General features: G+C 66.6%; 54 protein-coding genes (2 of these 54 running past the window's edge). 27 read left to right on the top strand and 27 right to left on the bottom strand.

Annotated elements, in window-relative coordinates:
* The 8 genes in view from AC5Y30_RS22470 to AC5Y30_RS22435 are tightly spaced (at most 43 nt apart) and all read left to right on the top strand, a layout consistent with a single transcriptional unit that may run on beyond the window.
* Positions 1-783, top strand: the 3' portion of a protein-coding gene (locus AC5Y30_RS22470) for a mycofactocin-coupled SDR family oxidoreductase (protein ID WP_499921102.1). Its footprint begins 81 nt before the window's first position; 783 of the gene's 864 nt are visible here — the last part of the coding sequence; its start codon lies off the left edge, out of view; it ends in the stop codon at positions 781-783.
* A gap of 43 nt (positions 784-826) precedes the next feature.
* Complete coding sequence (locus AC5Y30_RS22465) at positions 827-1816, top strand: thiamine pyrophosphate-dependent dehydrogenase E1 component subunit alpha (protein ID WP_499921100.1); 990 nt, start codon at positions 827-829, stop codon at positions 1814-1816.
* Between the two features lie 10 nt (positions 1817-1826).
* On the top strand, positions 1827-2825 hold the full coding sequence (locus AC5Y30_RS22460; protein WP_499921099.1) for an alpha-ketoacid dehydrogenase subunit beta: 999 nt from the start codon (positions 1827-1829) through the stop codon (positions 2823-2825).
* On the top strand, positions 2818-3054 hold the full coding sequence (locus AC5Y30_RS22455) for a biotin/lipoyl-containing protein (RefSeq protein ID WP_499921098.1): 237 nt from the start codon (positions 2818-2820) through the stop codon (positions 3052-3054). The genes AC5Y30_RS22460 and AC5Y30_RS22455 overlap by 8 nt, the downstream gene beginning before the upstream one ends.
* A 19-nt stretch (positions 3055-3073) precedes the next feature.
* On the top strand, positions 3074-3946 hold the full coding sequence (locus AC5Y30_RS22450) for an enoyl-CoA hydratase-related protein (RefSeq protein ID WP_499921097.1): 873 nt from the start codon (positions 3074-3076) through the stop codon (positions 3944-3946).
* Between the two features lie 8 nt (positions 3947-3954).
* Positions 3955-5484: an acyl-CoA synthetase gene (locus AC5Y30_RS22445; protein WP_499921095.1), complete on the top strand. Its 1530-nt coding sequence runs from the start codon at positions 3955-3957 to the stop codon at positions 5482-5484.
* Positions 5485-5497: 13 nt separating this feature from the next.
* Positions 5498-6877: an aromatic ring-hydroxylating oxygenase subunit alpha gene (locus AC5Y30_RS22440; RefSeq protein ID WP_499921094.1), complete on the top strand. Its 1380-nt coding sequence runs from the start codon at positions 5498-5500 to the stop codon at positions 6875-6877.
* Positions 6874-8571, top strand: a complete 1698-nt coding sequence (locus AC5Y30_RS22435) for an FAD-binding protein (RefSeq protein WP_499921092.1) — start codon at positions 6874-6876, stop codon at positions 8569-8571. Before AC5Y30_RS22440 ends, AC5Y30_RS22435 begins: the two co-directional genes overlap by 4 nt.
* 61 nt (positions 8572-8632) lie before the next feature.
* On the opposite strand, the gene AC5Y30_RS22430 is transcribed toward AC5Y30_RS22435, so the two are convergent.
* A complete protein-coding gene (locus tag AC5Y30_RS22430) occupies positions 8633-9481 on the bottom strand; it encodes an enoyl-CoA hydratase-related protein (RefSeq protein WP_499921091.1) in 849 nt (282 codons plus the stop codon).
* Positions 9482-9773: 292 nt separating this feature from the next.
* Here AC5Y30_RS22430 and AC5Y30_RS22425 point away from each other — a divergent pair, with 292 nt between their 5' ends.
* Positions 9774-11129, top strand: coding sequence for a DEAD/DEAH box helicase (locus AC5Y30_RS22425; protein ID WP_499921089.1), 1356 nt, complete (start codon positions 9774-9776; stop codon positions 11127-11129).
* An 18-nt stretch (positions 11130-11147) separates the two neighbouring features.
* Here AC5Y30_RS22425 and AC5Y30_RS22420 read toward each other — a convergent pair whose 3' ends face one another.
* Positions 11148-11693 carry a class I SAM-dependent methyltransferase gene (locus AC5Y30_RS22420; protein WP_499921088.1) on the bottom strand — a complete coding sequence of 182 codons (546 nt, stop codon included), beginning with the start codon at positions 11691-11693 and terminating at the stop codon, positions 11148-11150.
* 119 nt (positions 11694-11812) lie between these two features.
* On the opposite strand from AC5Y30_RS22420, the gene AC5Y30_RS22415 reads away from it, so the two are divergent.
* A complete protein-coding gene (locus tag AC5Y30_RS22415) occupies positions 11813-12418 on the top strand; it encodes a TetR/AcrR family transcriptional regulator (RefSeq protein WP_499921086.1) in 606 nt (201 codons plus the stop codon).
* 31 nt (positions 12419-12449) lie between these two features.
* Here the strand turns inward: AC5Y30_RS22415 and AC5Y30_RS22410 are convergent, their stop codons facing one another.
* Complete coding sequence (locus AC5Y30_RS22410) at positions 12450-14219, bottom strand: N-acyl-D-amino-acid deacylase family protein (protein WP_499921085.1); 1770 nt, start codon at positions 14217-14219, stop codon at positions 12450-12452.
* Between the two features lie 190 nt (positions 14220-14409).
* On the opposite strand from AC5Y30_RS22410, the gene AC5Y30_RS22405 reads away from it, so the two are divergent.
* The 3 genes from AC5Y30_RS22405 (at position 14410) to AC5Y30_RS22395 (ending at position 16490) form a co-directional block, all read left to right on the top strand.
* Positions 14410-15081 carry a TetR/AcrR family transcriptional regulator gene (locus AC5Y30_RS22405; RefSeq protein ID WP_499921084.1) on the top strand — a complete coding sequence of 224 codons (672 nt, stop codon included), beginning with the start codon at positions 14410-14412 and terminating at the stop codon, positions 15079-15081.
* Between the two features lie 169 nt (positions 15082-15250).
* Positions 15251-15718 carry a hypothetical protein gene (locus AC5Y30_RS22400; RefSeq protein WP_499921083.1) on the top strand — a complete coding sequence of 156 codons (468 nt, stop codon included), beginning with the start codon at positions 15251-15253 and terminating at the stop codon, positions 15716-15718.
* Positions 15719-15854: 136 nt separating this feature from the next.
* Entirely contained in the window at positions 15855-16490 is a 636-nt protein-coding gene (locus AC5Y30_RS22395; RefSeq protein ID WP_499921133.1) for a cutinase family protein, read from the top strand.
* Between the two features lie 31 nt (positions 16491-16521).
* Here the strand turns inward: AC5Y30_RS22395 and AC5Y30_RS22390 are convergent, their stop codons facing one another.
* A complete protein-coding gene (locus tag AC5Y30_RS22390; protein WP_499921081.1) occupies positions 16522-17409 on the bottom strand; it encodes an SDR family NAD(P)-dependent oxidoreductase in 888 nt (295 codons plus the stop codon).
* A gap of 671 nt (positions 17410-18080) precedes the next feature.
* Between AC5Y30_RS22390 and AC5Y30_RS22385 the strand changes: the two genes are divergently transcribed.
* The 9 genes from AC5Y30_RS22385 (at position 18081) to AC5Y30_RS22345 (ending at position 26888) form a co-directional block, all read left to right on the top strand.
* Positions 18081-18890: a SigB/SigF/SigG family RNA polymerase sigma factor gene (locus AC5Y30_RS22385; protein ID WP_499921080.1), complete on the top strand. Its 810-nt coding sequence runs from the start codon at positions 18081-18083 to the stop codon at positions 18888-18890.
* Between the two features lie 116 nt (positions 18891-19006).
* On the top strand, positions 19007-19621 hold the full coding sequence (locus AC5Y30_RS22380; RefSeq protein ID WP_499921079.1) for a hypothetical protein: 615 nt from the start codon (positions 19007-19009) through the stop codon (positions 19619-19621).
* A gap of 30 nt (positions 19622-19651) precedes the next feature.
* Positions 19652-20143 (top strand): DUF2231 domain-containing protein, encoded by a 492-nt coding sequence (locus AC5Y30_RS22375; protein ID WP_499921077.1) that lies wholly within the window; start codon positions 19652-19654, stop codon positions 20141-20143.
* A gap of 145 nt (positions 20144-20288) precedes the next feature.
* Positions 20289-20918 carry a hypothetical protein gene (locus AC5Y30_RS22370; protein WP_499921075.1) on the top strand — a complete coding sequence of 210 codons (630 nt, stop codon included), beginning with the start codon at positions 20289-20291 and terminating at the stop codon, positions 20916-20918.
* Positions 20919-21049: 131 nt separating this feature from the next.
* Positions 21050-21772 (top strand): TetR/AcrR family transcriptional regulator, encoded by a 723-nt coding sequence (locus AC5Y30_RS22365; protein ID WP_499921074.1) that lies wholly within the window; start codon positions 21050-21052, stop codon positions 21770-21772.
* Complete coding sequence (locus AC5Y30_RS22360) at positions 21769-22992, top strand: cytochrome P450 (protein WP_499921072.1); 1224 nt, start codon at positions 21769-21771, stop codon at positions 22990-22992. The genes AC5Y30_RS22365 and AC5Y30_RS22360 overlap by 4 nt, the downstream gene beginning before the upstream one ends.
* Before the next feature lie 108 nt (positions 22993-23100).
* The gene (locus AC5Y30_RS22355; RefSeq protein WP_499921070.1) at positions 23101-24336 is read left to right on the top strand and encodes a M24 family metallopeptidase; all 1236 of its coding nucleotides are present in this window, start codon (positions 23101-23103) and stop codon (positions 24334-24336) included.
* A complete protein-coding gene (locus tag AC5Y30_RS22350; protein WP_499921069.1) occupies positions 24326-25447 on the top strand; it encodes a M24 family metallopeptidase in 1122 nt (373 codons plus the stop codon). The genes AC5Y30_RS22355 and AC5Y30_RS22350 overlap by 11 nt, the downstream gene beginning before the upstream one ends.
* A gap of 76 nt (positions 25448-25523) precedes the next feature.
* A complete protein-coding gene (locus tag AC5Y30_RS22345; RefSeq protein ID WP_499921068.1) occupies positions 25524-26888 on the top strand; it encodes an HNH endonuclease signature motif containing protein in 1365 nt (454 codons plus the stop codon).
* Here the strand turns inward: AC5Y30_RS22345 and AC5Y30_RS22340 are convergent.
* The 7 genes from AC5Y30_RS22340 to AC5Y30_RS22310 all read right to left on the bottom strand — a co-directional run bounded on the left by AC5Y30_RS22340 (position 26885) and on the right by AC5Y30_RS22310 (position 35275).
* A complete protein-coding gene (locus AC5Y30_RS22340; protein ID WP_499921132.1) occupies positions 26885-28162 on the bottom strand; it encodes a hypothetical protein in 1278 nt (425 codons plus the stop codon). The genes AC5Y30_RS22345 and AC5Y30_RS22340 overlap by 4 nt on opposite strands.
* Before the next feature lie 19 nt (positions 28163-28181).
* Entirely contained in the window at positions 28182-28943 is a 762-nt protein-coding gene (locus tag AC5Y30_RS22335) for an SDR family NAD(P)-dependent oxidoreductase (protein ID WP_499921066.1), read from the bottom strand.
* The gene (locus AC5Y30_RS22330) at positions 28940-31291 is read right to left on the bottom strand and encodes a CaiB/BaiF CoA transferase family protein (protein WP_499921065.1); all 2352 of its coding nucleotides are present in this window, start codon (positions 31289-31291) and stop codon (positions 28940-28942) included. The genes AC5Y30_RS22335 and AC5Y30_RS22330 overlap by 4 nt, the downstream gene beginning before the upstream one ends.
* A gap of 19 nt (positions 31292-31310) precedes the next feature.
* Positions 31311-32279 (bottom strand): enoyl-CoA hydratase/isomerase family protein, encoded by a 969-nt coding sequence (locus tag AC5Y30_RS22325; RefSeq protein ID WP_499921064.1) that lies wholly within the window; start codon positions 32277-32279, stop codon positions 31311-31313.
* 33 nt (positions 32280-32312) lie between these two features.
* Positions 32313-33149 (bottom strand): mycofactocin-coupled SDR family oxidoreductase, encoded by an 837-nt coding sequence (locus tag AC5Y30_RS22320; protein WP_499921063.1) that lies wholly within the window; start codon positions 33147-33149, stop codon positions 32313-32315.
* Positions 33146-34351: a cytochrome P450 gene (locus AC5Y30_RS22315; RefSeq protein WP_499921061.1), complete on the bottom strand. Its 1206-nt coding sequence runs from the start codon at positions 34349-34351 to the stop codon at positions 33146-33148. The genes AC5Y30_RS22320 and AC5Y30_RS22315 overlap by 4 nt, the downstream gene beginning before the upstream one ends.
* A gap of 243 nt (positions 34352-34594) precedes the next feature.
* Positions 34595-35275, bottom strand: coding sequence for a TetR/AcrR family transcriptional regulator (locus tag AC5Y30_RS22310; protein ID WP_499921060.1), 681 nt, complete (start codon positions 35273-35275; stop codon positions 34595-34597).
* A 174-nt stretch (positions 35276-35449) separates the two neighbouring features.
* Here AC5Y30_RS22310 and AC5Y30_RS22305 point away from each other — a divergent pair, with 174 nt between their 5' ends.
* Positions 35450-36058 (top strand): SecDF P1 head subdomain-containing protein, encoded by a 609-nt coding sequence (locus AC5Y30_RS22305; protein ID WP_499921058.1) that lies wholly within the window; start codon positions 35450-35452, stop codon positions 36056-36058.
* Between the two features lie 305 nt (positions 36059-36363).
* Here AC5Y30_RS22305 and AC5Y30_RS22300 read toward each other — a convergent pair whose 3' ends face one another.
* Positions 36364-36771 (bottom strand): tautomerase family protein, encoded by a 408-nt coding sequence (locus AC5Y30_RS22300; RefSeq protein WP_499921056.1) that lies wholly within the window; start codon positions 36769-36771, stop codon positions 36364-36366.
* 117 nt (positions 36772-36888) lie between these two features.
* Between AC5Y30_RS22300 and AC5Y30_RS22295 the strand changes: the two genes are divergently transcribed.
* Both AC5Y30_RS22295 and AC5Y30_RS22290 read left to right on the top strand, forming a co-directional pair.
* Positions 36889-37563 (top strand): winged helix-turn-helix transcriptional regulator, encoded by a 675-nt coding sequence (locus AC5Y30_RS22295; RefSeq protein ID WP_499921055.1) that lies wholly within the window; start codon positions 36889-36891, stop codon positions 37561-37563.
* A gap of 64 nt (positions 37564-37627) precedes the next feature.
* A complete protein-coding gene (locus AC5Y30_RS22290) occupies positions 37628-38293 on the top strand; it encodes a class I SAM-dependent methyltransferase (RefSeq protein ID WP_499921054.1) in 666 nt (221 codons plus the stop codon).
* Here AC5Y30_RS22290 and AC5Y30_RS22285 read toward each other — a convergent pair.
* Positions 38284-39885 carry an arylsulfatase gene (locus AC5Y30_RS22285; protein ID WP_499921052.1) on the bottom strand — a complete coding sequence of 534 codons (1602 nt, stop codon included), beginning with the start codon at positions 39883-39885 and terminating at the stop codon, positions 38284-38286. The two genes, AC5Y30_RS22290 and AC5Y30_RS22285, sit on opposite strands and share 10 nt — an antisense overlap.
* A 107-nt stretch (positions 39886-39992) precedes the next feature.
* Here AC5Y30_RS22285 and AC5Y30_RS22280 point away from each other — a divergent pair, with 107 nt between their 5' ends.
* Entirely contained in the window at positions 39993-41012 is a 1020-nt protein-coding gene (locus tag AC5Y30_RS22280) for a nitronate monooxygenase (protein ID WP_499921130.1), read from the top strand.
* Positions 41013-41020: 8 nt separating this feature from the next.
* Here AC5Y30_RS22280 and AC5Y30_RS22275 read toward each other — a convergent pair whose 3' ends face one another.
* The 9 genes from AC5Y30_RS22275 to AC5Y30_RS22235 form a co-directional block, all read right to left on the bottom strand.
* Complete coding sequence (locus tag AC5Y30_RS22275) at positions 41021-41842, bottom strand: class I SAM-dependent methyltransferase (protein ID WP_499921051.1); 822 nt, start codon at positions 41840-41842, stop codon at positions 41021-41023.
* A gap of 7 nt (positions 41843-41849) precedes the next feature.
* Positions 41850-43118 carry an amidohydrolase family protein gene (locus tag AC5Y30_RS22270; protein WP_499921049.1) on the bottom strand — a complete coding sequence of 423 codons (1269 nt, stop codon included), beginning with the start codon at positions 43116-43118 and terminating at the stop codon, positions 41850-41852.
* A 113-nt stretch (positions 43119-43231) separates the two neighbouring features.
* A complete protein-coding gene (locus AC5Y30_RS22265) occupies positions 43232-44005 on the bottom strand; it encodes a class II aldolase/adducin family protein (RefSeq protein WP_499921047.1) in 774 nt (257 codons plus the stop codon).
* Positions 43992-45614 carry a class I adenylate-forming enzyme family protein gene (locus AC5Y30_RS22260; protein WP_499921045.1) on the bottom strand — a complete coding sequence of 541 codons (1623 nt, stop codon included), beginning with the start codon at positions 45612-45614 and terminating at the stop codon, positions 43992-43994. The genes AC5Y30_RS22265 and AC5Y30_RS22260 overlap by 14 nt, the downstream gene beginning before the upstream one ends.
* 36 nt (positions 45615-45650) lie before the next feature.
* Positions 45651-45932, bottom strand: a complete 282-nt coding sequence (locus AC5Y30_RS22255) for a hypothetical protein (RefSeq protein WP_499921043.1) — start codon at positions 45930-45932, stop codon at positions 45651-45653.
* 37 nt (positions 45933-45969) lie between these two features.
* The gene (locus AC5Y30_RS22250; protein ID WP_499921041.1) at positions 45970-46509 is read right to left on the bottom strand and encodes a hypothetical protein; all 540 of its coding nucleotides are present in this window, start codon (positions 46507-46509) and stop codon (positions 45970-45972) included.
* Positions 46502-47818, bottom strand: coding sequence for a molybdopterin-dependent oxidoreductase (locus AC5Y30_RS22245; protein ID WP_499921039.1), 1317 nt, complete (start codon positions 47816-47818; stop codon positions 46502-46504). The genes AC5Y30_RS22250 and AC5Y30_RS22245 overlap by 8 nt, the downstream gene beginning before the upstream one ends.
* Before the next feature lie 60 nt (positions 47819-47878).
* The gene (locus AC5Y30_RS22240; RefSeq protein WP_499921129.1) at positions 47879-49288 is read right to left on the bottom strand and encodes a fatty acid desaturase family protein; all 1410 of its coding nucleotides are present in this window, start codon (positions 49286-49288) and stop codon (positions 47879-47881) included.
* A 13-nt stretch (positions 49289-49301) separates the two neighbouring features.
* A complete protein-coding gene (locus AC5Y30_RS22235; protein ID WP_499921038.1) occupies positions 49302-50399 on the bottom strand; it encodes a ferredoxin reductase in 1098 nt (365 codons plus the stop codon).
* A gap of 240 nt (positions 50400-50639) precedes the next feature.
* Here AC5Y30_RS22235 and AC5Y30_RS22230 point away from each other — a divergent pair, with 240 nt between their 5' ends.
* On the top strand, positions 50640-51512 hold the full coding sequence (locus AC5Y30_RS22230; protein ID WP_499921036.1) for a DMT family transporter: 873 nt from the start codon (positions 50640-50642) through the stop codon (positions 51510-51512).
* A gap of 13 nt (positions 51513-51525) precedes the next feature.
* Here the strand turns inward: AC5Y30_RS22230 and fadD1 are convergent, their stop codons facing one another.
* The 5 genes in view from fadD1 to AC5Y30_RS22205 are tightly spaced (at most 2 nt apart) and all read right to left on the bottom strand, a layout consistent with a single transcriptional unit that may run on beyond the window.
* A complete protein-coding gene (fadD1, locus tag AC5Y30_RS22225; protein WP_499921035.1) occupies positions 51526-53145 on the bottom strand; it encodes a fatty-acid--CoA ligase FadD1 in 1620 nt (539 codons plus the stop codon).
* Complete coding sequence (locus AC5Y30_RS22220; protein WP_499921033.1) at positions 53142-54737, bottom strand: flavin-containing monooxygenase; 1596 nt, start codon at positions 54735-54737, stop codon at positions 53142-53144. The genes fadD1 and AC5Y30_RS22220 overlap by 4 nt, the downstream gene beginning before the upstream one ends.
* Positions 54734-55726, bottom strand: a complete 993-nt coding sequence (locus tag AC5Y30_RS22215) for an alpha/beta hydrolase (protein WP_499921032.1) — start codon at positions 55724-55726, stop codon at positions 54734-54736. Before AC5Y30_RS22215 ends, AC5Y30_RS22220 begins: the two co-directional genes overlap by 4 nt.
* Positions 55723-56124, bottom strand: a complete 402-nt coding sequence (locus AC5Y30_RS22210; protein WP_499921030.1) for a Zn-ribbon domain-containing OB-fold protein — start codon at positions 56122-56124, stop codon at positions 55723-55725. The genes AC5Y30_RS22215 and AC5Y30_RS22210 overlap by 4 nt, the downstream gene beginning before the upstream one ends.
* A 2-nt stretch (positions 56125-56126) precedes the next feature.
* Positions 56127-56984, bottom strand: partial view of a thiolase family protein gene (locus AC5Y30_RS22205; RefSeq protein ID WP_499921028.1) — the 3' portion only. Its footprint extends 345 nt past the window's final position; the window shows 858 of its 1203 coding nt (coding positions 346-1203); its start codon lies beyond the right edge, outside the window; it ends in the stop codon at positions 56127-56129.

The following is a 56984-nucleotide window of genomic DNA, read 5'->3' as shown; positions in this document are numbered from 1 at the left end:
GCCGAAGGCGCGGACATCATTGCCGTAGACCTCTGCACGGACATCGACACCAATGAGTATCCGCTGGCCCGCCCGGAGGACCTGGACGAAACGGCGCGGCTGGTGGAAAAGGAGGGGCAGCGCGCCTACACCGCGATCGCCGACGTCCGCGACCGCGTCGCCCTGTCCGCGGCCATCGACGAGGGCGTCGCCGAGTTCGGCCACCTCGATGTCGTGGTGGCCAATGCCGGCATCTGCCCGCTGACCGCGGGGCTGCCGCCGAAGGCTTTCGCCGACGCGGTGGACGTGGATTTGGTTGGCGTGCTCAACCTCGTCCATGCCAGCCTCAAACACCTCGAGGCCGGCGCGTCGATCGTGGTGATCGGTTCCAACGCCGCCTTCATGTCGTCGATGAACACCACCGGCATCGACGGCGGCCCCGGCGGGGCCGGCTATGCCTTCGCGAAACTGGCTGCCGCGCACTACGTCAACGACTTCGCCCTGGCGCTCGCGCCGTTCTCCATCCGGATGAACGCGGTGCATCCCACGAACGTCAACACCGACATGTTGCACAGCCCGCCGATGTACCGGGCCTTCCGGCCCGACCTGAAGGAGCCGACCCGCGAGGACGCCGAACCCATCTTTCCCTTCGTCCAGGCGATGCCGATCCCCTACGTCGAGCCCGAGGACATCAGCGAGGCGGTGCTGTTCCTGGCATCCGACGCCGCCCGCTATATCACCGGCCAGCAACTCCGGGTGGACGGCGGCGGTTTCCTCAAGGTCAAGCCATGGTCGGGTGCGTGACGGCAGTGTCACCAATCGGGATGCGGCACAACGGGACTGCGCGATGACCGACGATCCCGCGATGCAACGCCGCCTGTACGAGCTCATGGTACTGATGAAGGCGGCCGACGACCGGCTGTCCAAGGGGATCGGCACCGGGGAATTCATGTGCGTGTACTGGCCGTCGCGCGGTCAGGAGGCGATCGCCGCCGCGATGGGTGTCGCGCTGCGGCCCGACGACCAGCTGGTGACCACGTATCGCGGATTGCACGACCTCATCGGCAAGGGAGTGCCGCTCGAGGAGATCTACGGCGAGATGATGGGCCGGACGGTCGGCGCCAGCCGCGGCAAGGGCGGCACCATGCACATCGCCAAACCCGAAGCCGGCGTGATGCTTTCGACCGGCATCGTCGGAGCCGGGCCACCGGTGGCCGTGGGGCTGGCGATGGCCGCCAAGCGCAAGGGGCTCGACCGCGTCACCGTCGTCAGCTTCGGTGACGGTGCCACCAACACCGGCTCCTTCCATGAGGCGGCCAACATGGCCGCGCTCTGGGACCTGCCCATGGTGTTCGTCTGCCAGAACAACCTGTACGCCGAGATGACACCGACAGCAGACACCATGAAGCTCGAGCGGGTGGCCGATCGGGCCGCCGGCTACGGCATGCCGGGTGTTCGCGTCGACGGTAACGACCCGTTGGCGGTCAGCGCCGCGCTCGACGCGGCGCTGCAACGGGCCCGCGGCGGCTCGAATGAACGGGGCCCCACCTTCATCGAGTGCGTGACATTCCGTTTCCGCGGCCACTACTTCGGCGACCGAATGCCGTACATCCCCACCGATCAACTCGAAGCGGCGATGGCCGCCGACCCGGTGCCACGCTTCCGCCGGCACCTGGTCTCCGAAGGCGTGTGTGGGGAAGACGAACTCGCGCGCATCGATGACGAGGCGCTGGCGACGGTGGAATCCGCCCTGCAGACGGTGATGAGCGCGGATCCGCCGACGGCAGACGAGCTCGACCGGGACGTGTACGCGACTGGAATCCGGTTTCCGGTCTGAGGATTTGGCGATGGACGACAAAGAGATGACGATGCGCGAGGCGTTGAATCTCGCACTGGATCAGGCGCTCGCGGCCGACGACCGGGTATTTCTGCTCGGTGAAGACATCGCCGATCCCGGCGCGTCCGGCCCGACGGCCGGGCTGTCCACCAAGTACGGCCACGACCGCGTCCTTGACACCCCGATTTCGGAGGCAGCGATCCTGGGCGCGGCCATCGGTGCCGCCATCGACGGGTTGCTGCCGGTCGCCGAGATCATGATCATGGATTTCATCGGCATCGCCGCAGACCAGCTGATCAACAACGCCGCCAAACTGCGGTTCATGACCGCCGGGCGCACGTCGGCGCCGATCACCGTCCGCACCCAGGTCTACGCGGGGCTGGCCACCGGAGCGACGCATTCGCAGAGCCTCGAGGCGTGGTTCATGCACATCCCGGGCATGAAGGTGATCGTGCCGTCCACACCGCGCGACGGGAAAGGGCTGCTGACGTCGGCGATTTTCGACCCCGACCCCTGCCTGTTCGTCGAGACCATCCGGTTGCAGGGAAAGAAAGGGCCCGTCCCCGTCGACCCCGGCTTCTCCATCCCCTTGGGCCACGCCGACATCAAACGGCCCGGCACCGATGTGAGCCTGATCGGCTACGGGCGCTGTGTGCACGACGCGCTCACCGCCGCGGACACGCTGGCCGAGCGGGGAGTCAGCGCGGAGGTCATCGACCTGCGCACGCTGGTGCCGCTGGACGTCGAAACCATCGTCGAATCCGTCCGGCGGACTCGCCGAGCCGTCATCGTGCACGACGCGGTCCAATTCGCGGGTCCCGGAGCCGAAGTCGCCGCGATCCTGTCCACCGAGTTGTTCGGTGAGCTTGCCGCACCCATCGAGCGCGTCGCCGCACGGTTCGTACCCAACCCGGCCGCCGCGGCGCTCGAAGCACAGGTGTATCCGTCACCGGCTCGCATCGTGGAAGCGGCGCAACGCACGTGCGCGGGGGCGAAGGTGCATGGCTGACTTCGTCATTCGCATCCCCCGCGTCTCGGTGGCGGTCTCCGAAGCCGAACTCACCGGGCTCTTGGTGGGCGCCGGTGAGCATGTCGAGGCGGGCACGCCGATCTATGTGATAGCCACCGAGAAGGTGGAACAGGAGATAGAAGCCGGAGCATCCGGCACCGTCAGCTGGACGGGCCAGGTCGGGACCACCTACGACATCGGCGCCGAAATCGGCGTCATCACGTCCTAACGAGGAGAGGTAAAGCCGGATGGATCTCAACGAGACCCGCGAAAGAATCATCTACGAAAAAGAGGGCCCGATCGCCCGCGTCACGCTGAACTGGCCGGAGAAGGCCAACGCCCAGGACCAGAAGCTGGCCGAAGAGGTCGACGCCGCGCTGCTCGACGCCGACCGCGACTACGACATCAAAGTGCTGATCATGAAGGCCAACGGCAAGGGCTTCTGCTCAGGACACGCCATCGGCAACAACGCCGTCGACTACCCGTCGTTCGTCGAGGGCGCCAAGGTGATGGGCACGCCGTGGAAACCGCAGACCGACCTCTTCGTCAAGCCCATCCTGAACCTCTGGGAATTCTCCAAGCCGACCATCGCCCAGGTGCACGGGTATTGCGTGGGCGGCGGCACTCACTACGGACTGACGACCGACATCGTCATCGCATCGGAGGACGCGTACTTCTCCTACCCGCCCCTGCAGGGTTTCGGCATGCCGTCGGGTGAATGTTCCATCGAGCCATGGGTGTTCATGAACTGGCGGCGCGCCGCGTACTACCTCTACCTGGCCGAGGTGATCGACGCGAAGAAGGCTCTCGACGTCGGTCTGGTCAACGAGGTCGTCCCGCGCGACCAACTCGACGACCGGGTCGAGGCCATCGCCCGTCACATCGCTCAGGCCCCGATGACGACCCTGCTGGCCACCAAGGCCAACCTGAAGCGCGCCTGGGAGCTGATGGGCATGCGGGTGCACTGGCAGAGCTCGAACGACCTCGTCGCCCTCGCCTCCATCAGCAAGGATGTGCAGGAGCTGATTCAGACGGTGTTCAAGGACAAGGTGCTGCCCTCCGAGCAGGCTCGCCGCCAGGCCGCGGCCGCCGCCCAGACCGACGGCGCCGCAACGACTTAGGACCGTTGGTGAACATCGCCGATCACGCGATCGCAGCCGCACAGTCGCCGGCCCTGATCACCGACGACGGCCCGATCTCGTTCGGCGAACTGTATGCCAGCAGCCAACGGGTGGCCGCCGCATTGCACGAGGCGGGGCTGCGCCGCGGCGACGGTGTGGCGCTGGTCCTGCCAAACCGGCCGGAGTTCCTCGAAATCACTTGGGGAGCACAACTTTCCGGACTCTACTACACCGCGGTCAACACCCACTTCATCCCCGCGGAAGCCGGCTACGTCATCGACGACTCGGACGCCAAGGCCGTCTTCGTCGATGCCTCGATGCCCGAACTGGCCGCGCACATCCGCGATTGCAACGCCGGGGTGGTCGCCCGTTTCTCCGTCGGCGGCCCCCTGGCCGGCTGGCGCTCCTATGAAGACGCGCTGACGGCGGCGGGCGACGCCCCACCGATATCGGACGGCTCGGAGATGCTCTATTCGTCCGGTACCACCGGACGGCCCAAGGCGGTGCGACGACCGCTTCCCGTCGACGGCACCGGGTCCTGGGCGCAGTCGGTACTCGAGATGGCGCTGATCCACAAATACGGCATGAGCTCCTCGAGTGTGTACCTGTCCCCCGCGCCGCTGTATCACGCGGCGGGGGTGAACTACACCATGGCGGCCAACCGGGTGGGCGCGGCGTCGATCCTCATGCGCAAGTTCGACGCCGAGGCGGTGTTGCGGCTGATCGAGACCCACCGGGTGACCCACGCGCAGTTCGTACCGACGATGTTCGTGCGCATGCTCAAGTTGCCCGAGGCCGTGCGGAAACGCTATGACGTGTCCAGCTTGCGGTGCGTCATTCACGCGGCGGCGCCGTGCCCGGTCGATGTCAAGCACCGAATGATGCAGTGGTTCGGGCCCATCATTCACGAATACTACGGCGGCACCGAGGGATTCGCGGGAACCACGATCGGTCCGCAGGATTGGCTCGCCCATCCCGGCTCGGTGGGGATTCCGATGGCCCCGGTGCACGTGCTCGGCGAAGACGGGCAAGAACTTCCCGTCGGTGAAACCGGCGAACTGTACTTCGAAGGCGGGCCCGACTTCGAATACTTCAAGGATCCCGCCAAGACCGCGTCGGTGTCCAACGACCGCGGGTGGCGATCGCTTGGCGACATGGGCTATGTCGACCGCGACGGGTTCCTGTACCTCACCGACCGCTCGACCTTCATGATCGTCTCCGGCGGGGTCAACATCTACCCGCAAGAGGTGGAGAATCTGCTCATCATGCATCCGAAGTTGGTTGACGCGGCGGTATTCGGGGTTCCCAACGGCGAATTCGGCGAAGAGGTCAAAGCCGTCGTGCAACCGGCCGACGGCGTGCTGCCCGGACCCGGGCTCGAGGCCGAACTCGTCGAGTACTGCCGGGCCCACCTGGCCGGGTACAAGTGCCCGCGCACCGTCGAATTCGACTCGCTGCCGCGCGACCCGAACGGAAAGCTGTACAAGAGACGCATCCGCGACCGCTACTGGCAGGGGCGGGTATCGAGGATCGTATGAACGAGGGATGGCCATGAGTACGGACGTGAACTGGACCCCGCTTCCGGTGCCGTGGGCGGTCCGGGCCGCCGATCGCATCCCCAAGCAGCGGTACTACGACCCGGAGTTCTACGCGCTCGAAAAGGAATTGCTCTGGCCGCGCGTGTGGCAGATGGCTTGCCGCCTCGAGGAGATCCCCAAGCCGGGCGACTATGTCGAGTACGAGATCCTCGACGATTCCATCATCGTCGTGCGGCTCGACGCAAAGAACGTGCGCGCCTATCACAATGCCTGCCGCCACCGCGGCGTAAAGCTGGTGGAAGGCAACGGGAATCGGCGCACCTTCGTGTGTCCCTTCCATGGCTGGTGTTGGGGCATGGATGGGCGTAACACGTTTGTGCTGAGGCCCGAGGAGTTCGACGAGCACAACCTGAACCCGGAGGATCTTCGCCTCGTCTCGGTGCGATGCGAGGTGTGGGGCGGCTGCGCATGGATCAACCTCGACGACGCCGCACCGCCGTTGCGCGACTGCTTCGAACCGTTCGCGTCGATCTACGACGCCTGGAAGGTGGAGTCGCTGCGCGTCGAATGGTGGCAGTCGTGCCGGCTGCCGGTGAACTGGAAGCTGGCGACGGCCGCCTTCATGGAGGGGTATCACGTCCCGCAGACCCACCCACAACTGCTGCCGTCGAGCATGCCCGCCTCGTCCGCCCAGCCACCGGGATTGGCACAGACCAACCTGTATTTCATGCGCACCCTCGGCGAGGGCATGGCCGGTATGACGCACGAGAATGACGTCCGCATCGCCGAAGGCCTGCAGGACATGGAATTGCCGTCCGATCCGGCCGAGGCGATGAACGTCTGGCGCACCACCCTCAACGACGCCATCGTGCATTGGCATCGAGCCAGGGGCTGCGACATCCCCGACCTCAACGAACTGGCGCGGCGCGGCATCACCGAGGCCATCAATTTCTGCTTCCCGCATTACTTCGTCCTGCCGCAGTACAGCAGCGCCTCGTCCTACCGGATCCGTCCGCTGGGACCGGAGGAAACCCTCTTCGAGATCTGGTCGCTCACCCGCATCCCACCCGACCAGATCACGCCCAAACCGACGCCTCCGGACCCGATGGCGCCCGACGACCCACGCTGGCCGCCGATACCCGCGCAGGACTTCTCCAACCTGCCTAAGCAACAGAAAGGGTTGCACTCCAGGAGTTTTGAATACATGAGACTGTCCAGCCGAATCGAGGGGCTGATCTCGAACTTCGAACGGGTCATCGACGGCTTCCTCGCCGGGCTGCCGTACGACACGCTGGTACCCGCCATCCAGAAGACCAACACCACCATCGACGTGCCGATGGTGGATCTCGGCCTCGCTTCGACGCCTGGGGCCATCGGTAGGGCGGCACGATGAGCACGCGGTGGGACCACTCCGTCGATCTGCTCATCGCCGGCAGCGGCGGGGGCGGCATGGCCGCGGCGCTGGCGGCGCTCGACTCCGGCATCGAGCCCCTGGTGCTCGAAAAGCAGGCGCTGGTAGGCGGTTCCACCGGACTGTCCGGTGGCATGGTGTGGCTGCCGAACAACCCGTTGATGCGCGCCAACGGCATCGCCGACTCGCATGAGGACGGCCTGGCGTACTTCGACGACGTCGTCGGCGACATCGGGGCCGCCTCGTCACCGGCGCGCCGCGAGACTTTCCTGACCGCGGGCTACGAGATGATCAACTTTTTGACCCGTAAGGGCGTTCGGTTCGTGCGGTGCCCCGGCTGGAGCGACTACTACCCGAACCACAAGGGCGGCAACGAGTCCGGCCGAGCCATCGAATGCGTTCCGTTTGACGCCGCGGCGCTGGGAGACTGGCGCGACAAGGTCCAGCCGTCGATGGCCAAGAGCTACGGGGGTTTCGTCCTCAAGACGAACGAGTTGCGCTCGGTGCAGTACTTCAACCGGTCGCCACGAGCCTTCGCGGTGGCCACCCGGGTGTTCGCCCGCACCAGGGCGGCGCGGCTGCTCCGGCGGGAAATGCTCACCAACGGCGCGTCGCTCATCGGCCAGATGCTGAAGGTGCTGATCGACCTGCGCGGCGACCCGCCGATCTGGACTCACGCGGCCATGGCCGATCTGATCGTCGAGGACGGCCGTGTCGTCGGCGCGCGGGTCTCCCGCGACGGGACCACGCTGAATGTCGAGGCGCGCAAGGGCGTACTGCTCGCGGCGGGCGGCTTCAGCCGCAATGCGGACATGCGCCGTCGCTACAGCGGCGACCAGCCCAACGAGGCGCGCTGGTCGATCGCCAATGCCGGAGACACCGGCGAGGTGCTTGAGACCGCGATGCGGCTGGGCGCGAAAACCGACCTGCTGGACGAGGCCTGGTGGCTGCCATCCATTTTCATCGCCGACGGCGGTGATGCAGCCAGGGCGCTCGGCAGCGGGCGGCAGCGCCCCGGGGCCATCTACGTCGACGGGGCCGGCAAGAGATTCTGCAACGAGTCGAACTCCTACGTCGAAGTCGGCAAGGCCATGTACGCCAACAAGGCGGTGCCGTGCTGGATGGTCTTCGACGAGGGCTACATCCGCCGATACGTCTCGGGCGCCAACCCCGTCAAGAAGCGCAGCCTGCCCGAGGAACTGATAGAGCGGGGCGCGGTGCTGCGCGGTGCGACCGTCGCCGAGCTCGCCCGACAGATCGATGTCCCCGCCGACGCGCTCGAGCAGACGGTCAAGCGGTTCAACGGGTTTGCGGTCAAGGGCCTCGACCCCGATTTCGGCCGCGGCCAGTCGGCCTACAACGACTGCCTGGGTGATCCCGGCTACCGCCCGAACGCCGCGCTCGGGCCGCTCGAGCGGCCACCGTACTACGCCACCCGGGTCTTGCCCGCCGATGTCGGGACGTGCGGCGGCGTGATCACCAACGAGCACGCGCAGGTGCTCGACTCCGACGACTGCGTGATCGACGGCTTGTACGCGACGGGCAACATCACGGCGACGGTGATGGGCCGAAACTATTTGGGCGCGGGCGGAAGCATCGCCTACACCATGGTGTTCGGCTACGTCGCGGCGCGACACGCCGCCGGCCGAAAGGTCGCCGGCGAGCGGACTCGCTAGGCGGACGGTCCCGCCGAGCGTGAAACTGGTTTCACGCTCAGCGCCGACCGTGAAACTGGTTTCACTTTGGCGGGCAGTATTTTTCGTCGCGGTCGACGAAATCGCGCGGCTTCATGCCGGACTGCATCAGCTCGGCCCGCCGCGCCTGCACGTCGGATGCGGCACCCACCATGTTGGTCAGGATGTGGCTGACCTGGAGATGAACCCGCATGCCCATCAATTCCCACGCGCGCTTCACGTTGTTCTTGACGGCCATCAGTGTGGTTAGCGGGATTTGGGCGATCTTGCGCGCCATCTCCTCCACGGTGTCCTCGAGGTCGTCGCGTGCAACCACCCGGTTGAGCAGGCCCCAGTCGAGGGCCTGCTGCGCCGACAACGTGGGAGCCAGCAGCAGCCAGTCCATGGTGCGATGCCAGTTCATCAACAGCCACGGCTCGATCATTGTGTGCCCGCCCGGTTCGCCGAGGCTTTGGGCAAGTGGCATCTGGAAATACGCGTCCTCGGATGCGACGCAGAAGTCGGTCAGCAAACCCAGATATATCCCGCCGCCCATGCAATAACCGTGGATCTGCGAGATGGTCGGCTTGGGGAATTCCCACAGATACAGGGTCGGCCATAAAAACAAATCGGCGGTGCCTTTGTACAGGTCCTCGAACGTGTCCCCGAAATCGGGATACGGGTTTTCGTCCGGACCCCAGCGCGCCACATGGCCGCCGCAGAATCCCTTGCCGTTCGCCTTGAGAATGACGACCTTGATGTCCTTGTCCCGGTCCGCCTCGTGCAGGCACTCGTCGACCTCACCGACCAGGACGGCGTCCTTGGTATTGGCTTTGTCCACCCGGTTGAGAATGATCCGCGCAATCGGCGGTTCGCGTTCATAAATGACCGCTTCCAGGACACGCCGCTCCATCACGGTGACACTACCGGAGAGCGTCATTCTGCGAATTGGCTTTGCGGTTGCGCAATGTCGGCCGTCGGGGTTTCGCGGCTGGTTAGGGCATTGGCGTCCCGATGCGCTAGGCTGGCGGCAACGTTGGCTACATGACATCGCATGCCAACACCGTCGTGGAACGCTTCCTCATCCCAATGCTTGTCTCGCGGCGATCGATTTTGCCATCCGGCAATCTCGCCACCTCGTGCCGATGCCGCGCGGCGCTTTCGCCTGCGGCACAGCACCACCGATGCCCGAAAGGCACCGAAAAGTGACTATCAGCAAGACTTTCGCCGACCTCGGCGTGCGCAATCAGCTCGTCGATGCGCTCGCCAAGCGCGGCATCACCCACCCGTTTCCGATCCAGGTCGAGACGCTGCCCGACACGCTCGCCGGACGCGACGTTCTCGGTCGCGGAAAGACCGGCAGCGGCAAGACCCTGGCCTTCTCGATCCCGCTCGTCAGTCGTCTGTCGGGCGGGAACGGGCGCCCCTCCCGGCCATCCGGGTTGGTCCTCGCGCCGACCCGGGAGTTAGCGACGCAGATCACAGCGACCCTGGAGCCACTGGCGACGGCCTGCGGCCTGCGGGTCACCACGATCTTCGGCGGCGTTTCCCAGACCCGCCAGGTCGCCGCCCTCAAGTCCGGCGCCGACATCGTGGTGGCCTGCCCGGGCCGGCTCGAGGACTTGATGAAGCAGCGCTTGATCAGTCTCGACGCGGTCGAGATCACCGTGATCGACGAGGCCGACCACATGGCCGATCTCGGCTTCCTGCCCGGCGTCACCCGGATCCTGGCCGCAACTCCGAATGGTGGTCAGCGGCTGCTGTTTTCGGCGACGCTGGACAACGGCGTCGACAAACTCGTCAAGCGGTTCCTGCGAAACGAGGTGCTGCACTCGGTCGACGAGGCCAACTCGCCGGTATCCGAGATGACCCATCACGTATTTCACGTCGCCAATGTCGAGGCCAAGAAAGAAGTCGTGCACCGGCTCGCATCCGGCACCGGACGCCGGATTCTCTTCATGCGTACCAAGCATCAGGCGCGCAAGCTCGCCAGGCAGCTCACCGAGTCCGGCGTTCCGTCAGTTGACCTGCACGGCAACCTGTCTCAGCCCGCACGAGAGCGCAACCTCGCGGCGTTCGCCTCGGGTGGCGCCCGGGTGCTGGTGGCAACCGACATCGCCGCGCGGGGCGTGCACGTCGACGAGGTCGAACTCGTGGTGCACATCGACCCGCCAGCCGAACACAAGTCCTATCTGCACCGGTCCGGGCGCACGGCCCGGGCGGGAAGCGCCGGCGACGTCGTCACCGTGGTGCTGCCCGAGCAGCGCCGCGACACCCAGGTGCTGATGCGCAAGGCCGGTATCAACGTCGCCCCTCAGCAGGTGACTGCCGCATCGGAGGCGGTGCAGGCGCTCGTCGGTGAGGTGGCGCCATACCAGGCCCCCGCGCCGGCCCGGGCGCCTTCGCGCGCGCCTCAGCACCATCGGACCGGTGGGCAGCGGCGCGGCGGGTCCCGCAGGTCGCCGAGGACCGCGCCGACCGAGTCGGCGATGCCTCATCGCAGCGGTACGCGACGGCCCGATCGCCGCCGCTCGAGCCGAGCGCAAGGGAGTGCCGGGTAGCCCGCCGGACAGACCGCGTCATCGCCGGGCCAGCAGCCACGCCTGACCTTCGCCTTCGCCGGCGTCGATCAAGTCCAGGCCGGCAAAGGCAGCGGGTAGCTCTCCGGCCGCCACGCGGAAGGGACCGGGGCTGGCACCAACCTCACTGAGCGCGGCGATCGCCAGCAACCCGCCCGGCGACAGCCGTTCGATGATCGCCCGGTCGAGGCGAGGGTCCCGGAACTTACAGCAGACGATGACGTCGACCGGCGCCCCAGCCGGCAGGCCGTCATCGAGGTCGACGACGTCGAAACGACAGCGATCGCCCACCGCGGCGCGGCCGGCCAGTTCCCGCGCGTGGCCGATGGCCACCGGGGAGACGTCGAACCCCACCACCTGCAGGCCGCGTGCGGCCAGCCAGACCGAGCCGGTGCCCTGTCCGCAGGCGAGGTCCAGGGCCGTGCCGGCCGTGGGAAACAGATCGGCATGGCCCGCGAAAACGGAGGGCGGGGCAACCGAACTCAACGGTGACGGCCCCGTGGCCGCATACCGTTCGTCCCAGCGCTGCCGGTCCGCTTCGCTCATGGGCGCCACTCTAGAACCCGAATTCTTCTGGACAGCTGTCTGGTATCGGGATGCCCCGTTCGCGCCGACCGCGCTCGATGGATGTTGTTGGCGGCGACCCGCGTTCTTACACTGGACGAGTGTCTAGAGATGCGTCGTCCCCGGTCGTTGCCGGGAACACCGCCCCCGCGAACGCGGCCCGCCGGTCGGATCGTCGGCCGGGGCAGACCATTCGCAAGGTCCTCGATGCCGGGCTGACGGAGCTGCGGGAATCCTCGTACGCGAACCTGACGATGCGCGCGGTCGCGACTCGCGCCGGAGTATCGCCGGCCAGCGCCTATACCTACTTTCCGTCGAAGAGCGCGCTCGTAGCGGCGGTGTACCTGCGGTTCCTGCGCGACCTGCCGCTACACACCGACGTCAACGACTCGACCAAGACCCGGGTCAGCGCCACGCTGCGGGACATGGCGGTCGTCGTCGCCGATGAGCCGGAGCTGACCGCCGCCTGTGGCGCCGCGCTGATGGCCGACGATCCGGCGGTCGCACCGCTGCGGGAACAAATCGGCGAGGAAGTGGCCAAGCGAATCGGGGCCGCGCTTGGTCCGGGCTGGCCAAGAGCGGTGAAATCCACGCTGCAGATGACCTTTTCCGGCGCGCTGATGACCGCCCGGTTCATCAGCTTCGCCGAGATCTCCGGGCAGCTCGACGAGGCGGTCAACCTCATTCTGGGCGCATCGGTGGCATGAAAGTTGCGGCATCCCAAGCTAATAGGTGCGCCTAACCGGTGTGGGCCAGCTTTCGCGCCGGGCTGCCCCCGGCCCGGAGGAATTCACCGAAACGCCGCCGGCCCAACTCCGGGGAAGCCTCACCCGCGCCGAAGGCGAGTCTCCCGGACACCAGGACCGCCGTGACGGTCTCGTCGTTGCGGTTCACCATCCGCGACAGCCCGCCGTAGGACTGGACCGGATGCTCGGCGTACCGCTCGAGTGACGCGTCGAGCTTGTCGGGGTCGATGACCACGATGTCGGCGCGGTCGCCTTCGCGCAGCGTGCCGGCGTCGATCTCGTACCACGCACCGAGCTCACCGGTAAGCCGGTGCACGGCGCGCTCGATCGACATGAACGGCGTGCCTTGCCTCTCGGCGTCGCGCACGTGGCGCAGCAGGCGCAGGCCCGAGTTGTAGAACGCCATGTTGCGCAGGTGCGCGCCCGCGTCCGAGAACCCCATCTGCACGCCTGCGCTCTGGGCCAGCTTCTTGAGCAATTCGGGCCGGTGGTTGGAGATCGTGGTGCGCCAGCGCAGCTTGTCGCCGTGCTCGAGCACCAGATCGAGGAACGCGTCGACCGGATGCAGCCCGCCGCGATCCAGACCCACCCGGCCGAAGGATTTACCGACCACCGATTGGTCCGGGCACGCGACGATCTCGGCGTCGAAGAAGTCGCGGTGCCAGACCCTGGGCCCGTATTTCTGGTCGTAATCTTTTCGGAACTGGCGCCGGTACTCCTCGTCGCGCATCAGCTCGTTGCGGGCGATCTCGTCCTGCAGGTGCAACGCGGCGGCGCCGGACCCGAACTCTTCGAAGATCACCAGCGAAATTCCGTCGGCATAGACCTCAAACGGCACCGGCAGATGCTGCCAGCGGAAATCCGCGCCAAGGGCATTGACCGCCCGCGCGAGCCAGTCCATGAGGTAGATGACCGGCGGCAGGGACTTGACGTCAGCGGCCGACAGCAGGCTGGTCTTCAACCGCCGGCGCCCCACCCCGAGCGAGGTGGCCAGTTGAGACACTATCGATAATGGGTTCTTGATGTCGGGCCCAGACTGCAGAATTTTGTTGCGCCGCCGCAGGATAGCGTTCAGCCGCCGGAGTTCGCGCGGCTTGGCGTAGGTCGACGGCAAGGTGCGCGATCGGCAGACCTCGCCGTCGAGCTTGTCGAACAGCAGTTGCTGCGAGGACAGTCCGACGAAGCCTTCGTCGAGTGCGTCTTCGAGCATCGACTCCATCCGAGCCAGCTCCGCCGCCGACGGGCGCGTGTCCTTGCGGGTTGCCCGGTCCAGTCCCATCGTCGCGGCGCGCATGTCGGAGTGACCGATGAACGCCGCAATGTTCGGGCCGAGGTTCAGCTGTTCGAGTGCGGCCACGTATTCCTTTGGGCTGCTCCATGATCGGGCTTCGTTGAGGTGCTCGATGACATAGCGCCGCGGAATCGCCTCGACGCGGCCGAAGATGTCGCCGGCGTCGACGTTGTTCAGGTACACGGTGGACAGCGAGCAGGATCCCAGCATCACGGTCGTCACGCCATGTCGCAGCGATTCGGAAAGTGCCGGCTCACAGAGTGTTTCAATGTCGTAGTGGGTGTGGATGTCGATGATGCCCGGAATCACCCACTGGCCGGTGGCATCGATGACCTCAGCGCCCGTCGTGTCGAGTGGCTCCTCGGCGATGGTGACTACCCGCCCGTCGCGTACGCCGATGTTCCTTAGGGCCGACGGGCCGCCCGTCCCGTCGAACCAGCGCCCATTCGTGATCACCGTGTCGTACTGCATCGGTCGGCCTCTCTGTCGCGCCGGAGCCCCGGATTGGCAGTGATCATACATAATGTGCATATTGTCTCGCCGCGCGATGCGGGCACCACTCGGTGGTTAGCCAGCGTAGTTAGCCAGCAACGATGGCGCCTCGGAGACGTTATGATCCGGCTGTGGGGTTCACCGGCTACGGGTTTGCCACCCGGTAATCATGCGCAGTCACGGTTGGGCAGGAAATACGCCGTCGTCCGATGCGGAGGCGATCGAGCGCATCCTCGACGCCGCGGACAGAATCATCGACGAACGTGGCTCGGCGATGCGGATCGCGGACGTGGCGCGGGCGCTGGGGGTGACCCGCCAGACCGTCTATCGGTACTTTCCTGGAACGCAGGCGTTGCTGGTGGCCTCCGCGATGCGCTCGGCCGACGGCTTCCTCGATCGCATGGCGGCCCACCTGCAGGGCGTCACAGACCCCGTGGTGGCCATCACCGAGGGAATGGCTTTCGCCGTCGAACAGCTGGCCTCGGACAACCAGGTCGAATTCGTGCTGAACCAGCGCCACCGCGGCGCCCAGAAGGTTTCGATCGTCTCCGATACAGCGCTGGCCTTCGGCCGTTCGATGCTTCATCGCTACGACATCGATTGGGAGCATTACGGTTTCGATGAAGCTGGCCTGGACGAACTGAACGAATTCTCGCTGCGGGTGCTGCATTCCTTCCTGTCCGACCCGGGCCGGCCTCCTCGAAGCGGTGCCGACCTGCGCCGCTACCTCACCCGCTGGATCGGGCCGGCGATCGCCTATCCGCAAATGGTCCGCGCCATGGACGCACTGGGTGCCCCGGAGGCGGCGAGAACACGCCGGCGATCTTCGAAGGCCTCCTGAGCCGGGGAGGGCAGGACCGACGAAACTGACCATACATTTACGCCGTTGTGTCAGCGCGGTCGCGCTCCATGCCCCGTCTATCGGGATCCGTTCCCCCGGCTCGGCGATCCTCAACGGGACGGCGTGGTCCACCAACTGAAGGTTGTCCACCAACTGAAGGAGGCTCGGCGTGGTGGGTTTGGGACAGGTCGCGCTGAACAGCGCACCCATCTTCGGTGGTGCGCTGCTCGCGGTCGCGGCGGGGCAATTCAAAGGCCCGGATTACCGAGAAGCGATCAGGCAGGACATGGACCTGCTCGATCGACTGCCCCCCGAGGACGTGGACAGACGCGCTGAACTACGGCGCGCCATCGAAGGTCGCATCGATGATCTGATCGATGCCGCGGACCGTAGCCGAGCGCTGCGCAGGGCCGCCTGTTCCTACCACGGCAATTGGCGAGACGCGGTTCTGCTGCTCTGTGCCGTGCTGTTCACGATCGTCTGGTGGAATGTCAGCCACAGCAGGGACAACTGGCTGCCGATGTTCGTCGTCTTGATCGTGCTGTGCGGGCTGGCCGCCACTTATGCGTTCCGCGGGGTACTGCACACGGCTCGCTCCGCCCTTCGCGCCAAGCGGCAGGGTCACGGCGAGGGCTAGTGGCCGCTCGCGATCATTGACTCGGAGGCTTTCGTCACATTCTCCGCGATGAGCGACCGCCCAACGCGCGTTCCCAGATGTCCTGTGGCACGATCGCGATGTGAAGGCGCATCGTCTCGTCGTGTTGACTTGTGCTGTGCTGTCACCGATTTGGGTTCTGCCCATCGGTCCGGTCGCCACGGTGTCGGCAGAACCATGCCCCGACGTCGAGGTGGTGTTCGCCCGCGGCACCACCGAGCCGCCCGGTGTCGGGCGCATCGGGCAGAACTTCGTCGACACCTTGCGCTCGCTCGTCGACGGTAAGTCCCTGGGCGTGTATCCGGTCGACTACCCGGCCACTACCGACTTCCCCACGGCCGCCGACGGCATCAGCGACGCCGGCAGTCATGTCGAGCAGATGGTGGCGACCTGCCCCCGCACGAAGATGGTGCTGGGCGGCTACTCGCAGGGCGCCGCGGTGATCGGCTTCGTCACCGAGAGCGCCGTCCCGGACGGGGTGCACTTGGTGCAGTCACTACGGCCGATGCCGGCCGAAGTGGCCAACCACGTGGCCGCGGTTGCGCTGTTCGGCAAGCCATCGGGCCAGTTCATGAGCATCATCAATCAGCCGCCGGTGGACATCGGGCCGTTGTATTCGGCGAAAACGCTCGAATTGTGTGTTCCCGGCGACCCGGTCTGCTCCGGCGCGGTCAACCCCGCCGCCCACCGCCAATATGTCGAGGCGGGCATGGTCGACCAAGCGGCCGACTTCGCCGCCGAGCGGCTCTCGTAAGGCTCGACGCGAGCATCGCACGCCAGCCTCGTCACTGGCCCGTCTCTCCGATCATGTGGTGGACGTCGCGCACCGACCATGGCCCGGTCTGGTGATGGTCGCGGTAGCCGAGCAGCCGTGGCGTTTGGCGATCGAAGCTACCCACGAAACCGCCTGCTGCAACAAAGATTCGGCCGGTGACCTCGCGCGACAAATCGCTCGCGAGGTAAGCGTAGACGGGCGCGACGAACTCTGGCGGAGCGCTGTCGAGTGACGCCCGCATGGTCACCTCGTCGAGCAGCCCCCGGCGGTGCAGGTCTTCGATGTGTCGTTCGTATTGCGCACCGGTGGAAAGCCGTGTCCTGGCGCCGGGACACACCACATTGGCCCGCACGCCGTGCTGCCTCAGTTCGGCGGCGATGGCCATCGTCAGCCCGTTGACGGCGCCCTTTCCCGCCGGATAGCCGGTCCCGCCGTAATCACCCAGAAACGCCACCGAACTGGTGTTGATGATGGCGCCGTGCCCCTGGGCGGCCAGCACCGGGGCGGCCACCCGACAGGTGTGAAAGGCGGTGCCCAGGTGGCCGCTGATCAGGCGCTCGAACTCTGCCGGGGAGATCGTCATGATGGACGAACCCGGCGGTTCGGCGATGCCGGCGCAATTGATCAGAGTGTCCAGCCGCCCGAATGTGCTGATGCATGCGTCGACGAGCGAGTGGGCGACGCGCTCTTCGTCTGCGGCTCCGACCACCCCGGTGGCCCGCCCGCCCTGGGCCGTGATCGCTGCGACCGCCTCCTGCACGGCCTGCTCGTCACGCCCGTTGACGACCACACCGGCGCCCAGGATGCCCAGCAGCTCAGCGACTGCTCGTCCGATGCCGCGGCTGCCGCCCGATACCACGATGCCGCGCCCGGCCAGCGGGACCTCGGTGCCGCTCACCGCCCGCTCCCGTAGCGGACGCGGTGAAGACCGCGTAATACGTTGCGTGCGAATCGGTCTCGCCATCGGCGGTAGCCGAGCTCGCCGATCGAGGTCACGAACATCAACCGAACAGTACCCAGCGGGATCGGAAATGAGAATCAACCACCGCAGCTCCCATTCGTCAAACCGGCGATAAGTGTTTGCCAGAGCTCCGGCCACTTCGTCGTCGGCCACGGTACGGCGCACAACGCGCCAGCTAGAGGACGGTCCGACTGTTGACGGAGTCCATAGCTGCGGACCGGCGGCTTGCAGCGACCCCGCTCGTACACCGCGGAAACTGTTCACAATTTAGAAGAATTTGTTGCGCCAAGCCTCGCCGGGCCGAGCGCAGCGGCGTATAGTCTCCAATGAAGTCCGTTATGGACGTGTCGCCGTTTAGCTAAAAGCGGTCCAGTCAGCCGCACGGCTTACTGAGCTCGGTATGGCTCCGGCGAATCAGCCCCAGTCAGCTCCCCGCTCCTACGTGCGCTGGTGATTCGACAGTCCGGCGGATCGAGATGCAGTGGGGGCGAGAATTGCGCATAGCTGCAACGTCCCGGTGCACACGACTCTAGGAGAGTCAGCATGGAAACTTGTTCTCGCGCACTGGTTTACCCGATTCATCGAATGATCATGGAGTGCGTCGGCCGATGACCAACGTTATTTCCGCAACACGTCCGGCCCCGCCACCCACAACCAAAACCGACGATTCGTACGACGATGTCGTCGCAATGTTCGTGGCGCTGCAGCAGCTGCCGGCCGAATCGCACGAGTACGCCCACCAGCGTGAACGCATCGTGTCCCGCTGCCTGCCGCTGGCGGACCATGTCGCCAGTCACTTCGCCCGTCGGGGCGAAGGCCTCGAGGACCTGATCCAGGTTGCGCGGCTGGGCTTGATGAATGCTGTCAACCGGTTCGACCCCGCGAAAGGTCCCAGCTTCATCGGGTTCGCCGTGCCCACGATGATGGGCGAGGTCAGGCGCTACTTCCGCGACTACAGCTGGGGGATGCGCGTCCCACGGCGGCTGCGCGAGCTGCACGTTCAGATCAGCAGGGCGACCGCGGATCTGTCCCAGCAGCTCGGGCGCGCGCCCACCGCCGGCGAGCTGTCCCAGTTGCTCGAGGTGCCGCGGGAGGAGATCGTCGAATGCCTCGTCGCGGGCGACGCCTATCGGCTCGACTCTCTCGATGCGCCGCTCGGCGCGGACAGCTCGGGAACGCCTCGTTCGGTGGCCGACTCCGTCGGCGATATCGACCCACAGATCGAACACATCACCAACCGGGAAGCCTTACGGGTGCTGGTTGCAACCCTCCCGCAGCGTGAACGCGAGGTGTTGCGCATGCGGTTCTTCGAATCGATGACGCAGAGCCAGATCGCAGAGCGGATCGGCGTGTCGCAAATGCAGGTATCCCGGATCTTGGCAAACACGCTGAGCTCCCTGCGCGATCAACTCGAGTAGGCGGTAATTCCCTAGGCGCTGCGCGGCATACCCTGCCGCGCAGCCCTGTACTGTGCGACTGAAATGGGCAACCCGAACTTTGTCGCCCAGCAGTACCGGGAAGGGAGCTCCACGCGATGAGGATGTCACGAACGGTGATCGCGGGTGTCGCAGCGGCGGCACTGGCGGTGGCGGTGGCCGGCTGCGACAGCAACAAGGCGCAGCCGTCAAAGTCGGGTTCGGCGACCTCGTCGCCCTCGGCCAGCGGCTCCGCGCCGGCATCATCGGCGCCGGCGCAGCCCAATGAGTACACCAAGTTGCTCATCCAGCCCAGTGACATCAACGCCCCGGTCCCCTTCACCGCCGCGCCCCCGACGAGCAATCCCAACGGCCAGCCGGGCGTGGCGACCACCTTCAAGGACGACGACGGTAGTCACGCGATCAAGGTGACGATCCAGGTCTACGACGACGCCGATGAGGCCACAAACGCGTTGAACACCGCGAAGGGACAACAGGGCGGCGTGATCAAAGAATCCACTACGCAACCGTCGACCATCGGCAGTGGCGGAACGATGTTGATGGGCAACACCCCGGATCGCAGCAAGGGCGTGGTAATCCTGCTTTTCACCGAGGGCAGGGCGCTCGCCACGCTGGAATTCGACGGCCCAACGGACACGCTGGCCCCGCCGGACTTCGTCAACGACGTCGCCCAAAAGCAAGATGCGGCCATCAAGAAGGGGCTCGGCGGCTAGGTCCTGCGCGACCACCATCGGGGGACGCTGATGAACGTCATCAATGGCATGCCGGCTCACGCCCTGCTGCTGCATTTCGTGCTGGTGCTGGTGCCGTTGACCGCCCTGCTGGAAATCGTCTGCGGATTATGGTCGGCGGCGCGGCGCGGTCAGCTGATGTGGCTCACGCTGCTCCTCGCCGCGGTCACCATGGTGTTGACGCCGATCACCATCAACGCCGGCGGATGGCTCTACGACCAGAAGAAAAATCCCAGCCCGATCCTGCGGGAGCACGCCGAGCGGGGCAGCCTGATGTCGTATTTCTCGGCCGCATTGCTGGCGCTCGCCATCGTGCTGGTCGTCGTGCGCATGATCGAACGCCGATCCGGCAGGAGCAGCGCCGCGACGCGGACACTCGTCGCGATACTCGTTCTGGCGGTGGCGATCTCATCGATGGTCCAGATCTACCGCGTGGGCGACGCCGGTGCGCGATCGGTCTGGGGCACCGCGATCGCGCACCTGACGAAGACCTACCCGGGCTGACGACGCCGCTCGCAGCAACATCCTTCGACCCATGCCGGGCAGGTTACGAAGGATAACTGTCGCGCGCTAACCATATTCTGCGACATGGGCGCTGGCGGTGCATTACCGTTTGCGGTGTCGAAGCCGGGGGCGGAAGGAAACGTTCATGAGCAAATTCTCCGGGCTTGCCTTCGGATTGCCGCTGACGCTGGCGTTGGCGGGCGCGACGGTGGTCGGCTGTAACAGCGGTTCGAAATCATCGCCGGCCACCTCGTCGTCGGGTCCATCATCGACAACCTCGAGTTCGGCGGGCGTCACCACGACGTCGGCGTCCGCGGGCGCCCAGGCGTCCGACTACACCCGGCTACTGATCGCGGCCAGCGATATCAACGCCCCGGAAATCTTCACGGCCACTGCACCGATCAACAACCCCAACGGGCAACCGGGGGCAACCGCGACTTTCAGCAACAACGACCGCACGCACGTGATCATCGACAGCATTCAGGTCCTGTCCGACCCTGCCGCCGCGCAGAGCGCGTTGGAATCCGCGAAGTCGACGCGTGACGGCTACGTCCACGGGCCACCCCAGCCGATCGAGATCGGCACAGGGGGCACCACGATCTCAGGCCCCTCGCCGGACGGGGCCAAGGGAGTCACCCTGCTGCTGTTCACCGAAGGAAAGGCCTTTGTCGAATTGGAATTCGACGGCCCGCCCAACTCTCTCGTGCCGCCGGACTTCGTCACCGACGTCGGCCAAAAGCAGGACGCCGCGGTCAAGAAAGGACTCGGCGGCTAAAACGGTGACCCGTTGCGCCGCTTTCAGATTCGCCGAGACGATGAATCGCCGTCGACGAACCGTCGTTTGGCCGGCCGCGTTAGCCTGGGCGCCGCGCAATAAATAAATTGCTTGATTTAACGCGGCGCTAGGTGTTCACTGAGGCGATGATTGCCGAGCGGGTTGCTCGCCCCGACCGGTCGACGGGCACCCGCGAGGCCATCTTGTCGGCCGCCGAAGTGCTTTTCGCCGAACGCGGGATGTACGCCGTGTCGAACCGGCAGATCAGCGAAGCGGCCGGACAGGGCAACAACGCCGCGGCGTGCTACCACTTCGGCACCAGGATCGATCTGCTCCGCGCGATCGAAAGCAAACATCGCGAGCCGATTGAGGACTTGCGTGCCCAGATGTTGTCCGCCATCGGCGATTCGACCGAGTTGCGCGACTGGGTCGGCGCATTGGTGCGTCCGTTGACCGATCATCTGTCCGCGCTGGGATCGCCGACGTGGTACGCGCGCTTCGCCGCACAGGCCATGGCCGATCCGACCTACCGACATGTGGTCACCAAAGACGCACTGTCGTCACCGTTGCTGGTGAAAACGCTCGACGGCATCGACCGCTGCCTACCGGAGCTGCCCAAGCGAGTGCGCGCCGAACGGATGGTGATGGTGCGCAACCTGCTCATGCACACCTGCGCGGAACACGAAGGCGCACTGGCAGAGCATGGGCCGCGGTCCCGTTCGCCGTGGCCGGTTGCCGGCGAAGGACTGATCGACGCGATCGTCGGCCTGTGGCGCGCACCGGTGCACGTCGGTGCGGCCGGCGGCCAAGCAGAACGGGCAACCGCGCAGGACAACAACCGAGGAGCACGATGACCGAGGGATCCACCGCGACCGATATCCCGGAGTTTCCGATGGCACGGGCGCCCGGCTGCCCGTTCGCCCCTCCCCCGAAGCTATTGGGACTCAACGCCGACAAGCAGTTGAGCAGGGTCAGGATCTGGGACGACAGCACCCCATGGCTCATCCACGGCTACGAGGCGATCCGCGCGCTGTTCACCGATTCCCGCACCAGCGTCGACGACCGGTTGCCCGGCTATCCGCACTGGAATGAAGGCATGCTGGCCACGGTGCACAAGCGGCCGCGCTCGGTGTTCACCTCCGACGCCGAAGAGCACACCCGGTTTCGCCGGATGCTGTCTAAACCGTTCACGTTCAAGCGAGTTGAAGCGTTACGGCCCGCGGTGCAGAAGATCACCGACGACCACATCGATGCGCTGCTGGCGGGCCCGAAGCCGGGCGACGTCGTCGGCACCCTGTCGCTGCCGGTTCCCTCGCTGGTGATCAGCGAACTGCTGGGTGTGCCCTATGAGGATGCGGAATTCTTTCAGGCACAGGCCCAGCGAGGCATGGGCCGCTACGCGACCGAGCAGGACACCGCCCAGGGCGCCGCCTCGTTGGCGAAGTATCTGGCCAACCTGGTTCGGGCGAAGATGCAAAATCCCTCAGAGGATTTGGTTTCCGACCTCGCCGAGCGGGTCAACGCCGAAGAGATCAGCGTGCGCGAGGCGGCACAACTCGCCACGGGCGTGCTGATCGCGGGCCATGAGACCACCGCGAACATGATCAGCCTGAGCATCGCGGCGTTGCTCGAGCATCCCGATCAACGCGCCCTACTGCGTGACACCGATGACCCCAAGGTCGTCGCGACCGCGGTCGAAGAGCTGATGCGCTTTCTCAGCATCATCCAGACCGGCCAGCGCCGAATCGCCATCGAGGACATCGAGATTGGTGGCGAGACGATCCATGCCGGCGACGGGATCATCTTGGACGTCGGCCCGGCCAACTGGGATGAGCGTCAGTTCCCCAACCCGGACCGGCTGGACCTGCTCCGAGAAGACGGGCCGCACGTCGGCTTCGGCTACGGCCGTCACCAATGTGTGGGTCAGCAACTGGCCCGCATGGAATTGCAGATCGTCTTGCCCACGCTGCTGCAACGCGTTCCGACGTTGCGGCTTGCCGTGCCACTGAATGACCTTCCGTTCAAGCACGACGCGCTGGCCTACGGCCTCTACGAGCTGCCCGTCACGTGGTGAAGTCCGAACTGCTGTTGGCAGTTCCAGATTGGCGTGGCAGATTGGCCGTAGTGACCGGGGCCAACAGCGGTCTCGGCGGCAATATCAAGGAGTTCCTGGGGACCCCGCATGACGGACTCACTTACCGCTAACGCCTCGGTGCTCGACATCCCCGATGAGCCGGACTGGCCACGCATGCGCACCGAGACCGGAGCACGGCTGCGGTCCGCGATGGCCGAACACGGTGTCGACGCGCTGATCTTGCTGATGAACGGATACGTCGGATACGCGACGGGTGCCAGCTGGCCGCTCCTGGACGCGGGCCTCTCGCACATGGAGCGCCCGGTCGCCGTGGTGCTCGCCGAGGACGTGCATCCGCACCTGTTCATGCCGTTCCGCAGCGGGGCGTCCCTGGAATATCCCGTGCCCGACGATCATCTGCATGGCCCGGCCTATCTCGAATCCGACTATGGCGTGCGGGATTTCGCGCGGTATCTGGCCGGTCTGGTCCGGCCGGGGGCACACATCGCCGTCGACGAACTCACCGGTGCGATGCGGCGGGCGGCGGACACGCTGTTCCCCGGCGGCCCGCCGACGGATGCGGCGATCGTGCTCGGCGCCGCCCAATTGGTGAAGACCCGCGACGAGTTGTCCTGTCTGCGCAGGGCGGCCCGCATCACCGAACAGGCGATCGTCGACGTGCAGCAGGCGCTACGACCCGGTGTGCGACAGATCGATCTTTCGGCCAGCTTCGTCCGGCACGCGTTCGAACTCGGCGCCACGACCAACATGCTGGAGGCCATCTGGCAGGTGATGCCGACTTCGCGGGAGGCCGGGGTATGGACGACGCACGGTGACCTCGCGCTGCCGCTGCTCCCGACCGATCGGGAACTGGCCGCCGGCGATGTGTTGTGGACCGATATCAGCATCGCGTATCACGGGTACTGCTCGGACTTCGGACGCACCTGGATCGTCGGCGAATCGCCCACGCCGAGACAGCAAGACCAATTCCGGCAGTGGCGCGCAATTTTGGACGCCGTGCTCGCGGTCACCAAAGCCGGCGTGACGTCGGGCGACTTGGCGCGCGCCGCGATCGCGGCCAATGGCGGCCGCAAACCGTGGCTGCCGCACTTCTATCTGGGCCACGGCATCGGCACCTACCCCGCCGAAGCTCCGATGATCGGAACGGACCTCGGCGAGGAGTTCGACGACAACTTCGTCTTTTCTCCCGGCATGGTTTTGGTGCTCGAACCCGTGGTGTGGGAGGACGGCACCGGAGGCTATCGCAGTGAGGAGATCGTCGTGATCACCGAGGACGGCTATGCGCCGATCACCGACTACCCCTATTCCCCCTATGGCCACTGAAGTCCTGCCCGATACGCTCGCGTTGCGGTCCGGTCGGCGCGAACGGGCGCTGGCCCAGATGGAGCGGCACGGTCTGGACATCCTGGTGCTCGGCCGGCAGGCCAACATCCGTTACGTCACCGGCGCCCCGCAGTTGTGGATAGCCGGTACCCGACCCTTCGGGCCGATGTGTGTACTGGTGCGCGCCACCAAAGACATCTACCTCAACAGCACCGACGACGAGGGCGTTCCGGAGGAGATCGGCCACGATCACCTGTACGGCCTGGCCTGGAACCCGATGACGCTCATCGACGTCCTGAAGAAGATCGACGGCGCCGAGGCTGCGCGGCGGGTCGGAACCGACGCGATTACACCGACTTTCGCGGCACTGCTGCCCGAGGCATTTCCCAATGCCGAGCTCGTCGATGCCGAGCCCGCGATGCGTGCGGCGCGGCGCGTCAAGACCCCCGATGAAATCGCGGCGATGGATCAGGCCGTGCGTGTCGCCAAACACGGGATGGCCACCGCCCTAGCCGAATTGGCGCCGGGAGTTTCGGAGCGGACACTCGCCGGGGTGATGATGGAGGCGATGGCCGCGGGCGGAGTGAGCACGCCGGCAACCCAGGACGCCGCCTGGGTGACGTCGCGAGAACAGCCGTGGCGGCGCGCTGCTGCGCACGAGGTCGGGTCGGGCGATCTCGTCGCCTTTGCCGCCGGTGCGCTGGCGAATGGTTATGTCGCCGAAGTCGGCCGCACCTGGCCGGTCGGCGATACCGTCACCGCTGAGGTCCGCACGCTCTTCGAGCGCTCGGATGGGTTGTACGACAAGATGCTTGCCGCCTGCCGGGCGGGCGCGGACACCCGCGATCTGCTTGCCGCATACGACGCGGCCGGTGAACCGATCCCGCCGATGCCGGTCGCGCACGGGCTGGGCCTGGGGTTCGATCCGCCCGTGGTGTCCGAAACACTCTTGGCTGCGGGCGAACACGACCGGATCGAGGCCGGGATGGTGTTGGCGATCACCGGGTATGTGTGGCAGCAGGGCGTCGGCGCCGTATTCCGTCGAGACACCGTGCACATCGCCGAGAGCGGTGTCGAGGTGCTTACCCTCAGCCCGTCGTGGAGCCAATGAGAAAACTTGTGCCACTTTGGTTTCAGTGGTCACAGGGTCGCCGTTTCTGTCGGTGGGTGCGGCTAGTTTCGACGGTGTGGGTCCGAGTGATCAGCAGGATGTCGATGCGGTGTTCGACGCAATCGATGCCGCGTGGGATCGACTCTGCGCGCTGAACTTCGACGCCCTGCACCCGCAGCAACAGCTGGCGGTGTTACAGCGTTGCGAAAAGCAGCGCCGGCGCATCCCAGCCGTCGAGCATCCGTTGATCAATTCCCTTGCCCGCCAAGCACCGTCCGAGGAGCTCGGCGGAACGCTGTCGCATGCGATCGCGGAGACGACGCTGATCAGCCGCGCCGAAGCCGCCCGCCGCATCAAAGAGGCGCGCGATTTGGGCCCCCGCCACGGCCTGACCGGCGAGCCGCTCGCACCGATGCTGGCGGCGACCGCGGCGGCCCAACGCGACGGCGCGCTCGGCACCGGCCAGGTCTCGGTGATCCGCAAGTTCTACCACCAGCTGCCCGCCTGGATAGATGCGGCCACCCGCGAGCAGGCCGAGGCCAAACTTGCCATGGAGGGAACCCGGTATCGGCCCGAGCAGCTCGGCAAGCTGGCCGACATCTTGGCCGATTGCCTCAATCCCGACGGCACCTTCACCGACGAGGACCGGGCTCGGCAGCGCGGCCTGACGCTGGGCAACCAGCAAGCCGACGGCATGTCGGCGCTGGGCGGCTGGCTCACCCCCGAGGCGCGCGCCACGTTCGAGGCCGTCTTGGCCAAACTGGCCGCGCCGGGCATGTGCAATCCACTGGACGAAATCCCCTGTATAGATGGGGCTCCCACCCAAGAGGCCATTGAGCGCGATCCGCGATCGGCCGCCCAGCGCAACCATGACGGACTCAACGCGGCGCTGCGAGGCCTACTGGCTTCCGGCGAGTTGGGTCAGCACAACGGCTTGCCGGCCTCCATCGTGGTGACCACGACGCTTCAAGAGCTCGAATCCGCCGCCGGACGCGGATTGACCGGTGGCGGCACCATCCTGCCGATGAGCGACGTGATCCGGCTGGCTCGTCACGCGCATCATTATTTGGCGATCTTCGACAAGGGCAAGGCCCTGGCGCTGTATCACACCAAACGCCTCGCCTCACCCGGGCAGCGAATCGTGTTGTACGCCAAGGATCGTGGCTGCTCGGCGCCCGGGTGCACCACACCCGGCTACTACTGCGAGGTCCACCACGTCACCGAGTACGCCAGGTGCCAGACGACCGACGTCAACGACCTCACCTTCGCCTGCGGACCCCAGCACCGCCTCCTGCGACCCGGCGGGTGGACCACCCGCAAGAACGCCAGGGGCGATACCGAGTGGCTTCCGCCCCCACATCTGGACCGGGGTAGGCCCCGCGTCAACGTGTTTCATCATCCCGAGAAGCTGCTGCACGACAGAGACGACGACGCACCCTAAGCGACGCGCCCTTCCTCGGCCAAGGCTTCGTCAAGCAGGCCGCCAAGCGGGTACCGCTGCCACAACAGCAGCAGATTCGACAGCATCTGCAGCGGTGCGCGCACGCCCTCGTCGTCCCTGATCCGCGGGTCCGTGCGGCTGCTCGGTGCGACGTCGAATCGCTTACGTAGCAACGCCGGTACGTCCAGCAGCCAGGCCACGCCCATCACCGCCGCATACAGCAGCGTGTGGCGGCGCAGCCGGTCCGGCTCCAGGCGTGGACCGCCACAACGTTCGAATTCGGCGACGAAGAGCTCCAGCATGTCGTCGAGATGGACATCCCACAGGTAGTTCTCGGCGCCGGACATCGCCCCCCACAGGGCCATGCCCAGGTTCATCTGGCCGACGCAGCCCCAGTCCATCAGGCCGCAGCGCAGAGTGCCGTTGTCCTCCCGCCAGAACCAGGCGTTGTCGATATTGGCGTTCCAGTGGCACAGCGCGATGTAGTCGCCGTCGGCGGCCAGGTGATCGGCGACCGCGTTCTCGCACAGTGCTAACCGAGGCGCCTCATCGGCCAAGCGCGCCAAGAACTCCGGGGAGCCGGCGCCAGCCGGCACCAGCCCGGGGCAAACGCCGACGAACTCGGCCAGCTGATCGACCCGCCGTTTCAGTTTGGCCGCCGGTAGCGGCGCACGCTTTCCGACGGTTGCCGCCCGCACATCCAGCGGAAAGTGCGCGGTCTGTTCCGCGGGCAGCCGGCCGGACCGGTGCGTGCCGGCAAGCCGCGCCAGCGCGGTGAGCAGCGCGCGGTAGTGCTCCACCGGCGCGGGCATCTCGTAATCGAGGCACTTGTGGTATTGGCGTTCGATCCCGTTGGCGCCGAGATTGATTCGTTCGGTGATCAAGATCCCGGCGCCGCTACGACGGTGATAGTCGGCGAACTGCGGGCTGGGCACCGCGATGGGGAATCCGGGCGCTCGTGCCAAGGAGGCGAACCGCACCTCGGACTGCATCTGGGTCTTTCCGCGATCGCGCACCGGATCGTCGAGATCGCGGGAGAACTTGACGAACAGGTCGGTGTGCAGATCCGGTGCGGGCTTTTCGTATTCGACCGACAACACGACCTTGCGTCCGGTACTTCCACCGCTGATCTCGCGGAAGTCACCGATCCGGGCGACGCCGTTGCGACCCAGCACTCCGGAGGCCCGCAATGCGTCGGTCAAAAACCGCACCCCGCCGGAGCGCAATGCCGCGGGATCAACCGGGAACGGCAATCCGCAATGATCGCCGATCACCCAATCCGAGGCCACGCCGCTACCAGGTCTGCTCGGCCGAGCGCACCAACATGTGATTGACCGCGACCCGGCGGTCGCGCGTCACCATGAACAACACGGCGTCCGCGATGTCGTCGGGCCGCAGCATGACCATACCGGCCGTCTGCCGTTCGAACGCCTCGCGCGACTTCTCGGCGAGGTGGCTGAAGATTTCGGTGTCGACGGTTCCGGGGCCCACCACCCCGACCCGGACCCGCTTGCCGAGCACCTCTTGGCGCAGGCCCTCGCTGAAGGCGTTCACGCCGAATTTGGTCAGCGAATACACCGCGGTGTTCGGCCGGGCCACCCAGCCGGCGGTGGAACTGACGGTGACCAGGTCGGCCACCCCGCGCGGCGAATCGGCGGCCGCGTCGATCAGATGCGGAAGCGCGGCGCGGGTGGCGTACAGGACACCCTGCACGTTGACGGACACCATGTTGTCCCAGTCCCGCAGCGACGCCTCGGTCGCGGGCGCCGATTGCATCAGGCCGGCGTTGTTCACCAGGATGTCGAGGCGCCCCAGCTCGGCGACGGTGCGCTGCACGGCGGCCGCCACCTGTTCGGCATCGGTCACGTCGGCAGGCACCACCAGCGCTGTGCCACCGGCCGATTCGATCTCAGTCTTGAGCTCGGTCAACCGGTCGACCCGGCGGGCGAGCAGGGCCACCGCGGCCCCGTGGGCCGCCAGCGCTCGAGCCGTTGCCGTGCCGATGCCGCTGCTGGCGCCGGTGACCAGGGCCGCTGTGCGGGCCAGTGTCGTCATGTTCCGCCAATCGGTTGGCTGCCGAGTATCTCGTTGAGAACATAGTCGGTGTCCTCGCCCAGGTCCGGCGCCCCGCGCTCGATCCGCGCCGGGCAGCGGGCCATCCGCCAGGACGGCCCCAGCACCGGGCGCTGGCCTTCGCGATGATCCGTGACGAAGCGGTACAACTCGCGGTCCCACAGCCGTTGGTCGGCAATGACATCCACCGATGTGGCGCTCTTGGCGGCCGGTACCCCGGCCGCGCGCAGTCGCTCGGCGAGCCGCTCGGCGTCCCGGCCTCGAGTGAACCGGGCGAGGTCCGCGTCGAGCGCTTCGGTGTGCCGGTGTCGCGCCTCGCGGGTGGCGTAGCGGGGTTCGTCGGCCAGGGTCGCGGCGCCGAGTGCCTCGCACAACCGTTGCCATTCGGCATCATTCGCGACGGCGATCGTGATCCACGTGCCGTCGGCACACGGGTAGCAGCCATGGGGGCACATATCCGGGTGCGCATTGCCGCTGGGCCCCAGCGGCCGCCCGGTCAGCGAATGCTCCAGCAGGCAGTCACCGATCATCGAAGAAAGGGTCTCCACGGCCGACACATCGACGAACTGACCCGCGCCGCTGAGCTCCCGGTGCAGCAATGCCACCACAGCGGCATATGCGGCCGCCGCGCCCACCGTCGAATCGCCGTAGCGCATGCTCGTCCCGAGCGGCGGCCCGTCGGGGTAGCCGACCAGGGAGGCGGGCCCGGCCAGCGCGGCAAAGCATGGCGCATAACCGGTTTGGTGACCCAGTGGCCCGTCGTTGCCCCACATCTTGATCGACACGGAGATGATGTCGGGCTTGATCTCGGTGAGCTGTCGGTATCCCAGGCCCTGGCGTTCCATGGCACCCGGGCGCAGGTTGTTGATGACGATGTCGCTGCGCGCGATCAGCTCGCGCAGCCGCGCCATCCCCTGTGCCGACTTGATATCGAGGTCCACACTGAGGATTTCGGGGTTGATGCTCAGGAAGTAGGGCGCGTGGTTTATGTCGGTGCCGCCGTATGCGCGCATCTCCTCGGGGCTGTCGGCCGTCTCGATCTTGATCACTTCGGCGCCCAGCATCGCCAGTAACTTTCCGGCGTACGGACCGGCCCACACTTTGGTGAGCTCGACGACCCGCACGCCTTCCAGCGGCCCGCCCCTGGCATCCCTGGGTGGCTTCAGTTGCGCCGACTTGACCGTCGGCCGGGCGCGCGGGGAGTCGACGCTTTTCAGCACCGACCGGGTGTGCTCACCGAGACCGGGTGCGGCACTGGTGATTCGGGCGGGCGATGCGCTGAACGCATAGGGCACGGTCGGATACGCCGCTTCACCCAGCACCGGATGGCGGACTCCTTGGAAGAAGCGGCGGTGGCGATACTGTGGCGACTGATGCAGGTCGGCGGCGCCGTTGACGGGCACCAGCGGCACACCGAGCCGCTGGGCCCTTTCCGATGCCTGCTCTTTCGGCAGGCCGGCAACCCAGGAGGCGAATCCGCACTGAAACGCGGTGACCTTCTTTGCGGTGACGGAGAACTCCAGCCAGTCGTCCTCGAAAGCGTCGAGCCATTCGGGCTGGTCCATCAGGGTTTTCACCCCGGACCAATGCGCAGCGCTGGTCATGTACAAGTAGACGAAGCCGTCCGCGCAGGCGAAGAACGATGTCGGCCCGGCCTGATCGTAATCAGCGCGCGCACCGTCGGCCGGCACTTCGCCGGTGACGAGGCGACCCAGGATGCAATCGGCGCGCGAGACCAGCACGGCCTGCTGGGAGACGTCGATGGACTCGCCCTGGCCGGTGTGCAGACGCCCGCACAGCGACGACACGACACACAGCGCCGCTTCCAGCCCGGCTTCGTAGTCGGCGAGGAAGCGACCCGGTCCCTGCAGCGGGGGCTTGGCGGGGTCTGGATGGCTCGGAGTGTGATATCCCCACCCGCTGGCGTGAAAAACGTTGATGCTGCGGGCATTGTCGAACTCGGCGGCCACCCCTTGCCCGTATGGGGTGATGGAGCAGAAGACCACGGACGGATGGCGCGCGGACCAGTCCGGTGACCGGCCGTCGATGACCGCGTCGGCGGTGTCGATCAGCCGGTGCAGCCGCTCGACGTCGGCCGCCGAGCCTCGATCGAGTACGACGGAGCGCTTGTTGGTGTTGAGGTAGGCGAACAGCGCGCTGCCTTCGCACCCGTCGGCGAGGATGGGCGCCATCGCGCGGGTCGCGCTGCCGCCCTCCGGAGCCTCGATTTTGATGACCTCGGCGCCGAAGTCGGACAGCAGCTTCCCGCAGTACTCCCCCGCGACGGATTCGGCCAACTCGACGACCCTGATCCCCGTCAGCGCGGACATGCACGCCTCGCCAAAACGGTCAGGGCTTCGCGCGGCCCGAGCGGCTCAGGCGCCACTCCGGCGGGAAGTTCATGTCGTTGTCCTTGACCACGTTGTTGAGGCCCTTGTTGAAAGTCCCTTCGGTGAGGTCGACCTCTTCCGCGTCGTTCTGGATCATCGGCAGCATGCCCTCGACCATGCCGGTCAGCAGGCTGCCGAAGTACTCGCCCTTGTGCTGCTTGTACAGCTCGAGGAACGTCTTTTGGACCGCGACCGTGTCGGTCGGGCGGGACCGTGAGCATGCCATGGCGTATTTCTCGGTCTCGGCCTCCAGCTGGTCGCGGGGCACGACGCTGTTGACGAAGCCGCAGTCGTACATTTCCTTCGCGCTGAACGGCCTTCCGGTGAACAACATCTCGGAGAACTTGCGCAGGCCCATCGTCTCGGCCCACCACCACAACCGGGGTCCCCAGCCCACGTACCGAAACGCCGGGTGCCCGAACAGGGCGTCGTCGCTGGAGATCACCAGGTCGGCGTCGCCGGCCTGATAGAAGTGCCACCCGTAGCAGTAGCCCTTGGCCTCGATGATGCTGATCTTCCGAAGTTCCTGCAGCGGACGGTTTCCGGCGCGGGCCTTGGCGTAGAAGTCGGTGACGGTGGACAGGTAGCGGTACGAACCACCGGGTGGGTACTTGACGTCGTCGTCGTTGATCGCGAGCTCGTGATGCAGGGGCAGGCCCGGGTTCTCCAGCATCGGACGCTGCTCGGGCAGGTCGCCGCCGCTGCCGAAATCTTGTCCCTCGCCGCGGATCACCACCACTTTGACGTCGTCGTCCACGTTGCACTTGTGGATCAGGTCCGCGTAGTTCTGCCGCATGCCCAAACTGGTGGCGTTCTGCGCGTCGGGACGATCGAACGTGATGTACGCGATCCGGTTCTTCTTGTCCTTCTCGAACTTGATGTACTGCTCGGCTTCCTTCTTCAGCTTTGCGTAGTCATATTCGGGCATGGGCTTCTTCTTTCACTTGATTCTTAGTTGACGCTATTTGAGCAACGCGCCCGCATCGACTGGCAGCGAAACGCCGGTGATGTAACGAGATTCGTCAGAGGCGAGGAACAGGACGGCGTTGCTGATGTCGATGGCTTCCACCCAGGGCACCGGCATCGTGTGGGTCATCTGGGAGAACGGCGCGAAGTCCTCCGGCCCCGGATTCTCCAGATCCGGTCGAAACAGCCGGAAGGTGATGTCGTTCATGGTCATCGGCGTATTGACCTGACTGGGATGGACCGAGTTCACCCGAATGCTGTGCTGGCCCAGCTCGACCGCGAACGCCCGCATCAGGCCGAGGACACCGTGTTTGGCGGCGATGTAATGACCGGTGTACGCCATGGCCTTGTGCGATCCGACCGAACCGGTCAGCACGATGGAGCCACCGCGTCCGCCGGCGAGGATGTGCGGCACACCGGCTTTCACGGTGTGCCAGACGCCGGACAGATTTACGTCGATCATGTCCTGCCAGATCTGCTCGCCGATCTTGTGCAGCTTGTTGCCGAAGGTGCCGATCCCCGCGTTGGCGACGATGATGTCGAGACGCCCGAGCTGTTCGACCCCGCCGTCCACGGCGGCCTTCAGCCCGTCGTAGTCGCGGACGTCCACCTGGACGGTCACGATGCGCCGGTCGAGGTTTTTCACCAGATCGGCGGTCTCGGCGAGGTCTTCGGGGGTCGCGTGCGGATAAGCCAGGTTGTCGATCGGACCGCAGACATCGATCGCGATGATGTCGGCACCCTCTTGCGCAAGACGGACGGCGTGACTGCGCCCCTGACCGCGCGCGGCACCGCTGATGAAAGCGACTTTGCCCTCGACTCGCCCGGTCATCGTGACACCAGCGCCGGCATACACTCCCAGCCCCGCACCGTGGATGTTGGACTGAGAACGGCGCCGCTCAGGTCAACCTCCCACTCCGGGAATCGTTTCAGGATCTCCTCTAGCGCGATGCGGCCTTCCAGACGTGCCAGCGCCGAGCCCAGGCAGAAGTGCGTTCCCATGCTGAAGGTGAGGTGCGGGCGCACCGTGCGGTGAATGTTGAATTCGTTTGCGTCGGGGCCGAACTGGGCCTCGTCGCGGCACGCCGACCCGATCAGCATCATCATCACGCTGCCCTCGGGGACGGTTTGGTCGTGCACGGAGACGTCGCGGGTCACATAGCGGGACACGTGCGGCGCCGGCGGCTCGTACCGCAGTAATTCCTCGATGGCCTGCGGGATGAGCGTCGGGTTCTCGACGAGGTCCCGGCGCTGATCGGGGTGTTCGGCGAGAACCTTTCCGGACCAACCGATCAGCCGTGTCGTCGTTTCGTTGCCGGCCCCGGCGACCACGTTGAGGTAGACCAGGATCTCCTCGCGAGAAAGTCGCCGGGTGGTGCCGGTCTCGTCCACGAATTCGACGTTGAGGAGCTCGGTCATGATGTCGTCGGACGGATGGTCGGAGCGCCAGTCGATGTAGGCCTCGAACTGCTCGCCCACCGACAGCCCCTGCTCGGCGGCGCTCATGGGCTTTCCGGCCTCGGTACGCAGCTGCGCGTTGCCCCGGTCCCGGATGTACTCCTGGTCTTCCTCGGGGATGCCCAGCAGCATGCTGATGACCTTCATCGGCATCTGCGCGCCCAGGTCGGTGACGAAGTCGAAATGGTCCGAGCCGACCAACGGATCCAGGCACTGCGCGCAGAAGTCGCGGATCATCGGCTCGAGCGCGGCGATCCTGCGCGGGGTGAACATGCGGGACAGCAGTTTGCGGTGCACATCGTGAATCGGCGGGTCTTCGAAGATCAACATGCCCGGCGGGATTTCGAGGTTGGCCCTGATCAGTTCCAGGATCGCGCCACGCGCCGAGCTGAATGTCTCGTGGTCGACGAGCGCCTTGCTGACATCCGCGTAGCGACTCACGGCATAGAAGTCGTATTCGGCGTTGTAGTAAAGCGGCGCCTCCTCGCGCAATCGCGCGAACATGGGGTACGGGTCCGCGATCAGCCCGACATCGTATGGATCGAAACGAACATGGCTATCGGTGCTCGCCGTCACGAAATCCCTCCTACCGCTGCAGTTTTAGACGCCCGCATCACCTGCACCAGGGCTAGCGCTGCCAGTGCCGCAGCGCTGGATTCGGTCGGGGCAATTTGTACACTCCGCTTAATTGCGTCGCTCTGATTTGTGCGCAAGCTCGGGAGAAAACGACGCATGAACGTGGGCCTACTCTATTCTCGTAGAGAACCATACAGCGGGTGGTCTGGCAAGAGCCAGAGACACCGTGTCCGGCCGGTGCCCTCACGCTGGCCCGGCCGTCCCGCGGCGCAACACCCGAAGGCCGCCGGTGTGGGTGAGTCGCCCCTTGGCCGAACTCTTCAAAATCCCGGCCGCGATCGCCGACAGGATTCCGTCGAGCTGTTCGGGACTGTCGATGATCCGGTCGCCGTGCGCGAACCGCTGCAGCAGGCCATTGATGAACGTCAGCGTGACGTTGCTCAGATCCTCGACGACGGCGGGATCGAGCTCGGCGCCGTGCGGCATCAGCTGGACGAGGATTTCGCGATGCAGTTTGGTGAACTCATCGGTGGCCTGCTGCAAAATCGCGGCCAGTGCTGGGTCGCGGGTGGCCTGCATGGTCAGCTCGTATCGGGCCCTGGTCCGATACAACTGCGGATCGCTGCCGGCCTGGATGACCACCTGTGACAAGCGCGAGGGCGCGAAGTTCTCGCCGGTATCGGAACTGTCAGCGATGGCCTGCAGCTCGGCGAGGTCGAGCTCGGCCGAGCGTTCGGCCGCCGCGCGCAGCAACGCCGATCGCGTGCGGAAATAGAACGACGTCGTGCCGTCCGGCACCCCGGCCTTGCGATCGACCTTCAGGTGGCTCAACCCCTTGGCGCCGTCATCGGCCAGCAACTGGATCGCCGCGTCACACAGATCGCGGCGGCGTTCGGCGGGGTTGGGCTTACGTCGCTTGTCCATAACCTTCTAGGCGGCGACGTTACTCTATATTCGTAGTGTCGGTAAAGAGGTCGGTTCCAGTTCCCCCGAATTGCGCGATGCCCAGGCGGCGCGCTACCGGACACCAAAGAAACTGGCCTGCAGGAATTCCCGCCGAACGTGGAATCAATGATCTCGCGGGTAGAGTGCATTCGAATGATTCACCGTCGATTCGGCGTGGGTAGCGCCGCCGCCTGGCTTGGGTCTATCGGCCTGCTCGCGGCGACACTGTGTGGCTGTCAGCAGACGCACAAGCCCGCGCCGCCCACCTCGTCCACCACCGCGCAGGCCAGTACAAGCGCGCCGCCGCCCCCGCCCCCGCAGCCGGCGATGAAGATCGCGCCATTGCCGGTCCGGCCGGTGACCAAGTCGCAGCCCACGACGCCCGCCGTGAAGTGCCCGGCCACGGATCCGAACGCTCCGGTTAAGCCGACCGACGACCTCACCACCTGTGACATCGGGCGGACCACGGTCTACACGTTGGGCCCCGAGATCGCCCAGCTCGGCCTTGTCCGCGTCGACCCACCGAAGGCGTTGACCGCGGACTATTACGAACTGACCCTGGTGCTGGATCCGCCGTCGGCGGCCGCGTGGGCCGCGTTCACGGGCGAGCATCTGCAGGACCACGTGGCCTTCATTAGGGACAACACGGTCTTGGAAGCGCCGATCATCGAACAACCGGCTACGTCCGGGCGGATCGTGCTGACCACCCAAACAGCCCAGGGCGCGGCGCAATTGGCCCAATTGGTGGGCCGTACCGCATGACCGGGTCGGGGCGCCCGGACCGCCGCGGCATCGGCGTGCTCAGCGTATCCTGGTTGCCCCCAACCGAATTGGTGGATTATCGCCGCGGACTTGGGGTTGCGCGGCGGTGACGAGGGCGCCCGAGCGTCCTCCATGGATTGAGGTATGACGCAACGCAGGCGCGCAGCGCGATCAGCGGCCATCCAAACCCGTTTTGGCGGAACCTGTTTAGCGCGCGAACACACCTTGTGCTACCGACTCGGACCAGGATGCCGTGGTAGCACCGTGGTCCGAGTCGACAGCGATCGCGTCAGCGGGCGGAAGGCTCAGCGATTCAACTCGGCAAGGGCGGCAACGATTTCCGGCTTGTCGGACTGCAGACTGCCCCTCCAGCCGACATCCCGCAGGGGGTAGTGGTTGACCAGAACGAGGACTTCCTCGATATTGGCGATCCCCGCATACGCCGCGCCGACGGCCGACTCGATCTTTTGCACCAGCTTGCGTTTGGCATCCAGGCTGGCCAGTTCCGGTGCCTCCAGAGACACCACCGGCCGCACCGGCTCCGCGTGCACGCGGCCGTCTTGTGACACGTTTTCGGCCGAGTACTCGCGCAGCCAGCCGCGGGTGTCGGGGAAATGGTAGGCCTCGTCGAGCGCGTCGGTGATCTCCTTCAACATCGTCTGCTTGGCGTTCTGCGGCGCCCCTTTGGGCGCGTCGATGGTGAACACAGGCATGGTTTTCATCTCCTTCGTAGTCCGTCCCAAGTGGGACGAACCCGACGCTAGCAGCACTAGTTGGAAAAACCAAGTATCTAATTTGTTTAACCTATTATTGCTGATAGCATGCGATCCATGGCTAGGAAGCGGAGATATGACACCGGCTGCGCAGTGGCCCATGCGCTGGATCTGGTCGGCGAGCGCTGGGCGCTGTTGGTGGTTCGTGAACTGCTGCTGGGCCCCAAACGCTTCACCGATCTGCTGGCGGGGTTGCCGGGCGCAGGCCCAGACATGCTGACCCAGCGGTTGCGCGAGCTCACCGACACCGAAGTGGTGCGTCGCCGTCGGCTCGGCCCGCCCAGCGCGTCGTGGGTGTACGAATTGACGCCCTGGGGGGCCGAGTTGGGGCCGATCGTGCTCGGGCTGGCCCGCTGGGCCAGCCACTCACCCACCATGCCCTACGACGGCACACTTGGTGTCGACTCCCTGATGCTTTCCCTGACAGCACTTTTCGACCGCCGCGCCGCGGCCGGGCTCGACGCGACAATCGACATACACCTGGACGATCAGCCGTTCCGACTCCAGATCAACGGTGGCGAACTCACCCTGGCTCGCGGTGAAAGCGGTCACCCGGACGCGACACTGGAAACCGATGAGGCCGCCCTGCTCTCACTGCTTCGCACTGACCGTGACCTCGACCAGATCCTCGCCGACGGAGCTCTACGCCTCACCGGCGACCGTGCACTCGTCGAAAGGTTTCGACGCCTCTTTCCGTTGCCGCAGCCTGCTGGGTCGACGGCGAACGCATAACGAATGTGTCCGCGATGGCACGCTGGCGGGTTGCCACGCCCGGGTTTCCGGTTAGGGTCAGCGGATGGACCAGGTGACGGACCGCTGGCGCGCCGCCCGGGTGGCATCGGCGTTGTACAACACGGCCGCAATGCATGACAGCGTCGCCGCGGTGGGCGCAAAAGCGTTGTGGGGATTGACATTACCTGACCTACTGGGACATGTTCAGCGTGTCGCCGAAGCTCCCCCAGGCGCCCACGTGCTTGACATCCCATGCGGTGGTGGCTTCGCCTTTCGTGGCGTGCGCCCAGGGCAGGATTGCCACTACGTGGCCGCCGACATTTCGTCCGACATGCTGAAACGGGCGCGCGGCCAGGCGGCTCGGTTGGGGGCGGCCCACCTGATGGAGTTCGCCGAGGCCGATGTCACGGACCTACCCTTCCAGGACAACACCTTCGACCTGGCACTGACGTTCAACGGCCTGCATTGTCTTCCCGACCCGCGAGCGGCGGTTTTCGAGCTTGCCCGCGTGCTCAAGCGCGGCGGGATTCTTCGCGGCAGCACGTGCGTGCGCGGTCGAGGCTGGCGCCAGGATCGGTTTGTGACGGCGTTGCGGGCCGCGGGCTTTTTCGGGGATACGCCCCACGTCGGCGACGTGCAGCGCTGGCTTACCGATGCGGGGCTCGAGGTCCTGGCGGCACGGCACAGTGGTTCGGTCGAGCTCTTCGAGGCCCAGCGGACTCAGAGCTGAACCTCGTACACGGATACGGGATCCAGGATCACGCCGGTTTCCTCGACGTAGCGATCCCACAGGGTCAGCAGCTCGGCCAGCTTGTCTGGCCGTGAGGCGGCCAGATCGTCGACTTCGCCGGGGTCGGAAGCCAGATCGTAGAGTTGCCAGCTGCCCGGGCCGTAGGGCGCCGGCAGATACAACGCCTTCCAGTCGCCCTGCCGGATGGCACGGCGGCCGAACAGCTCCCAGCCCGTGCCGGTGTCAGCGTCGTGCACGGTCTCGGTGGCGCCGGTCAGGTAGTCCACCAGTGAGCGGCCGCGCATGGGCGACACCTCGCGGCCGCGATAGGACGTGCCCGGGTGGGTGATCCCGGCGAGCTCGAGTAGGGTCGGCGCGACGTCCATGACGGTGCTGAACGCGGTGCCGATCTGTTGCTGCCGGGCGAAGCCGGGCCAGGTGACGAAGCCGGTCACCCGGATTCCGCCCTGGGTGGTGAACGCCTTGTGCAGGCGCGATGGCGCGGTGGCGGCCTGCGCCCAGCGGGGGCCGTACCAGATGAACGACGTGGGCCGGCCGAGGTTGTCCAGGCTGTTGTCGCAATGCTTTTCGATCTGCGCGGCGATCTGCGGCCCGCGCAGCGGCATCGCCTCCACGATCGCGCCCTCGGCGCCGTTGTCGGACATGAAGATCACGACGGTGTTGTCGAGTTCGCCGCTGGCCGAGAGGAAGTCGATCACCCGGCCGACGTTGTAGTCCATCCGGTCGACCATTCCGGCGTAGACCTCCATGCTGCGCGCCGACACCGCACGCTGCTCTTCGGTCATGTCGGCCCACTCCGGTGCGCCGTCGGCCACCACCGGGTGTGCCACGACGTCGGGGGGACACAGGCCTAGCCGCTTGAGCGCGGCCAACCGCTCCTCGCGCAGCGCGTCCGGGCCGGCGTCGTACCGGCCCCGATACTTCGCAATGGATTCATCGGGGGCCTGCAGCGGCCAGTGCGGGGCCTGGAAGGGCAGATAGGCGAAGAAGGGCCGGTCGTCGTCAGGAGCGCGCTCTTCCAGATACCGCAACAGGGTGTCGGTATAGGAGTCCGAGGAATAGAAGTCGTCGCCGACGGTGACGAATCGGTCGTCTTCGGTGTAGAGCGTCGGCACCGGAGAGAATCCGCGCGCCGCCGAGCCGCCGTAATGGCTGGCGCCCGCCGGCAGCAGGGCGAATGAGCGCTCGAAACCTCGCGCCCACGGCGAAGTCTCGATCGTGGCGCCCAGGTGCCACTTGCCCGACATCAGCGTCAGATAGCCCGCGTCACGCAGCAGTTCCGGCAGTGCGACAACCCGGTCGTTCAGATAGCCCTCGTACCCGGGGGCGCCGCGGAACTCCGGCGACGCGACCTCGAGCATCGTCCCGATGCCGGCGATGTGGTGGTCGGTGCCCGTCAGCAACATCGCCCGGGTCGGTGAGCAGGCCGGGGCGGAGTGGAAGTCGGTGAACCGGACGCCCGCATGGGCCAACCGATCGAGGTGGGGCGTCTCGATCTCGCCGCCGAACGCGCCGAGGTCCGAGAAGCCGAGGTCGTCTGCGACGATCACGAGGAAGTTGGGGCGCGTCACGCTCAAGCATCCTGCCAGGTCCGTCAACGGGGCGGAGGCCGGCGCACCGCCTCGGCGCCGATATTGTCGAGAATGGCGAGGCCGTGACACACCGAAAGGGCAGGGAGATGTTGGCGCAGTTTGGAATGTCCGTTCCGCTGGTGGCGGCTCCGATGTCGGGCGGCCCGACGACCCCGGCCATGGTGTCGGCCGCCAATCGCGCGGGGGCGCTGGGCTTGCTGGCGGCCGGATACAAGACGGTCGAGGCCATCGAGGGTGAGATCAAAGCCGTTCGCGCCGAAGGAATCCCGTTCGGGGTCAACGTCTTCGCGCCCAATCCGGTGCCGGTCGACCCGCAGCGTTATCACGCTTACGCCGCGATCGTCCAGGCGGAGGCCGACCAGTTCGGGCTGACGCTGCCGCCCGAGCCCATCGAGGACAACGACACATTCGACGAGAAGATCGCGCTGTTGCTCGACGACCCGGTCCCGATGGTGTCGTTCACGTTCGGCATTCCGTCGCGGGACGTGATCGCCGCGCTGCGACGCGCCAACAGCGTTGTGGTCCAAACGGTTACCACGGTTGAGGAGGCGGCCCAGGCGCACGACGCCGGCGTCGACATGCTCGCCGTGCAGGCCGCCGCCGCGGGCGGCCATTCCGGCACCCTCTCGCCGCAGCGGCCGCTGACGCCGGTCCCGATCGTCGAGTTGGTGCGGCAGGTCGTCGCGAAGGTGCCGCTGCCGGTGATCGCCACCGGTGGGCTGGCGACTCCCGCCGCGGTGGCCGAGGTGGTCCGCGCGGGTGCGACCGCGGCCGCGGTGGGCACCGTGCTGTTGCGCGCCACCGAAAGCGGCGCCTCGGCCACTCATCAGGCGGCCCTGGTCGATCCCGCCTACACGGAGACGGTCCTGACCCGCGCCTTCACCGGCCGGCCGGCCCGCGGCCTGCGCAACGCGTTCATCGACGCCCACGAAGCCGAGGCGCCTGCGGGTTATCCCGCCATCCATTACCTGACCAGCCCGCTGCGCAAGGCCGCCGCGGCGGCGGGCAAACCGGACTACGTCCACCTCTGGGCGGGCACCGGGTACCGGCACGCGACCGCGGAGCCCGCGTCCGACATTCTGTGCCGGCTGGCCTCCGACCTGTGATGGGCTAGTCAGAATTCGAAGCGGTTGAGCACGTCGTAGTGGCGGCCGGCCGTCATCCACGTGACCTGGTAGATCAACCGCACCGCGGCCGACGGAATTCGCTTGTAGTCGGCCAGCACGGGTGTCTGCCCGATGAACCGCAACCGGGGATTCCAGGTCGCGATCTCGCGCGCGTCGCGGATGCCCCACTTGATGATTCCTCGGGTGAAGAGCTTGGACATCAGCGGCGCCAGGGCCGAGAGTGTGTCGAAATGCATTTCGCCGCCGGCGAATCGGTCGGTCAGGCTCTGCAGCAGCCGCCGCACTTCGTCCTCCTGCAGATACATCAGCAGGCCCTCGGCAACGATCAGGGTCGGACGGCCGGTCGGGACCTGTTCGAGCCACTGCAGTTCGGTCACCGACGAGCCGATCATCCGGTAGCGCTCGGTGTCGTCGTAGAGCCGACGCCGGAGCCCGATCACGCTTGGCTGGTCGACGTCGAACCATAACACCGTCGGCGGTACGGCCACTCGGAAGTAGCGCCCGTCGAGGCCGCAACCCAGGTGCAGCACAACGGCATCCGGATGGCGGGCGAGGAAGTCGGCGCACCAGTCATCGAGCTGCCTGGCGCGCAGTGTGACCAGGTACTGATTGGCCGCCGGCCACGACATCCGATGGATGCGCTTGAAGTCATACGCGATCCGGTCCACCGCTTCCGCTGCCGGCCTGTCCCCCAGAATCGGTCGCTGCGTGCGGCTTTCGTGGGCGCGCAGATACAGGGTCACGAGGTTCGTCCACTCCACCGAGCCCCAGGGCACCGAACTGAAGTCGACTTTGTCCGTGGTGGTCATCGCCGCATCAGAACGCTTCGGGATTTTGTTGCACCTCGGCGGGTACCGGGTGCTGATACAGACGAGAGGCGTTCTCCCAGCTGAATTTCCGGACGACATCATCCGGTAGCTCGCCGATTTGCTCGTGAATGGTTTGTTGGGTGTGCGGCCACGTCGAGTCGCAATGCGGGTAGTCGGCTTCTAGCATGATGTTGTCGACGCCTATCCGGTCGCGCTGCACGAATGAGGACTTGTCTTCGACCGCGCAGAACCAGAAGTTGCGCGTCAGCACCTCCGCTGGCGTCAGGGGTTCACCGAGCGCCTGCCAGGTGCCGTACATCGCGTGGTAACTGAGCATGTGGTCGAGGCGGTCGAGCAACCCCGCCACCCAACCGATTCCGCCCTCGGACAGGCAGATCTTGAGGTCGGGGAACCGGCTGGGCAGTCCGGAGTACAACCAGTCGACCGCGGCGGAGATGGCGTAGGCAAAAAACAGCACACCCTGCACGTCTGGCGGCGCATCCGCCGTGGTGGACGGTGACGATCCCGACGATCCGATGTGCAGGTTCACCACGGTGCCGGTCTCGGCGCAGGCGGCCATCAGCGGATCCCAGTGGCCGGTGTGAATGCTCGGCAGCCCGAGCATCGCCGGGTTCTCGCTGAACGTGACGGCGTGAAAGCCGCGTTCGGCGTTCTCGCGGATCATCTTCGCGCCGAGCTCGGGATCGAGCAGCCACGGCAACTGGCAGGGAATGATCCGGTCGGGATACGAGCCCGCCCAGACGTCGAAGTGCCACTCATTCCAGGCCCGCACCGAGGCCAGCGCCAGATCGCGGTCGCCGGTCACCTGCTGCAGTCGTTGCCCGGCGAAGCCCGGGAGAAACGACGGAAAGTTCAGCGAGGCGTAGATGCCGTTGAGGTCCATGTCCTTGACTCGGGCATCGATATCCCATGCCCCCCTGCGCATTTCGTCGAATCGGACCGGCTCGAAACCGTATTCCGCGACCGGCCGGCCGACCACCGCGTTGAAGCCGACGTTGGGCAGCTCCTTACCGTCATAGACCCACGTCTGTCCCCCGCTGTCGGTCTCGACGACCTTCGGCGCCCGGTCCGCGAACTTGCGGGGCAGGCGGCCGGTGAAGGTGTCCGGGGGTTCGACGATGTGGTCGTCCACCGAGATCACCGTGTAGCGGCGCGGGGCCCGGGGCGGATCGGGCAGGAAGGTGACCGAGCGCTGACCGCCGGTCTTGGCGGTGGTGAAGCTGAGGTCGGTGGCCAGCTCGTCGATCGATTTCACTCGTCAACCTCCTTGCGGGGCGGCGTTCAGTGTGACGGGACGGCATTCAGTGTGCGGTGGCGGCGACGATCGTCGGCGTGTCGCCGCCGTGGGTGCACACCCGACGACGCGGTTCACGTGAGCACATCGGCGTCGGCCTTGATGGTCATGCGCGCCGCCCCGGCCCAATACACGTCGGCGGCCCGTTCGATCAGCGACCGTTGCATGCCGGCCATGTCCGACCAATTCATGGTCACCGGATCCCTTCCGGTGAGCATGACGTCGTAGGCCAGCTTGCAGACTCGCTCGATGGAGGCCGCCCGGTAGACGGCTTCGGGCAGGTTGCGGCCGGTCGCGATCACGCCGTGGCTGGCCAGGATGGTCAGGTTGGCGCCCCCGATCCGGGCGGCGAGTTCCCCGGCGCGCGCGGGGCTGTCGATCTCGCCGTCGTAGGTGTCGACCAGGCACAGGTCGTCGAGGAAGAGCGAGCCGGTCTGGTGCACCAGCTCGGGCAGCCTGCCCAGCGCTGCCAGCACGCAGACGTAGTACGGATGGTTGTGGATCACCACGCGGGCGTCGTCGCGGGCCCGGTGCAGTTCGGTGTGGATGTGGATGGCCGGGGTGACGTCCCAGCGCCCGCTGACCACGCGCGCGTCGCCGTCGACCACGCAGATATCGGAGGCGGTGATCTCCTGCCACCACAGCCCCCACGGGTTGACGAGCATGTCGGTCTGCCCGTCGAGCTGCCAGGTGATATGGCCGGCCATGTTCTCGGCGAACCCGATGCCGGCCAGGTGACGGAAGGCGACGGCCAGCGCCTGCTCGTTGGACAGGTCGACACCGATGGGGGGAACCACCGACGGCGCCCAGACTTCCAACCCGCCGCGGCGTGCATCAGGAGCGTTCATGGCCGGCCTCCGTTCTGGCTTCAATATCCTCGCGCAGGCGGGCTTTGGCTATCTTTCCGCCGGATGACCGGGGCAGCTCGTCGAGAACGATCAGCCGTTCAGGCAGCAGTTCCTTGGAAACCCCCAGCGCCAGCAGGTGTTCGACGAGGCCGGGCAGGTCGAGGGTGGCAGAGTCGGCGAGTTCGGCATAGAGGCAGACCTTTTCGCCGAACACCGGGTCGGGCATCGCGACCGCGGCCGCTATCGCGATGCCCGGATGCGTCATGACGGCGTCCTCGACCTGGCTCGCACTGATGTTCTTGCCGCCGCGCACGATGAAATCGGACGTGCGCCCGGTGACGCGCAGATAGCCGTCGGCGTCGATTTCACAGATGTCGCCCATGCGCATCCACCCGTCGGGGGTGAACAGCTTGTCGTGGTCGGTGCCGCCGAGGTAACCGAGGCTGGTCGCCGGGCCTCGGCACGCGGGCTGGCCGCGCCCGGTCGCAGTCACGTCGCGGTCTCCGTCGAACAGCCGGACGTTCATTTCGGCAACGACGCGGCCACCGGTGTGCAGCCGCCGCTCGCGCGAGTCGTCGACCGTGGTCGCGCTGAGCAGCCCGGTCTCGTTGGAGCCGTAGAACTGCAGGATCTTGGCGCCGGTGAGGTCCTCGAATTCGGCCGCCGGGCGATACGGCAGCGCCTCCCCGCCGGTGTAGACGAGTCGCAGCGAACTGAGGTCGTAGCCGTGGCTGGCCGGATCCGCCATCAGCATGGTCAATTGTGTGCTGACGCAACATAATACGGTGACCTTGTGTCGGACTATCGCCTCGCAGGTGGCTTTGGTGGTGAACCGGCCCAGGATCACCGCGGTGGCGCCAAGGTAGATCGGGGTGGTGTGGCTGGTCCACAGCCCGAACCCGAAGGGGGTGGGAATGACCGGCAGGAACACCTCGTCGCTGGTCAGTCGCCCGTTGACGACGGCCTTCTGGTGGAAGTAGTGCCAACGGTTCTGGGTGTGCACGACGCACTTGGGCAGCCCGGTGGTCCCGGACGTGGAGTTGATCAGGAACATGTCATCGGGGCCGAGTTCGCAGCCGGGCGGCAAGGCTTTGGGATCGGTGTCGACATCGAAGCGAAGCGTCCCGCCGTCGCGGCTCAGCACCATGCCGGGCACCCGCAGTTCGTCGGCCACTTCCGCGGCGGCCGCGGCGTGTTCCGGATCGCTGATCAGGATTTTCGGTTGGGCGCTGCGCAGAATCGCCGACGCCTCGCGGATGCCGGCGCGCGCGCCGATACCGACAACCACCGCCGCGCAGCGTTCGATCGCCACGAACAGCACGTGAATGGCGGCGGAGTCGCCGTGCCATACCGCGACCCGGTCGCCGGGCATGATGCCGAACCCGGCCAGCGCTTCGGCTAATCGCGTTGCCGCGCTATCGAATTCACGCCAGGTGAAAGCCGATCCGCCGTCATCGAGATAGGCGGGACGATGCGGTGTCCGTTGGGCATTGCGGCGGGCCGCGTCGGAGAGCGTCGAATCGCACCACCAGCCGGCGGCGCGAAACCGGGCCGAGTCCTCGTCGGTGAAAGCCGGCGAGCCCGCGGTTTCCAGCCCACCGGCGCTCATCACCAAATGATAGGAAAACCCCCGGCGGTTTCTGCGCTAGGGATTCTGCGGGGCGGGCGCGGCGTGCTGATCGTTGTCGACGCTCGGGGGGCGTGGGTGCGGCTTATGGCAATCACGAGTGCACCCGCAGTTCAGGCCGATGATGCAGCCGCCTCCCCCGACCGGTTGCACGGGCACGGCACCACCCGGAGCCGGTGGCGGGACCGATGAATCGGCGATCGCCGCCGGCGCGGCACCGGTCGTAAGACCGGCCGCCAGGACAAGCGCGGCGACGCACCCGCCCAGCGCGGCGCGTGTCACGGCGTTCGTGGTCCCCATGCGAAACAACACTAGTTGCCGTTGGCGAATACGCAGGTCACGCGCGGGGGTTTGCCGTCGCCCCGTCATCGCGGGAAGTGGGCCGGTGCGACCGCGCCCGTCGGCGCGCCATTGCCAGCCGTAGGGCATACATTCCGGCGCTCACCGCGAACATCGCGGCCGTCAGCAGCAGCCACCGACCGAGGAACGGGTCCTGGGTCTGACCGGTTGCGGCCCGGTAGGTGCCGGCACCCTGCCTGACGATGCCCGGCAGGAACACCAGAAACGTGAGCCCCGCGCCCAGCGCGGGCACCCGGAGGTGATTGAGCACCGGCACACCGGCGCGCGCCGGAGCAGGCCGCGCGCGGGCGCGTGACAGCAGCCGGTCAACAAAGGCGTAAACCGGAAACAACACGAGGTCGTGGGCGACGATGGCCGCGGCGAACCACACGATGATCGACTGCCACCAGACGTGTGGGTTCCACAACGTGACCGGTCTGGCGACGGCGATGACGTAGCCCAGCAGTGCGAATCCGGCGATCATCGTCAGCAGGTGCAAGGGGCGGGAGCCGTAGAGCCGCGCGAAGGCGCTACGCACGGGCGGCCGTCCGAAAGGCAATCGCGGCAACCCATTTGGTGTTGTGCACGCCGGGGAGGGCGGGCACGATGATCCGCGCGGGGAAGCCGTGGTCCGGGGACAGGTCGTTGCCGTTCACGCGCAGCGCCAGCAGCGCGTCCGGGTGCAGGACCTGGTTGCGTTGCAGCGTCGCGCCGGCGAAGGCGCCGGAGTGTTCCAGCGACGACACCCGCGCGGATCCCGGTACCGGCACGCCGGCCAGCCGGGCGAGGTCGGCCAGTCGCACGCCAGTCCACGTTTGGGTGGTCGACCAGCCTTCGACGCAGGCGATCGGCAGGACGGCCGTGTGCTGCGGCATCGCCAGCAGCGCCGCGCGGTCCAGCGTGACCGGGCGGGGACTACCGTTCAGGGTGAGCCGCCAGCGCTCCATGGTGTCCCGGACCGAGATGCCGGCCGCCGCCGCGGTGCGATTGATTTGGAAGTCCCCGGATCCCCCGCCAGGGAGACGCCCACGCGGCAGCAACAGGGCGGCGGGCCGGGTGAAGCCCCCCAGCGTCTGGCCGGCGGTGAGCACCGCGGTGAACAGCGCGCCGCCGCCCACCAGCGCCAGGGCGCCGCGGCGGCTCATCGTGGCCGGACCGGGTTCGGCGGCGACCAGACCGTCGGACCGCCACGGCTCGGGCTCGGTGTCGGCCCGGCCGGTACGCAGCACGTCCCGCAGCGAAAGCGAGCGCAGGCCCGCCCACATGCGCCGGCCCTTGATCGCGACGTGCATGACGAAGCCGGCGATGAACACCCAGGCGCCGAAGTAGTGCGCGGTGTAGAAGCTGAAGCCGAAGATGTAGTCGTACTGGATGTTCAGCACGCCGGTCACGATCTCGAACAGGATCCCGCCGACCAGCATCAGCAGCGAAACCCGTTCCAGCAGTTGGGCGATGGACCGCGCCGGCGGGAACACGAAGAGCCGCGGGATCACCGACCACAGCTTGGCCAGCACCACCGGGATGAGGACGAGCCCGAGCCCGACATGAAGCCCTTGGGTCAGCCGGTATAGCCATGACGGATCGGTGGGCCAGTCGAAGGCCGGCAGTGTGAGCCAGCCGACGTCGGCGGGGATGGCTTGGCCGAACCTCGGCCCGTAGGCGACGTAGGACAGCAGACCGGTGAGAATGACGATCGGCAACGTCACCAACAGCACCGAGCCGAACACCGACGTCAGCCACGGCCCCCGCAACGGGCTGCGCCATAACCGGGCGGGAAACCCGGGAGCGTCGGAATCTGTCGTCGGCCGGGTGTCTTCAACATCGGATCTGCGGAGGCGGTGCACCATCGCTGATCTTCCACGACGGCGCGCCGAAAAGAGTTCAGATTCGACAATCTGCGCCGAACGTCAGTCCTTGCCCCGCGGCGGCGGCTGCACCTCGACGCCGGTGGAATCGTGTTCGGGACCCGCCGACGGGTGCTCGGCGGGCACACGGTCACGGTGACGGGTGCCCTCGCTCTGCCGCTCGGGGTCGGGCCGATGGACGTTGCCGTGGTACGGACCGGGCTTCGGTCGGGGCTTTCCCCCCGGGAAGGCCAGGCGGAAGATGCTGCGGTGCACCGTCCCCCACTGCTTGCCGAACGGGCCGGAGTTGTAGGGCAGCTCGTAGCGCTCGCAAATGTCTTTGACCTGCGGGGCGATCTCGGAGTATCGACTGCTCGGCATGTCCGGGTACAGGTGATGCTCGACCTGGTAGCCGAGATTGCCGCTGATGATGTGGAACAGCGGGCTGCCGTCGATGTTGGCGGCGCCGAGCAATTGCCGTACATACCAACCGCCGCGCGTCTCGTTCTCGGTCTCTTCCTGCGTGAAGGTGTACGTCTGGTCCGGGAAGTGGCCGCAGAAGATGATCGCGTGCGCCCACACGTTGCGGATGACGTTGGCGAGCGCGTCGGCGGCCAGGGTGCGCAGATAGGTACTTTCGACGCCCGGCGCGACTTTGTCGAGGAAGTTCGCGGCGGCGCCGATGCGGCCGCCCTTCGACACCTTGCGCAGCCTCCTGGCGACGCGCGACTCCGCCGGCTGTTCGAGCCGGCCCCGCGACGCCAACTGGGTGAGCGCGAAGGCGCCGGCGCTGATCAAAGGCCAACCGAGGTAGTCCTTGACCACCTGCGCGCGCGCTTTCACCCCGATGCCTTTCAAGTCCTTACGCACTTCCGACCAGGGCTTCTCCCGCTTGCGGATGGCATCGATATCCATGTCGTGCACGGCGACGCCCCATTCGAACAGCAGCGTGAGCAGCAGGTTGTACAGCGGCTGGAACAGAAAGCGGGGCTCCCACTTCTGGTTCGGGTCGATCCGCATGATCTCGTAGCCGAGATCCTTGTCCTTGCCGAGGATGTTCGTGAAGGTGTGATGGATGTAGTTGTGGGAGTGCTTCCACGATTCGGCGGTCGACGCCGTGTCCCAGTCCCACACCGAAGAGTGGATGTCTGGATCGTTCATCCAGTCCCATTGGCCGTGCATCACGTTGTGACCGATTTCCATGTTTTCCAAGATTTTGGCCATGGACAGGCACGCGGTGCCCAGCAGCCACGCGGTTTTCGAGCGCGACGCCAGCAACAGCACCCGGCCTACCACGACGATTTGTCGCTGCGCCGAGATGACGTTCTTGATGTACCGGCGGTCGCGGTCGCCGAGGTCGGCGAACACCTCGTCGTGGATCGCGTCGAATTCCTTTGCGAGCTTCTCCAGCTCTTGTTCCCCCAAGCGGGAAAGCGGTGAATCCCCAGCCCTTTTCACGGCAGTCGTCACCAGCCGCTCCTTCCGATCACAGTTCGAGTTCGACGTCGCCTTCGGCGGTGTTGATGCAGATCCGCACGTCTTGCTCCGTCGGTTCGATCACATCGCCCGAGCGCAGGTCACGCAGTTTGCCCGATTTCAGCGTGCCGACACAGGTATGACAAATTCCAATTCGACAGCCGAACGCGAGATTGAGACCGGCCTTCTCGCCGGCCTCGAGAATCGAAGTGCCGCCGTCACATTCGACTTCCTTGTCGCTGTCGAGGAAGCAGACGGTCCCGCCCTCGCCGGCGTTGGCGTCGCCGCCGATCTTGGGCTGGAACCGCTCGAAGTGCAGGCGTTCGCAATCCCCGTTCGCTTCCCAGTGCTCGATCAGAGCGTCGAGCATCTCACCGGGTCCAGAACAGAACGCCTCGCGCTCGCGCCAGTCCGGGCACACGTCATCGAGGTCCTCGGGTGTCAGCCGCCCCTGCTCAGAGGTGAGCCTCAGATCCAGCCGCATTCCCTGGTGGCGTTCCTCGAGCTCTTCCAAGGCGGGCAGGAACATGGCCTGCTCGCGGGTCCGCGCGGAATGAATGACGACCGCGTCCCGCAATTCGTCGCGATGGTCGAGGTCGCGCAGCATGCTGATGATCGGCGTGATGCCGCTTCCGGCGCTGATGAAGAGCATCTTGGCCGGCACCGGCTCGGGCAGCGTGAAAACGCCTTCGATCTCGCCCAGCCGCACCAGATCGCCCGGCTGAATCTTGTGTACGAGATACGGCGATACGACACCGCCGTCGACCCTCTTCGGGGTGACGCTGATCAGGCCGTCTTCCGGCCTGGGGTCCGAGGTAAGGGAGTACGCGCGCCAGTGGTACACACCGTCGATCACCACGCCGAGGCGTACGTACTGACCGGGCTTGTGGCCGGGCCACTCGTACCCCGGGCGAATCAGAACGCTGGCCGCTTCCGAGCCCTGCGCCTCGATGCCTTCGACCTTCCCGCGCAATTCCTTGGTGGTCCACAGCGGGTTGATCATCTCGAGGTAGTCGTCCGGCTGCAGCGGGCTGAACAGACGCCGCACCGCTCGCAGAAACAACCGGCGTCCGCGGGGGACGCGGGGCTCGGCGCCACGTTCAGCCATATCGCCAGAGTACACAGTTGTACACCGACTCTAAACATTAATTCGAATATCGTTGTCGCACAGGGTTAGACACATGCGCAACGCGCGTACAGCGAATTTCAGCCGTTCACTAGCTATTGCGTGCTCGATTTCGGCCGTGGCGATGGATACCTGTGAGGTGCCCAGGACACGGGGCACCCAAACGTTTGTTCACGCTATTCAAGGGTCATGCGCTGCAACGGCCGGCCGCCGCCGCGCCTAATGTCGGTGAATATGCTGATCGGCTTCCTCCTCGCGCTGGGCTGCGCGCTGTGTTACGGGACGGCGACCGTGCTGCAAGCCGCGGGGACGCGATCGGTGGAGGCGGGCAGCGGATCGGGTGTCGACGCGGTGTTGCTGTTGCGGGCCGTCCGGCAGTGGCGCTATCTGGTCGGGGTAGGCCTCGACGTCGTCGGGTTTGCGCTGCAGGTCGCCGCCCTGCGCCTGGTCCCGATCTATGTGGTCGCGGCGGCGCTGGCCGCCTCGATCGCCGTCACCGGCGTCGTCGCCGCCTGGGTGTTGTCGGCGCGCCTGTCGTCGGCCGAGTGGACGGCCGTCGGCGTCGTCTGCGTCAGCCTGGTCGTGCTCGCCCTGGCCGCCGGGCCGGGCCACTTTCGGCGGGCTCCGGCCGGGCTCGGCTGGGCGCTGCTGGGCGTGGTTGCCGCGATCTTCTTCGTCGGCGCGGCCGCCGGCCGCTTGCCCGACCGCGCCCGTGCACTCGCACTGGGGCTGGGCTCCGGAACCGGATTCGGGGTCGTCGAGGTGGCGGTGCGCCTGATCGAGGCGATCGATCCGACCAAACGCTCCTTCTACACCAACCCCGCCCTGTACGCGGCCGCCGCAGGCGGCGCCGCCGGCTTCCTGCTGCTCACCTCCGCGTTGCATCGCGGATCGGTCACCACGGCGGTCGCCGGAATGGTGGTGGGCGAAACGCTCGCACCCGCGTTCGTCGGGGTGGTGTGGCTGGGCGACACCGCGCGCGAGGGGCTCGGCTGGCTGGTGATCGCCGGGTTCGCCGTCGCCGTGTGCGGAACCATGGTGCTGGCGCGCTTCGGGGAGGCACCCCAGCCGGACCCCGTCGAGGAAGCGGGCTGAGGCCGCGGCCGGGTCATGCCCCCGAGACGCCGGATGCCGCACGGCCGGCGGCGTTTTCGCCCACCGGCGCATAACCGGTGCCGCGTGCCGGGCGCGTCCACAACTGCCCATCCTGTGCGGTGACACCCGCGGCGATCAGCGTGCGCTTGAGGATCTTGTTCGTCGCGGTCGCCGGCAGCTGATCGTTGATGCGCACATAGCGCGGCCACGCCTTCGGCGACAGGTCGGCCTGGGCGGCAAGGAATCTCTCGAAATCGTCCGGGCTCAGGCTCGCCCCGGGCCGCAGCACCAGGGCGGCCATCACCTGGTCGCCCACCCGGTCGTCGGGAACCGCGTACACGGCGACCTGGCTGATTGCGGACAGCCGCGCCAGAATTCGCTCGATCGGGCCGGCCGCCAGGTTCTCCCCGTCCACCCGCATCCAGTCGGCTGTCCGTCCGGCGAGATAGATCCAGCCGTCCGCGTCGCGGTAGGCCAGGTCACCCGACCAGTACATCCCGTGCCGCATCCGCTCGGCCGTGGCGCCCGGGTCGTTGTAGTAGCCGGCGAACGGCCCCGCACCCTGGGTGTTCACCAGCTCCCCGACGGCCTCGCCGAAGTTGGTCAACGCCCCATGCTCGTCGAACCGTGCGACCTCGCACTCCCGCAGCGTGGTCGAGTCGTAGATGCTCACCCCCGGATAGGGCTTGCCGATCGAGCCGGCCGGGGTGCCGTCTTCGCGCACCACGATGACCGCGAATTCGCTGGAACCGAAGCTGTCCACGACCCGGCACCCGAAACGTCTTGCGAACTCTGCGATATCGCGATCGGTGGCCTCGTTGCCGAACGCCACCCGCAACGTGTTGTCGGCGTCGTCGGGACGTTCGGGCGTGGACAGGATCAATGCCAGCGGCTTGCCGACGTAGTTGAGGTATGTGACCCGGTATCGCCGGACGTCGTCGAGGAAACGGGACGGCGAAAACCGCGCCGGCACCATGGTGGCCCCGCAGCCGATGGCGACCGCCCACCCGGCGGCGACGCCATTGGAATGGAAGAGCGGCATCGACAGGTAGCAGACGTCATCGGCGGTGACTTCGTATTGATAAATGAGGCTGGCACCGCACATGATCGCCATGCCATGGGCGAACCGGACCACCTTCGGGTCACCGCTGGTGCCCGAGGTGAAGATCATCATCAGGGTGTCGGCGGATTCCACCTCCCGGACCGGGACCAGCGGTGGCGCCGCGGCGACGGCTGCGGCGTAGCGACGGCCGGTCACATCGAGCACCTGAATGCCGTTGAGGTCCAACCCATCCAGCAGCTCGGCATGCTCGGGGTCGACGAGCAGCATCTGGCAGTCGGAGCGCCGGATATCGGACGACAAACCGGCGCCGCGCCTCGTGGTGTTGATCCCGCACAACACGTAGCCGCCCAGCGCGGCCGCCGCCATGGCCCGCAACATCGCCGGCGAGTTCCCCAGCAGCGCACCGACATGCACGGGTCGTCCCGGGTCCGCGAGGGAGATGAGCGCCGCGGCCTCCGCCTCTGCCTCGGCGAGATGCTCGCGCCAGGTCCACGTCCGCTCGCCGTGAACCAGCGCCGGGGTATCGTCGTGGCGACGTTGCCGCAGCAGCTGTTGAACCGTCTGAATCATCTTGTCGTGAACACCAGCCCCGCGTAGTCGTTGCGGGCCACCTCGTCGCAGTGGCGCCGGTAGGTCCCGAAGCCGCCGATGTAGGGCATGAAGACCCGCTTCTTGCCCTCGATGTTGGCGCCCAGGTACCAGGAGGATGCCGCCCTGGGGAACAGCGTGCGCTCGGCCGCCTGGGCCACATGCTGGGTCCAGGCGAGCGCCGCATCGTGGCGTGGCTCGACCTCGCTCACCCCCCGCCGTCGCGCGGTCCACACCAGCTGGGTGACCCAGTCGACCTGAACCTCGGCGTGCAGCACCATGTTCGCCAGCACCGACGGGCTGCCCGGCCCGCTGATGGTGAACAGGTTCGGCAGCCCCGGCACCATCAGGCCGAGGAAGGTCACCGGGCCGTCCGCCCAGGTATCGCGGAGTCGTTGTCCCCCTGGACCCTTCGGGTCAATTCGGGTCAACGCCCCGGTCATGGCGTCGAACCCGGTCGCGAAGACGAGCACGTCGCAGGGATATGTCGTTTCGGCGGTTCGTACGCCGTCCGCGGTGATCGCTTCGATGGGCTCGCGGCGCAGGTTGACCAGCCGGACGTTGTTGCGGTTGAACGTGGCGTAGTAGCCGTCGTCGGTACAGATCCGTTTGGTTCCGATCGGGTGATCGACCGGAATGAGATCCGTTGCGACGACGGGATCGGCGACGATCTCCCGGATCCGCTCCTCGGCGAACGCCCTGGCGACGTCGTTGGCCGACAGGTCGCTGGTCTGGTCGGGGAAGGTCTTGGCGAACAGGACACCGCCTTCACGCCAACGCTTCCACAGCGCTTCGGACCGCTCGTGAGCGTCGGTGTCGAGGGCATTCTTGTGATAGGTGCCGTGCGGTGTGCCGGCGGCCGCGTACGCGGAGGTCCGGCGGCGCTCGGGGTACTGCTCCTGGATCTGGCGCTGTTCCTCGACCGACCATGGCCGGTTGGGCATCGGGATGGTGTAGTTGGCGGATCGCTGGAATACCACCAGGTGATCGGCCTTGGCGGCGATGATCGGCGCCACCTGGATGCCGGACGATCCGGTGCCGATCAGGCCCACTCGTTTGCCGCGCAGCTCGGGATCGTCGCGGGGCCAGTCCGCCGTGAAATACACCTCACCCGAGAAGTCTTGGGCGCCGGGAATGTTCGGCCGGTTCACCGCCGACAGGCACCCGGTTGCGCACAGCAGGAATTGCGCGGCGAACGCCTCACCGGTCGCGGTGTCGACATGCCAGCGACCGCGCTCGAACGTGGCGCCGACGGCGTCGACGCCGAACCGATAGTGGCGCCGCAGATCGAAGCGGTCGGCGACGTGCCGCAGGTAGGCCAGGATCTCCGGCTGGGCGGCGAAGCGTTCGGTCCACTGCCAGCTCTGTTGCAGTTCTTCGTCGAAAGAGTAGGAGTAGTCGACACTTTCGACATCGCAGCGCGCGCCCGGGTAGCGGTTCCAGTACCAGGTGCCGCCCACGTCGGGCGCGGCCTCGATCGCGGTCACCGAAAGGCCCGCCGAGGCGGCCCGGTGCACGGCGTAGAGCCCGGCGAACCCGGCGCCGATGACGATGACGTCACTGACTTCGGTCACGACGCCGCGCTCCGATCCGCCGGATGCAGCAGCTCGCGCAGGTCGGCGCAGACCAGCTGCTGGGCCGATGCCGCGGGTGCAAACGCCTGGATCGTCATGAAGCCGTGGAACAACCCGGGAAAGTCCCGGTGCACGACGGGCACTCCCGCGTGGCGCAACCGGTGCGCGTAGTCGCAGCCCTCGCTGTGCAGGGGATCCAACCCGGCCGTCACGATCACCGCCGGCGCCAGGCCCGCATGGGTGTCCGCGCGGGCCGGGGCCACCAAATAGGGCGGATCGAAAACCGTTCGCGTGCCCAGGTATTGGTGCCAGTACCATTGCATCGCTGCGCGGGTATTGAAGTACCCGGTGGCGTAGCGGTGATAACTGTCGGTGTCGAACGTCGGATCGATCGCCGGGTAGATCAGCAGCTGCGCCGCGGGTGGTGTGACCCCGCGGTCGCGGCAGAGTAGGGCGGTGACCGCGGCCAGGTTGCCGCCGGCGCTATCGCCGGCAACCATGGTGCGTGCCGGGTCGATGCCCAAATCGGCGGCGTGGTCGACCGCCCAGCGGAACGCCGCGAACGCGTCGAGCGCCGCCGCCGGGGCGGGATGCTCGGGGGCCAGGCGGTAGTCCACGGACACCACGACGGCTTGGGCGCCCCGGGCCAGGGCCCGGCAGAATCCGTCGTGGGATTCGATGTCGCAGAAGACGAATCCGCCCCCGTGGTAGAACACGATCGCGGCTCGGTCCGCCGACGGCGCACCGTGGGGCTCGTAGATGCGTACCGGCACCGCCCCGTCGGGGCCTGAAACCATGCGGTCGGTGGCGCTGCGGACGTCGTCGAGATTGTTGACCGGCATGCGTCGCTCGGCCACCGCGGCGCGCGCCTGCGGGCCGGTCATGTTCTCGACGCGCGGGAACCCGGCGTTCAACTGGTCGAGCATCGCCTGCGCCGCGCCGTCGAGCGGGTCGTCCATGTGCACCTCCGACCTCGTCGCCAAGGTCATGCGGGCCGATACTTCAGGAGGGTGATGCCCTCTTCAGGCAGATCGTAGAACACCGGCTCCACCCGCATCCCGATCCGGATGTCGCCAGGATCGACGTCCACCAGTTCGGTGCTGAATTTCGGTCCGGCATCCCACTGCACCACCGCGAGTAGCTGCGGCAGCGCGTCGGCCCACGGCGGGCCGGTGGGCCGGCGGGCGATCGTGAACGTGTACAGCGTTGCGGCACCGTCGATTTCGCGCCACTCCAAGTCGTCGGCCAGCGTGCCCGGGGCCAGCGTGCGCGGATAGAACACGTAGCGCTGTGACGACGGCGAGTACTGCACCAGGATCCGGTGCTGCGCCAGGCCGTCCCAGAACGGCTGGGAGACGGGCGTGGGCTCCGGGACGGGATAGCTCATGCTTAATCCCCCCGCATGAGCAGTGCGACCTGCTCGCTCATGATGCCGCCGTTGCCGGTCACGAACGCCGTGTGGCAGTCGGGCACCTGCGCGTCCCCCGCCCGGCCCATGATCTGGCGGGCGCCGTCGACCACGTGGTGCATGCCGCCGGCCATGCCGGCCTGGCCGAAGGACAGCTGGCCCCCGGCGGTGTTGAGGGGGAAGTCGCCGCGGTAGGTCAGGTCGTGCTCGCTGACCCACGACATGCCTTCGCCTTTCGTGCAGAATCCGGCGTCCTCGAGGCTCATCAGCACCGTGATGGTGTAGCAGTCATAGATCGACGCGACGTCGACATCGGAACGGTCTAGCCCGGCCATCGCGAACGCCCGGTCGGCGGCCCGCGCGATCGGGGTGGACAACAGGTCCTCGGCGTAGGTCGGCGTCTTGAAGGCGATGTGTTCGCCGAAGCCCCTGATCCACACCGGGCGGTTGCGGCCGCGGCGGGCGATATCGGCGTTGGCGATCAGCACTCCCACTCCCCCGTGCACGCGCATCACCGTCTCCAGCAGGTGGATCGGGTCGGCGATCATCGGGCTGTCCAGCACGTCGTTCACCGTGATCGGGGTGCCGTGAAACACCGCGCCGGGATGCGCGCACGCGTTCGTCCGTTGGTCGACGGCGATCTTGGCGACCGCGGCCGGGTCGTACCCGAATTCCGCCGCATAGCGCTGAGCGATCTGCGCGTAGGGCGCATTCTGGCCCACGTTGCCGTAGGGGATCTCGAACTCGGCCTGCGGGGAGCCGTAGTTGTTCGACGACGCCCCATACCAATTCGGGTCGGGTTTGGGTCGGCGCTCGGACTGGGGCACCGACGCCGATCC

The organism is Mycobacterium sp. NGS27, assembly GCF_059813005.1.
Note: the sequence above shows the minus strand (reverse complement) of the source record. Positions and strands in the feature narration are given on the sequence as shown.

Bases quoted from the DNA above. Each gene is read 5' to 3' on its own strand.
- AC5Y30_RS22465 (WP_499921100.1), top strand. From the start codon at position 827: ATGACCGACGATCCCGCGATGCAACGCCGCCTGTACGAGCTCATGGTA.
- AC5Y30_RS22460 (WP_499921099.1), top strand. From the start codon at position 1,827: ATGGACGACAAAGAGATGACGATGCGCGAGGCGTTGAATCTCGCACTG.
- AC5Y30_RS22455 (WP_499921098.1), top strand. From the start codon at position 2,818: ATGGCTGACTTCGTCATTCGCATCCCCCGCGTCTCGGTGGCGGTCTCC.
- AC5Y30_RS22450 (WP_499921097.1), top strand. From the start codon at position 3,074: ATGGATCTCAACGAGACCCGCGAAAGAATCATCTACGAAAAAGAGGGC.
- AC5Y30_RS22440 (WP_499921094.1), top strand. From the start codon at position 5,498: ATGAGTACGGACGTGAACTGGACCCCGCTTCCGGTGCCGTGGGCGGTC.
- AC5Y30_RS22435 (WP_499921092.1), top strand. From the start codon at position 6,874: ATGAGCACGCGGTGGGACCACTCCGTCGATCTGCTCATCGCCGGCAGC.
- AC5Y30_RS22430 (WP_499921091.1), bottom strand. From the start codon at position 9,481: ATGGAGCGGCGTGTCCTGGAAGCGGTCATTTATGAACGCGAACCGCCG.
- AC5Y30_RS22420 (WP_499921088.1), bottom strand. From the start codon at position 11,693: ATGAGCGAAGCGGACCGGCAGCGCTGGGACGAACGGTATGCGGCCACG.
- AC5Y30_RS22410 (WP_499921085.1), bottom strand. From the start codon at position 14,219: ATGCAGTACGACACGGTGATCACGAATGGGCGCTGGTTCGACGGGACG.
- AC5Y30_RS22405 (WP_499921084.1), top strand. From the start codon at position 14,410: ATGCGCAGTCACGGTTGGGCAGGAAATACGCCGTCGTCCGATGCGGAG.
- AC5Y30_RS22385 (WP_499921080.1), top strand. From the start codon at position 18,081: ATGACCAACGTTATTTCCGCAACACGTCCGGCCCCGCCACCCACAACC.
- AC5Y30_RS22380 (WP_499921079.1), top strand. From the start codon at position 19,007: ATGAGGATGTCACGAACGGTGATCGCGGGTGTCGCAGCGGCGGCACTG.
- AC5Y30_RS22375 (WP_499921077.1), top strand. From the start codon at position 19,652: ATGAACGTCATCAATGGCATGCCGGCTCACGCCCTGCTGCTGCATTTC.
- AC5Y30_RS22370 (WP_499921075.1), top strand. From the start codon at position 20,289: ATGAGCAAATTCTCCGGGCTTGCCTTCGGATTGCCGCTGACGCTGGCG.
- AC5Y30_RS22360 (WP_499921072.1), top strand. From the start codon at position 21,769: ATGACCGAGGGATCCACCGCGACCGATATCCCGGAGTTTCCGATGGCA.
- AC5Y30_RS22355 (WP_499921070.1), top strand. From the start codon at position 23,101: ATGACGGACTCACTTACCGCTAACGCCTCGGTGCTCGACATCCCCGAT.
- AC5Y30_RS22350 (WP_499921069.1), top strand. From the start codon at position 24,326: ATGGCCACTGAAGTCCTGCCCGATACGCTCGCGTTGCGGTCCGGTCGG.
- AC5Y30_RS22335 (WP_499921066.1), bottom strand. From the start codon at position 28,943: ATGACGACACTGGCCCGCACAGCGGCCCTGGTCACCGGCGCCAGCAGC.
- AC5Y30_RS22330 (WP_499921065.1), bottom strand. From the start codon at position 31,291: ATGTCCGCGCTGACGGGGATCAGGGTCGTCGAGTTGGCCGAATCCGTC.
- AC5Y30_RS22325 (WP_499921064.1), bottom strand. From the start codon at position 32,279: ATGCCCGAATATGACTACGCAAAGCTGAAGAAGGAAGCCGAGCAGTAC.
- AC5Y30_RS22320 (WP_499921063.1), bottom strand. From the start codon at position 33,149: ATGACCGGGCGAGTCGAGGGCAAAGTCGCTTTCATCAGCGGTGCCGCG.
- AC5Y30_RS22310 (WP_499921060.1), bottom strand. From the start codon at position 35,275: ATGGACAAGCGACGTAAGCCCAACCCCGCCGAACGCCGCCGCGATCTG.
- AC5Y30_RS22305 (WP_499921058.1), top strand. From the start codon at position 35,450: ATGATTCACCGTCGATTCGGCGTGGGTAGCGCCGCCGCCTGGCTTGGG.
- AC5Y30_RS22300 (WP_499921056.1), bottom strand. From the start codon at position 36,771: ATGCCTGTGTTCACCATCGACGCGCCCAAAGGGGCGCCGCAGAACGCC.
- AC5Y30_RS22295 (WP_499921055.1), top strand. From the start codon at position 36,889: ATGGCTAGGAAGCGGAGATATGACACCGGCTGCGCAGTGGCCCATGCG.
- AC5Y30_RS22290 (WP_499921054.1), top strand. From the start codon at position 37,628: ATGGACCAGGTGACGGACCGCTGGCGCGCCGCCCGGGTGGCATCGGCG.
- AC5Y30_RS22280 (WP_499921130.1), top strand. From the start codon at position 39,993: ATGTTGGCGCAGTTTGGAATGTCCGTTCCGCTGGTGGCGGCTCCGATG.
- AC5Y30_RS22275 (WP_499921051.1), bottom strand. From the start codon at position 41,842: ATGACCACCACGGACAAAGTCGACTTCAGTTCGGTGCCCTGGGGCTCG.
- AC5Y30_RS22265 (WP_499921047.1), bottom strand. From the start codon at position 44,005: ATGAACGCTCCTGATGCACGCCGCGGCGGGTTGGAAGTCTGGGCGCCG.
- AC5Y30_RS22260 (WP_499921045.1), bottom strand. From the start codon at position 45,614: ATGAGCGCCGGTGGGCTGGAAACCGCGGGCTCGCCGGCTTTCACCGAC.
- AC5Y30_RS22255 (WP_499921043.1), bottom strand. From the start codon at position 45,932: ATGGGGACCACGAACGCCGTGACACGCGCCGCGCTGGGCGGGTGCGTC.
- AC5Y30_RS22245 (WP_499921039.1), bottom strand. From the start codon at position 47,818: ATGGTGCACCGCCTCCGCAGATCCGATGTTGAAGACACCCGGCCGACG.
- AC5Y30_RS22235 (WP_499921038.1), bottom strand. From the start codon at position 50,399: ATGGCTGAACGTGGCGCCGAGCCCCGCGTCCCCCGCGGACGCCGGTTG.
- AC5Y30_RS22230 (WP_499921036.1), top strand. From the start codon at position 50,640: ATGTCGGTGAATATGCTGATCGGCTTCCTCCTCGCGCTGGGCTGCGCG.
- fadD1 (WP_499921035.1), bottom strand. From the start codon at position 53,145: ATGATTCAGACGGTTCAACAGCTGCTGCGGCAACGTCGCCACGACGAT.
- AC5Y30_RS22215 (WP_499921032.1), bottom strand. From the start codon at position 55,726: ATGACCTTGGCGACGAGGTCGGAGGTGCACATGGACGACCCGCTCGAC.
- AC5Y30_RS22210 (WP_499921030.1), bottom strand. From the start codon at position 56,124: ATGAGCTATCCCGTCCCGGAGCCCACGCCCGTCTCCCAGCCGTTCTGG.